At 39.2% G+C, this 57671-nt stretch carries 47 protein-coding genes and 6 tRNA genes (2 of these 53 cut by a window edge); 32 read left to right on the forward strand and 21 right to left on the reverse strand.

The window, feature by feature from the left end; translation table 11 throughout:
• Positions 1-628 carry the 3' portion of a 6-phosphofructokinase gene (pfkA, locus tag AKG98_RS06360; protein WP_067043023.1) on the forward strand. Its footprint begins 335 nt before the window's first position, so the window shows 628 of its 963 coding nt (coding positions 336-963); the start codon falls outside the window, past its left edge; the stop codon is at positions 626-628.
• A gap of 141 nt (positions 629-769) precedes the next feature.
• Here the strand turns inward: pfkA and AKG98_RS06365 are convergent, their stop codons facing one another.
• Complete coding sequence (locus AKG98_RS06365) at positions 770-2272, reverse strand: aerolysin family beta-barrel pore-forming toxin (RefSeq protein WP_157534078.1); 1503 nt, start codon at positions 2270-2272, stop codon at positions 770-772.
• A gap of 344 nt (positions 2273-2616) precedes the next feature.
• Positions 2617-4611, reverse strand: a complete 1995-nt coding sequence (gene uvrB / locus AKG98_RS06370) for an excinuclease ABC subunit UvrB (RefSeq protein WP_067043028.1) — start codon at positions 4609-4611, stop codon at positions 2617-2619.
• A 764-nt stretch (positions 4612-5375) separates the two neighbouring features.
• On the opposite strand from uvrB, the gene AKG98_RS06375 reads away from it, so the two are divergent.
• From AKG98_RS06375 to AKG98_RS06450, 16 genes are all read left to right on the forward strand, one after another.
• A tRNA-Asn gene (locus AKG98_RS06375) sits at positions 5376-5451 on the forward strand.
• A gap of 132 nt (positions 5452-5583) precedes the next feature.
• Positions 5584-5659 (forward strand) — tRNA-Asn (locus tag AKG98_RS06380).
• A 47-nt stretch (positions 5660-5706) separates the two neighbouring features.
• Positions 5707-5782, forward strand: a tRNA-Asn gene (locus AKG98_RS06385).
• A gap of 48 nt (positions 5783-5830) precedes the next feature.
• Positions 5831-5905, forward strand: a tRNA-Asn gene (locus AKG98_RS06390).
• 47 nt (positions 5906-5952) lie between these two features.
• Positions 5953-6028: transfer RNA gene (locus tag AKG98_RS06395), tRNA-Asn, on the forward strand.
• An 85-nt stretch (positions 6029-6113) separates the two neighbouring features.
• A tRNA-Asn gene (locus tag AKG98_RS06400) sits at positions 6114-6189 on the forward strand.
• 231 nt (positions 6190-6420) lie between these two features.
• Positions 6421-8280 (forward strand): EAL domain-containing protein, encoded by a 1860-nt coding sequence (locus AKG98_RS06405; protein WP_067043031.1) that lies wholly within the window; start codon positions 6421-6423, stop codon positions 8278-8280.
• Between the two features lie 138 nt (positions 8281-8418).
• The gene (gene rsxA, locus AKG98_RS06410) at positions 8419-9000 is read left to right on the forward strand and encodes an electron transport complex subunit RsxA (RefSeq protein ID WP_026006230.1); all 582 of its coding nucleotides are present in this window, start codon (positions 8419-8421) and stop codon (positions 8998-9000) included.
• 12 nt (positions 9001-9012) lie between these two features.
• On the forward strand, positions 9013-9561 hold the full coding sequence (rsxB, locus tag AKG98_RS06415; RefSeq protein ID WP_067043033.1) for an electron transport complex subunit RsxB: 549 nt from the start codon (positions 9013-9015) through the stop codon (positions 9559-9561).
• Positions 9562-9566: 5 nt separating this feature from the next.
• Positions 9567-12320, forward strand: coding sequence for an electron transport complex subunit RsxC (gene rsxC, locus AKG98_RS06420; RefSeq protein ID WP_067043036.1), 2754 nt, complete (start codon positions 9567-9569; stop codon positions 12318-12320).
• Position 12321: 1 nt separating this feature from the next.
• On the forward strand, positions 12322-13371 hold the full coding sequence (gene rsxD, locus AKG98_RS06425; RefSeq protein WP_067043040.1) for an electron transport complex subunit RsxD: 1050 nt from the start codon (positions 12322-12324) through the stop codon (positions 13369-13371).
• A 9-nt stretch (positions 13372-13380) separates the two neighbouring features.
• Entirely contained in the window at positions 13381-14016 is a 636-nt protein-coding gene (gene rsxG / locus AKG98_RS06430; protein WP_067043042.1) for an electron transport complex subunit RsxG, read from the forward strand.
• Entirely contained in the window at positions 14013-14720 is a 708-nt protein-coding gene (locus AKG98_RS06435; protein ID WP_067043045.1) for an electron transport complex subunit E, read from the forward strand. The genes rsxG and AKG98_RS06435 overlap by 4 nt, the downstream gene beginning before the upstream one ends.
• 129 nt (positions 14721-14849) lie before the next feature.
• The gene (gene nth / locus AKG98_RS06440) at positions 14850-15491 is read left to right on the forward strand and encodes an endonuclease III (protein WP_067043048.1); all 642 of its coding nucleotides are present in this window, start codon (positions 14850-14852) and stop codon (positions 15489-15491) included.
• 608 nt (positions 15492-16099) lie between these two features.
• On the forward strand, positions 16100-17407 hold the full coding sequence (locus tag AKG98_RS06445; RefSeq protein ID WP_067043051.1) for a magnesium transporter: 1308 nt from the start codon (positions 16100-16102) through the stop codon (positions 17405-17407).
• 42 nt (positions 17408-17449) lie between these two features.
• Complete coding sequence (locus AKG98_RS06450) at positions 17450-18523, forward strand: FAD:protein FMN transferase (RefSeq protein WP_083543899.1); 1074 nt, start codon at positions 17450-17452, stop codon at positions 18521-18523.
• 124 nt (positions 18524-18647) lie between these two features.
• Here AKG98_RS06450 and AKG98_RS06455 read toward each other — a convergent pair whose 3' ends face one another.
• The 4 genes from AKG98_RS06455 to AKG98_RS06470 form a co-directional block, all read right to left on the reverse strand.
• On the reverse strand, positions 18648-19214 hold the full coding sequence (locus AKG98_RS06455; RefSeq protein WP_067043053.1) for a GPR1/FUN34/YaaH family transporter: 567 nt from the start codon (positions 19212-19214) through the stop codon (positions 18648-18650).
• A 534-nt stretch (positions 19215-19748) separates the two neighbouring features.
• Complete coding sequence (gloA, locus tag AKG98_RS06460; RefSeq protein ID WP_067043056.1) at positions 19749-20189, reverse strand: lactoylglutathione lyase; 441 nt, start codon at positions 20187-20189, stop codon at positions 19749-19751.
• A 140-nt stretch (positions 20190-20329) separates the two neighbouring features.
• Positions 20330-22279: an LTA synthase family protein gene (locus AKG98_RS06465; protein ID WP_067043059.1), complete on the reverse strand. Its 1950-nt coding sequence runs from the start codon at positions 22277-22279 to the stop codon at positions 20330-20332.
• Positions 22280-22543: 264 nt separating this feature from the next.
• Positions 22544-23425 carry an OmpA family protein gene (locus AKG98_RS06470; protein WP_067043062.1) on the reverse strand — a complete coding sequence of 294 codons (882 nt, stop codon included), beginning with the start codon at positions 23423-23425 and terminating at the stop codon, positions 22544-22546.
• Between the two features lie 231 nt (positions 23426-23656).
• Between AKG98_RS06470 and rnt the strand changes: the two genes are divergently transcribed.
• Entirely contained in the window at positions 23657-24349 is a 693-nt protein-coding gene (rnt, locus tag AKG98_RS06475; protein WP_067043065.1) for a ribonuclease T, read from the forward strand.
• A gap of 99 nt (positions 24350-24448) precedes the next feature.
• On the opposite strand, the gene AKG98_RS22690 is transcribed toward rnt, so the two are convergent.
• Complete coding sequence (locus tag AKG98_RS22690; RefSeq protein ID WP_228140228.1) at positions 24449-24766, reverse strand: hypothetical protein; 318 nt, start codon at positions 24764-24766, stop codon at positions 24449-24451.
• A 598-nt stretch (positions 24767-25364) separates the two neighbouring features.
• On the opposite strand from AKG98_RS22690, the gene AKG98_RS06485 reads away from it, so the two are divergent.
• Positions 25365-26690, forward strand: a complete 1326-nt coding sequence (locus AKG98_RS06485; RefSeq protein WP_067043071.1) for a Na+/H+ antiporter family protein — start codon at positions 25365-25367, stop codon at positions 26688-26690.
• A gap of 171 nt (positions 26691-26861) precedes the next feature.
• Here AKG98_RS06485 and AKG98_RS06490 read toward each other — a convergent pair whose 3' ends face one another.
• Positions 26862-27191, reverse strand: coding sequence for a Grx4 family monothiol glutaredoxin (locus AKG98_RS06490; protein ID WP_067043074.1), 330 nt, complete (start codon positions 27189-27191; stop codon positions 26862-26864).
• 338 nt (positions 27192-27529) lie between these two features.
• Here AKG98_RS06490 and AKG98_RS06495 point away from each other — a divergent pair, with 338 nt between their 5' ends.
• Positions 27530-28114, forward strand: a complete 585-nt coding sequence (locus AKG98_RS06495) for a superoxide dismutase (protein ID WP_067043077.1) — start codon at positions 27530-27532, stop codon at positions 28112-28114.
• 292 nt (positions 28115-28406) lie between these two features.
• Here AKG98_RS06495 and recR read toward each other — a convergent pair whose 3' ends face one another.
• A complete protein-coding gene (gene recR, locus AKG98_RS06500) occupies positions 28407-29009 on the reverse strand; it encodes a recombination mediator RecR (RefSeq protein ID WP_067043079.1) in 603 nt (200 codons plus the stop codon).
• Positions 29010-29343: 334 nt separating this feature from the next.
• On the opposite strand from recR, the gene AKG98_RS06505 reads away from it, so the two are divergent.
• The 8 genes from AKG98_RS06505 (at position 29344) to AKG98_RS06545 (ending at position 36551) form a co-directional block, all read left to right on the forward strand.
• Positions 29344-29634 (forward strand): J domain-containing protein, encoded by a 291-nt coding sequence (locus AKG98_RS06505; protein WP_067043082.1) that lies wholly within the window; start codon positions 29344-29346, stop codon positions 29632-29634.
• 28 nt (positions 29635-29662) lie between these two features.
• Positions 29663-30172, forward strand: a complete 510-nt coding sequence (locus tag AKG98_RS06510; protein WP_067043257.1) for a hypothetical protein — start codon at positions 29663-29665, stop codon at positions 30170-30172.
• On the forward strand, positions 30172-30933 hold the full coding sequence (locus AKG98_RS06515) for a hypothetical protein (protein WP_067043085.1): 762 nt from the start codon (positions 30172-30174) through the stop codon (positions 30931-30933). The genes AKG98_RS06510 and AKG98_RS06515 overlap by 1 nt, the downstream gene beginning before the upstream one ends.
• An 11-nt stretch (positions 30934-30944) precedes the next feature.
• Positions 30945-31838 (forward strand): hypothetical protein, encoded by an 894-nt coding sequence (locus AKG98_RS06520; RefSeq protein WP_067043088.1) that lies wholly within the window; start codon positions 30945-30947, stop codon positions 31836-31838.
• Positions 31839-32016: 178 nt separating this feature from the next.
• Positions 32017-32805 carry a trans-aconitate 2-methyltransferase gene (locus AKG98_RS06525; RefSeq protein ID WP_067043091.1) on the forward strand — a complete coding sequence of 263 codons (789 nt, stop codon included), beginning with the start codon at positions 32017-32019 and terminating at the stop codon, positions 32803-32805.
• A 1273-nt stretch (positions 32806-34078) separates the two neighbouring features.
• Positions 34079-35236: an MFS transporter gene (locus AKG98_RS06535; protein WP_228140230.1), complete on the forward strand. Its 1158-nt coding sequence runs from the start codon at positions 34079-34081 to the stop codon at positions 35234-35236.
• Positions 35237-35275: 39 nt separating this feature from the next.
• Positions 35276-36025, forward strand: a complete 750-nt coding sequence (locus tag AKG98_RS06540; RefSeq protein WP_067043100.1) for a trans-aconitate 2-methyltransferase — start codon at positions 35276-35278, stop codon at positions 36023-36025.
• 106 nt (positions 36026-36131) lie between these two features.
• Positions 36132-36551, forward strand: a complete 420-nt coding sequence (locus AKG98_RS06545; RefSeq protein WP_067043103.1) for an ester cyclase — start codon at positions 36132-36134, stop codon at positions 36549-36551.
• An 870-nt stretch (positions 36552-37421) separates the two neighbouring features.
• Here AKG98_RS06545 and AKG98_RS06550 read toward each other — a convergent pair.
• The 3 genes from AKG98_RS06550 to apt all read right to left on the reverse strand — a co-directional run bounded on the left by AKG98_RS06550 (position 37422) and on the right by apt (position 41006).
• Positions 37422-37751: a YbaB/EbfC family nucleoid-associated protein gene (locus tag AKG98_RS06550; protein WP_045110960.1), complete on the reverse strand. Its 330-nt coding sequence runs from the start codon at positions 37749-37751 to the stop codon at positions 37422-37424.
• A gap of 117 nt (positions 37752-37868) precedes the next feature.
• On the reverse strand, positions 37869-40337 hold the full coding sequence (gene dnaX, locus AKG98_RS06555) for a DNA polymerase III subunit gamma/tau (RefSeq protein WP_067043106.1): 2469 nt from the start codon (positions 40335-40337) through the stop codon (positions 37869-37871).
• Positions 40338-40460: 123 nt separating this feature from the next.
• Positions 40461-41006: an adenine phosphoribosyltransferase gene (gene apt / locus AKG98_RS06560; protein WP_067043109.1), complete on the reverse strand. Its 546-nt coding sequence runs from the start codon at positions 41004-41006 to the stop codon at positions 40461-40463.
• Between the two features lie 261 nt (positions 41007-41267).
• On the opposite strand from apt, the gene dusC reads away from it, so the two are divergent.
• Both dusC and AKG98_RS06570 read left to right on the forward strand, forming a co-directional pair.
• On the forward strand, positions 41268-42206 hold the full coding sequence (gene dusC, locus AKG98_RS06565; protein ID WP_067043112.1) for a tRNA dihydrouridine(16) synthase DusC: 939 nt from the start codon (positions 41268-41270) through the stop codon (positions 42204-42206).
• Positions 42207-42296: 90 nt separating this feature from the next.
• Positions 42297-44207 (forward strand): HD domain-containing phosphohydrolase, encoded by a 1911-nt coding sequence (locus tag AKG98_RS06570; protein WP_067043115.1) that lies wholly within the window; start codon positions 42297-42299, stop codon positions 44205-44207.
• 32 nt (positions 44208-44239) lie between these two features.
• Here AKG98_RS06570 and AKG98_RS06575 read toward each other — a convergent pair whose 3' ends face one another.
• The 6 genes from AKG98_RS06575 to AKG98_RS06600 all read right to left on the reverse strand — a co-directional run bounded on the left by AKG98_RS06575 (position 44240) and on the right by AKG98_RS06600 (position 51508).
• Positions 44240-44974, reverse strand: coding sequence for a DUF3726 domain-containing protein (locus AKG98_RS06575; RefSeq protein WP_067043118.1), 735 nt, complete (start codon positions 44972-44974; stop codon positions 44240-44242).
• The gene (locus AKG98_RS06580; protein ID WP_067043120.1) at positions 44971-46686 is read right to left on the reverse strand and encodes a hypothetical protein; all 1716 of its coding nucleotides are present in this window, start codon (positions 46684-46686) and stop codon (positions 44971-44973) included. Before AKG98_RS06580 ends, AKG98_RS06575 begins: the two co-directional genes overlap by 4 nt.
• Positions 46687-46780: 94 nt before the next feature.
• Positions 46781-48400, reverse strand: coding sequence for a BCCT family transporter (locus AKG98_RS06585; protein WP_067043124.1), 1620 nt, complete (start codon positions 48398-48400; stop codon positions 46781-46783).
• Between the two features lie 97 nt (positions 48401-48497).
• Positions 48498-49487: a membrane dipeptidase gene (locus AKG98_RS06590; protein WP_067043127.1), complete on the reverse strand. Its 990-nt coding sequence runs from the start codon at positions 49485-49487 to the stop codon at positions 48498-48500.
• Positions 49488-49531: 44 nt separating this feature from the next.
• Positions 49532-51016, reverse strand: a complete 1485-nt coding sequence (locus tag AKG98_RS06595; protein WP_067043131.1) for an aldehyde dehydrogenase family protein — start codon at positions 51014-51016, stop codon at positions 49532-49534.
• A gap of 90 nt (positions 51017-51106) precedes the next feature.
• A complete protein-coding gene (locus AKG98_RS06600; protein ID WP_067043134.1) occupies positions 51107-51508 on the reverse strand; it encodes a RidA family protein in 402 nt (133 codons plus the stop codon).
• Positions 51509-51662: 154 nt separating this feature from the next.
• Here AKG98_RS06600 and AKG98_RS06605 point away from each other — a divergent pair, with 154 nt between their 5' ends.
• Complete coding sequence (locus AKG98_RS06605; RefSeq protein ID WP_067043137.1) at positions 51663-52556, forward strand: LysR family transcriptional regulator; 894 nt, start codon at positions 51663-51665, stop codon at positions 52554-52556.
• Between the two features lie 525 nt (positions 52557-53081).
• Here the strand turns inward: AKG98_RS06605 and AKG98_RS06615 are convergent.
• Positions 53082-53546 (reverse strand): NfeD family protein, encoded by a 465-nt coding sequence (locus tag AKG98_RS06615; protein ID WP_067043145.1) that lies wholly within the window; start codon positions 53544-53546, stop codon positions 53082-53084.
• Positions 53547-53580: 34 nt separating this feature from the next.
• On the reverse strand, positions 53581-54555 hold the full coding sequence (locus AKG98_RS06620) for an SPFH domain-containing protein (protein ID WP_067043148.1): 975 nt from the start codon (positions 54553-54555) through the stop codon (positions 53581-53583).
• A 399-nt stretch (positions 54556-54954) separates the two neighbouring features.
• Between AKG98_RS06620 and AKG98_RS06625 the strand changes: the two genes are divergently transcribed.
• The gene (locus AKG98_RS06625; RefSeq protein ID WP_067043151.1) at positions 54955-55881 is read left to right on the forward strand and encodes an acyltransferase; all 927 of its coding nucleotides are present in this window, start codon (positions 54955-54957) and stop codon (positions 55879-55881) included.
• Positions 55882-56058: 177 nt separating this feature from the next.
• On the opposite strand, the gene AKG98_RS06630 is transcribed toward AKG98_RS06625, so the two are convergent.
• Positions 56059-57671: the 3' portion of a hydrogenase maturation protein gene (locus tag AKG98_RS06630; RefSeq protein WP_067043154.1), read on the reverse strand. The gene runs 103 nt beyond the window's last position; the window shows 1613 of its 1716 coding nt (coding positions 104-1716); its start codon lies off the right edge, out of view; its stop codon occupies positions 56059-56061.

Here is a 57671-nt window from a genome sequence, read left to right on the forward strand (position 1 = left end):
GCTAACTGAAATGGGCTTCCCATGTATCGGTATTCCAGGAACAATTGATAACGATATTCCTGGCACCACTTACACCATTGGTTTTGATACTGCACTTAACACGGTGGTTGACGCAATTGACCGTTTACGTGATACCTCAACATCACATCAACGTATCTCAATTGTTGAAATCATGGGTCGCTACTGTGGCGATTTAACCATGGGTGCAGCGGTTGCCGGTGGTGCAGAATTCGTTGTAATTCCTGAAAAAGGTTATGATGAAGCTGAATTGTTAACGCAAGTCAAAGCGGGTATCGAAAAAGGCAAAAAACACGCAATCATTGCGATGTGTGAACATGTAACAAATGTAGATACACTGGCTAAACATATTGAAGCTGAAACAGGCCGTGAGACACGTGCTACGATCCTAGGCCATTTACAGCGCGGCGGTACACCAACTGCCCGTGACCGTATTATGGCAAGTCGTATGGGCTCATATGCAGTTAAACTATTAATCGATGGTGAAGGCGGTCGTTGTGTAGGTTTGATGAATTCACAAATGGTTCATCATGACATTATTGATTGTATCAACAATATGAAACGTCCTTTCAATCAAGAACTGTTTGATCTGTCTGATTCGTTATTCTAAAAGCGTGTAGTATTGATATTTTTAGATTAGATATATTTAAAATGGAATATTAATAATGCTAGAAGGCCGGCCCGCTAAAATAGTGAAGTCGGCCATATTACACTTATTTAAAAATATTAGCGTTATAGATAATCTTTTAATCTATTCAGCAATACGGATACTTAGTTCAGCGTTACCAAAGCCAAGAGACTCCAATTCATCTATGTCAAAGTTATCGAACACTACGATAGAGTCGGATAGTTTCGTCATTACTTGACCCTCAGGAACGGTTCCTCGACTATTAGGTGCATTTTTCAATTCTGTAGGTTTACCAATTTCAATTGCACCAGCATATTGCGATTTAGCATAAAAATCACCAGATACATAAGATTTGAACGGACGCAGACTTTTTCCTGTTGCGTATTGCATATTACTCAAGCCGTTTTGTGTAATCGCATAACTCCAGTCCCACCATTTTACTTCACCTGGAATATAGCGGTGATCCCACTGATACCGAATATCTGCTGATGGCTCACTACTGCGTCCCATACTAAAAGTATGGCTTCTGTATGGGCGGTTTTCAGGGTGAGTATTCCACGCATTACCACCCCAACGTAAGAAACCATTAAAGTTCGTATCATAACTAATTTTTGCATCAAACTGATAAGGATAAGAGATATCAGAACGATAAAGATCTAAACGAATAGGTAGTTGGGAATTAGCTGGAACCATTGGGCGAGCCTGTAGTGAGACCTTGTGACTGGTTGAGCCACCATTTGTATTACCAAAGCTCTGATTAGCTCCAAACTCGATAGTCAGTTTAGTTTCCCCTACCAGTGGCCACTCAAAGGTATTTTCTGTTGCAACCTTCTGTGAAAACCCGAATGTATTTGTTTTACTCCAACTAGTAGACTCATCGACCGTCAGGTCAACGACTACCTGCTGAGGAATATCACTGTAGTTCCGAGCCATGACAGATATTGTTTTAACCAATTCTCGATCAGATTCAACCACATCGCCATGCGAAAAATTACCATCGTCAACGGTATAAGCAAAGTTGTTAATCGTTATTTTTGTCTTCTCACCACAACGGTAACCAGAACATGGGCCATTATTATTTCCTTGGATAAACCATTGGTCCCCAGAGCGAGTAACATCCATATCTCTGCCAACGTATGAACTATTGTTCCCCCCAACCCAAGCATATCCGAGATAATGTGCTAAGTAGCTTAAAGGCCGCACAAAGTTATCGTAATCATTAACCAAAGCATACTGGATATCGATCTCATCGCCTTCAGGTATCGTTTTCATCGAGTAAGTGGGAATATCACTTTGGCCAGACAGAGGTACGCACCAAGTCCCTACTGGCTGATGTTGATTGGACAGTTCTTCTTTAATCACACTATTATAGCCAGGCCCCATAATTACCCATTTACCTTTTAGCCCTATTATGTCCCACTGCCCCATCTTTGATGCAAAATAATTTCTGTGCGTTGAAGCTTCGAGATGATCAACAGGACGATATCCAGCGCGACAAACATCATCACCAAGTGAATCAAGAACAATCTGATCCGTATAGATCTGTTCAGCTCTAACACCACCAGAAACGACTAGCAGAATTGAAGCTGAAAGCAGATTAAATGTTTGTATCTTTATTTTTTTCATAATTAACATTTCCCTTTCATTTATATTTATAATGTTAAAAACACTTATCATTGTTCATATTTCGAACAATGATATATATATATATTTTCATCAATACAACATCCACAGTAATAATTTTAATTCTCATTAAAAAAAAGCCTACATGCCTGCACGACTGTATTCAAAGTCATTTTTAATCAAGTGGTCGGAGGTTTATGATGAGATAAATATAAATAATGGATCGTAGAAGTTCATGAATATAAAGGAGAAGATATAGTGTTTCGTAAAAACAAAAAGGCCAACCCAATTTAAATTGGGTTGGCCTTTTCAGTTCTACCATTACTATTTAGATACTAAACGCTGTATTATTGAATCAGTTGCTCACGCAGTTTAGCCACTTTATCACGCGTTTCACTGGCTTTTTCAAACTCAAGATCTTGTGCGTATTTATACATCAGCTCTTCTAAGCGCACGATCTCTTTACTCAGTTCTGCTGGGGTAAACACTGCATACGTCGCTTTCTGCTCAGCAATATGCATCATTTGTTGCTCTGGTGTTCTACCTATATTTAAGGCATCACCGACCTTTTTCTTCAGTCCTTTTGGTATAATGCCATGCTTCACGTTATGTTCATGCTGCAAAGCACGGCGACGCTCGGTTTCGCTAATGGCTTTATCCATCGATTTGGTGATGCGATTAGCATATAAGATAGCTTTACCTTCGAGATTACGAGCTGCACGGCCAATGGTTTGGATCAACGAGCGTTCAGAACGTAAAAAACCTTCTTTATCGGCATCCAAGATAGCGACCAAAGACACCTCAGGTATATCTAGACCTTCACGTAGCAAGTTAATACCAACGAGTACATCAAATACACCTAAACGTAGATCTCGAATAATCTCCACACGCTCAACAGTATCAATATCTGAGTGTAAATAACGAACCTTAACACCGTGATCTGCAAGGTATTCAGCTAAGTCTTCAGACATACGCTTAGTTAATGTCGTTGCGAGTACCCTTTCGCCCTTTTCTACACGTATATTAATTTCGCTGAGTAGATCATCAACCTGCGTATCAACCGGACGTACTTCAATGATTGGATCTAATAGCCCTGTCGGTCGTACGAGCTGCTGAACAATTTCACCTTCGCAACGATCCAATTCATACTGACTCGGCGTTGCTGATACGTATAAGGTTTGCGGTGAGATAGATTCAAACTCTTCAAACTTAAGCGGTCTATTATCTAATGCAGAAGGCAAACGAAAACCAAACTCAACCAATGTTTCTTTACGTGAGCGGTCACCTTTATACATAGCACCAATTTGCGGTACGGTTACGTGGGATTCATCAATGACCAATAAACCATCATCAGGTAGATAGTCCAACAAGGTTGGAGGCGCATCACCCGGCGTTCGACCTGATAGATACCGTGAGTAGTTTTCAATACCCGAGCAATAACCAAGTTCTTGCATCATCTCAATATCAAACTGCACACGCTGACTCACGCGCTGCTCTTCAACTAACTTATTTGCTGATAATAGCTGCTTTTTACGCTCTGACAATTCTACCTTGATGTGCTCAATTGCATCTAAGATCTTTTCTCTTGGGGTAACATAGTGCGTCTTAGGATAAATAGTCGCGCGCTCTACTGTTTTTTCAACAGCGCCCGTGAGGGGATCAAAATAGCTAATACGTTCAATTTCATCATCAAACATTTCTAAACGCACAGCATGCTTATCTGATTCTGCTGGATAAACATCGATAACTTCGCCACGTACACGGAATGTCGAGCGTTTGAAATCCATGTCGTTACGGGTATATTGCAACTCAGCTAAGCGACGGATGATACTACGTTGGCTAATCACCTCACCCACAGACACATGCAGCATCATTTTTAGGTAAGACTCAGGATCACCCAACCCATATATAGCAGAAACAGATGCAATAAGGATCACATCACGACGCTCTAATAATGCTTTTGTCGCTGATAGACGCATTTGTTCAATGTGTGCATTGACAGCTGCATCTTTCTCAATAAAGGTATCAGTGCTTGGTACGTACGCTTCTGGCTGGTAATAATCGTAGTAAGAAACAAAATACTCAACCGCATTATTAGGGAAAAAACCTTTCATTTCGGCATAGAGCTGTGCTGCAAGCGTTTTGTTTGGTGCCATGAGCAATGTAGGACGATTCAATTGCGCAATCATATTAGCGACAGTGTAGGTTTTACCCGACCCTGTTACGCCTAATAAGGTTTGACTGGCAACGCCAGCATTAAAACTATCAACCAGCTTTTCAATCGCTTGAGGCTGATCACCACTCGGGGTATATTCAGAACATAAATCGAATAAAATCGTCATTATTTAAGATCACAACTCGGTTTTTTAATTTATATATAACCCATAATACCAATTTACACTTAGTGCGCCATAAGAATTATCTATCCTCACAGATAGTTTGATGGATAACGCCAATCAAAAACAAAACTCAATATAAAAACAAAAATGTCAAGTAGTTATCAACAGATTTTAAAAACATTGCATCTTCATGGTTGTTTTTGATACAAGCATTTAAACCGATAAGTTATCAACAGACAAAAATACACATAAAAACACACAAGCCATTGAATTTTAATACATTAAGTGACTTCAGACTAACTGGTAAACCACTTTTTTAAATCCCTAAATTAGTTGCTTTTTTACTTTTACAGATTTAATCAACAGAGTTACCCACAGATTTAGTGGATAACTCAATAAAAAATGTCATATTCAAAAAGCTCAATAAAAAAGAAACATATCGTTGTGTATAAAATAAAAATTAAACTTGTTTGGTGTCGCTCATATTTATAAAATCAATTCTATATTATTAAATATATCTGCTATATAGAAAGAAGTTAAGGATAAATGGTAGGTACAATATTGTCTGGCATAGAAATACCGCCATATTTAAATGCTTGTCGTATAAATCAATTGTTTACTTAAACTACGCTATCAATATTTCTTAAGCATCATCGTTCAGTTATTCGACAAAAAAAAAGCAAATAACCGTTTTGGCCGTTTTATCATTGACAGTAGAATCATCTAACCTTAATATTCGCCCCGTCTTCGAAACAAAGACAAGTAATTCCCCTTTAGTTCAGTTGGTAGAACGGTGGACTGTTAATCCATATGTCGCTAGTTCAAGTCTAGCAAGGGGAGCCACATTTTCTTTCTTTAACAGAGAAAGTAACGTTAGTGATTACTACACTGAATTAATATAAACGGTGTATATCATTAATTGGCTTCAAGAGAAGCACACAAATTATAAGCTTCAAGAGAAGCAAAAAGAATAATTCCCCTTTAGTTCAGTTGGTAGAACGGTGGACTGTTAATCCATATGTCGCTAGTTCAAGTCTAGCAAGGGGAGCCATATTAATTAAACGGCTTATTACATAGCTGTTTATGAAAACGAATAATTCCCTTTTAGTTCAGTTGGTAGAACGGTGGACTGTTAATCCATATGTCGCTAGTTCAAGTCTAGCAAAGGGAGCCATATTACCTAAATTGCTTATTACATAGCTGTTTATAAAAACGAATAATTCCCCTTTAGTTCAGTTGGTAGAACGGTGGACTGTTAATCCATATGTCGCTAGTTCAAGTCTAGCAAAGGGAGCCATATTACCTAAACTCCTTATTACATAGCTGTTTATGAAAACGAATAATTCCCCTTTAGTTCAGTTGGTAGAACGGTGGACTGTTAATCCATATGTCGCTAGTTCAAGTCTAGCAAGGGGAGCCAAATTCTTTATTATCAATATAAAGAGTCATAGTATGTTGTATAAATAATCACAACATATTAGCTTTGCAAGAAGCACACAAGTAATTCCCCTTTAGTTCAGTTGGTAGAACGGTGGACTGTTAATCCATATGTCGCTAGTTCAAGTCTAGCAAGGGGAGCCACTTCTTTTAATATCTAATAATCCCTCTTCATTGCACGCTTTTTCATCGTACTCTTAACGAGTAAATTAATGTTTATAACTAAAACATCTCTCCTACTAAAGTTTAATTCTTACTGAAATAGTGCCCGTTATCGCATAATCTATATCCGACTACCTCTTATACGTATTTTTATTGATCTAAACAGGTTAATCTAGCCTAACAAGGATGTAAAATATTATAGGGATAATGAAAATGACGGATTATTTTCGCTGCAACCTTTCTATCACATTTATTTTTTTATGTATGTTGATCAGTTCATTAGGTTTTGGCTACCATTCATTAAATTCATCATTGTCGATACAAGGCAGTATTGTTAATGATGCATTGAGTCAAAGAATTAGTCTTGATTCAATTACGGATGATAATGCTAAATTATTAACAGAGCGCCTCGGGCTAAGCCAATTATTTATTCAAACAGAATCTATATCTTCGAGTTGGGACGCCAATATCAACTACCCTACTCTGATCCAGTTGATCTTCCCTCAACTCGCTAAAAAGTTTTCAGGTGCCACAGATTTATTTAGTTATAAATTTAAGCTCAGATTTAATGACAAAGATAACGCACAAATTAAATTACTAATCACTTTTATTATTTCACTCTTTATCGCTTATTTATTGTGCCTTGCATCCATAAAACGATTATTAGTTAAGTTAGAAAGGAATATTCTTAGCGATATTGGTAACACGACAAAACCAAAATACCACGCATTCCCAGCTATCACCCGCCGCCTTGCCCAGCATAAAGCAGACCATCATAAAGAATTACAAGATCAGCATGATAAAATTGAAGCCCTATCAAAACAAATTAACATGGATAATTTAACTGGTTTATACAATCGATTCTACTTTCGTGGTGAGCTTGTAGATTTATTGTCGAAAAAAAATAAATCCCAATCAGCCATTCTCGCATTAATTCGCGCAACAGCGCTTGGACATATCAATAAGCACAGAGGATTTCAGCGCGGCGATACTTACCTAAAAGATATATCTAATATTCTTAAACAATGTACAAAACGTTATCCCGATAGTCGATTATACCGTGTTTCAGGCCCTGATTTCACCATTATCATTCCTAATATGACTGCAGCCGTCGCACATAAATTGGCACGAGAAATCAAAGCGAATCTTGATGACTATCAATCACTTCATGATCTAGAAAATGTTGCGTATATAGGTATAACGACCGTTCATTCAGGGCAGCAGCCTGAACAAGTATTAGCGCGTGCGGATACCGCATTAGCGAAAGCACAACTCGAAGGACCTAATTATTGGGCATTCCAACAACAAGATGCCCAGCAAGAAAATCAAGGACAATCTTATTGGAAAGATGTGATTGAAGAGATTATCAATAAACGCAGCCTGATGTTACTCAGTCAACCAGTACAACCCATCCACCGTAACATGAAAAACTACCAAGAAATTTATACTCGTTTTATTAGTAGCAACAATTCCATGCTGCCAACTCACACCTTGTTTGCAATGGCTCAACGCTTGGACTATACAGTTAAACTTGACCAAATAATTATCGAAAACATCATTAGTAATAGCCGGACACAAATGGATGGTTCCAGTCGATGGGGGGTTAATCTAACCTCACAGTCCGTGCAAAGTAGCGCATTTATTGTCTGGCTAGAACGCTTATTATTACGCGAACCAAGTATCGCGACCAATTTAGTTTTTGAAATTGATGAAGTTATGCTAGAAAGAAATATAGTCTCAAGTAAGCGTATAGTCGATATGCTGCGCCGCGTTGGTAGCCGCTCAGCAATTAGTAAATTTGGTCATGGTATTAGTTCATTCAAACTCTTTAGAGAACTAAAGCCAGATTACATAAAAATAGACAGTGGTTTAATTCAATCAATTACAGATGATAATGCAAGTCAGCAGTTTTTACGTATGATTGTTGATGTGGCTCATCGTATGAGTTGCCAAGTAATTGCCGAGGGTGTTGAAGACTTAGCGCAAAAGCAATTACTCGAGTCCATGTATGTTGACGGGATACAAGGTTATCTCATCTCAAAACCTGCACCATTAAGTAAAATAGCCTGTTAAACAGCAAAAACCCAAGGTAACGTAAGGATACTAATTAATTATTAGCCTTTTTACGTTATCAATTTACTTCTTTTCTATTGTAACAATGATACAGATACCCGATAATATGGCCTCCCATAGTAACTGTATTACTTCATCATGACCGAATATCTTTTACTGCTAGTAAGCACTGTTCTTGTAAATAACTTTGTACTAGTCAAATTCCTTGGTTTGTGCCCGTTTATGGGTGTATCGAGCAAACTAGAAAGTGCTATTGGCATGTCGTTTGCGACAACGTTCGTACTGACCATTGCTGCAATGTCTTCATACCTTGTTGAAACCTATATTTTAACGCCGCTCGGCTTAGAATATCTACGTACACTTAGTTTCATTCTCGTCATTGCCGTTGTCGTACAATTTACTGAAATGGTTGTACATAAAACCAGCCCGACCCTTTATCGTTTGTTAGGTATTTTCTTACCTCTCATCACGACTAACTGTGCGGTACTTGGTGTAGCATTACTCAATATTAATGAAAAACATAACTTTATAGAAAGTGCCGTGTATGGCTTTGGTGCTGCTGTTGGTTTTTCATTAGTACTTATATTATTTGCCGCTATGCGTGAACGGATCGCAGCAGCAAACGTCCCGGCCCCTTTTAAGGGTACTTCAATCGCCATGATCACAGCAGGTCTTATGTCACTTGCGTTCATGGGTTTTACGGGCTTGGTTAAACTTTAACTATTGATAACTATGACTACTATTCTCATTGCAATTATTACCCTTGTTATTCTCGCCGCTTTATTTGGGCTCGGGCTCGGCTGGGCAGCTATTCGTTTTAAAATTGAAGGCAATCCTGTTGTTGAACAGATCGATGCCGAGCTACCACAAACACAATGTGGCCAATGTGGCTATCCAGGCTGCAAGCCTTATGCAACAGCCGTGGCTAACGGTGAAGAAGTAAACTTATGCGTTCCAGGTGGTGCTGATACCGTTGAAAAACTTGCTGATATTATGGGAGTTGAAGTCAAGCCTATTGCAGAGCAAGAACACGACGCCAGCATAAAAATGGTTGCGCGAATTATTGAAGAAGACTGTATTGGTTGTACTAAATGTATTCAGGCCTGCCCTGTTGATGCGATTGCAGGTGCAACACGCGCCATGCACACAGTGATCGTTGATTCTTGCACCGGCTGTAAATTATGTGTTGCACCCTGTCCTACCGATTGTATCGTGATGGAACCAGTACAAGCTGCATGGAAGTGGCAGTTAGACTCTATCCCTGTAGTGAATATTAAGTAGGTCACATGATTTCATTAATCGAACAAATTAAAAATGGTAAACTGTGGCGCTACTTTGGTGGTGTACATCCACAAGAGAATAAGATCCAGTCAACGCGTTTAGCAATTACGACGGCGAGTATCCCTAAACACCTGATAATTCCTGTTAAGCAACATATTGGCCAAGGCGGTCAAATAATTGTGGTTCCAGGTGACAAAGTTTTAAAAGGCCAGCCGCTAACAGCATCCGACTCGTTTATGTCTGTGCCGGTTCATGCCCCAACGTCAGGTACGATTGAGCATATTGCACAATATCCAAGTACTCACCCATCAGCAATGCCTGAAATTGCAATAAAACTAATTTGCGATCAAGAAGATCAAGCACTCGAAAGTCAGCCAGCGCTCGATTATAAGCAGCTATCAACAGCTGAATTACAACAACATATAAGCCTAGCCGGTGTTGCTGGTATGGGTGGCGCAGGTTTCCCAACGGCTGTAAAATTAAGTGATAAACAGCCAATTGAGTTCTTACTAATCAATGCTGCAGAATGTGAACCTTATATTACTTCTGATGATGTGCTCATGCGTGAACGAGCTGATGATATTATTCAAGGGATTGAGATATTACGTCACATGATCAAACCTGCACTTTGTGTCATCGGTATTGAAGATAATAAACCTGATGCCGCAAATGCGTTAGAAACAGCGATTAAAACAGCCAATCTAAGTGCTGATATCATCGTACGTAAAGTGCCGACAAAATACCCGAACGGTGGCGAAAAACAGTTGATTCAAGTATTAACGGGTAAAGAGATCCGTAAAGGTCAGATCCCTGCACAATCAGGGGTCGTCATGCAAAACGTCGGTACTATTTATGCCGTCAAACAAGCAATCATAGATCGCCAGCCATTATTAAGCCGTATTGTTACCTTAACCGGCAAAGCATTCCCACAACCACGTAATGTAGAAGCGTTAATTGGTACGCCAATCAGTGCATTACTCAGTGAATTTGAATGCGATGAAGATAAAGCCGCTGCGATTATTTATGGTGGCCCTATGATGGGCTTTACATTACCGCACGGTCAGTTTTCACTGACTAAAACAGGTAACTGTATTTTAACGCCAATCAAAGATGAAATACCGCAAGTAAGAGAACCTGACGCGTGTATTCGTTGTGGTGAATGCTCTGAAGCCTGCCCAGTCGATTTATTACCACAGCAATTACATTGGTATAGTCTGGCAAAAGACGTTACTAAGCTTGCCGATTATAATCTAATGGACTGCATCGAGTGTGGCGCCTGTAGCTATGTTTGCCCGAGTCAAATCCCCCTTGTTCATCAATACCGTATTGCGAAAGTTGAAGTACGCGAAAGTGATGCTGAACTTGCTGCGGCAGCGATTGCTAAAGAACGTTTTGAGAAACGTAATGAACGCTTAGCATTAGAAAAAGCGCAGCGTGAACAGCGTCAAAAAGAAGCAGCAGAAAAACGCCGTGCAACAGCAAAAGCGACAACGGGTGAAGATCCTGTTAAAGCCGCGATGGAACGAATCCAAAAAGCCAAAGCTGCAGAACAAACTACAGCCGATGGTAAAACAAGTAAAGGTTCTGCAGTTGCTGACGCAATTGCCCGCGCTAAGGCGAAAAAAGCCGCGGCCGCATCCACTGATACTGCCGTTCCAGATAATGCAGCGGTAATTGCAGAGCGTAAAGCGAGAAAAACAGCGGCCAAAGCCAAACGAGAAGCCGAAGGTTCAGAATCAGTACAAGCAGCAACGAGTCCAGCTATCGAAGCGAAAAAAGCCGCCGTTGCTGCTGCTATCGCTCGTGCCAAAGCCAAAAAATCTGCCGCACAAGCAGGCGAAACCGCAGCATCAACACCAGCGCCAGCTGTTGATGCCAAGAAAGCCGCCGTAGCTGCTGCAATTGCCCGTGCTAAAGCCAAGAAAGCAGCTGCACAGTCAGCTACCACTGAATCAACCGAAGCAACTGAGTCTCCTGCGCCAGCGGTTAATGACAAAAAAGCAGCCATCGCAGCTGCGGTTGCCCGCGCGAAAGCTAAAAAAGCCGCAGCGCAGTCAGCTACCACTGAATCAACCGAAGCAACTGACTCTCCTGCGCCAGCCGTTAATGACAAAAAAGCAGCCATCGCAGCTGCGGTTGCACGCGCGAAAGCTAAAAAAGCCGCAGCGCAGTCAGCTACCACTGAATCAACCGAAGCAACTGACTCTCCTGCACCAGCCGTTAATGACAAAAAAGCAGCCATCGCAGCTGCGGTTGCACGCGCGAAAGCTAAAAAAGCCGCAGCGCAGTCAGCTACCACTGAATCAACCGAAGCAACTGACTCTCCTGCACCAGCCGTTAATGACAAGAAAGCAGCCATCGCAGCTGCGGTTGCACGCGCGAAAGCTAAAAAAGCAGCTGCACAGTCAGCTACCACTGAATCAACCGAAGTAACTGAGTCTCCTGCGCCAGCGGTTAATGACAAAAAAGCAGCCATCGCAGCTGCGGTTGCCCGCGCGAAAGCTAAAAAAGCCGCTGCGCAGTCAGCAACCACTGAATCAACCGAAGCAACTGACACTCCAGCACCTGCTGTTGATGCTAAGAAAGCGGCCATCGCAGCTGCTGTTGCCCGCGCTAAAGCTAAAAAAGCAGCTGCGCAAACAAGCGATTCACCCGACGAGGCTCAACCAACCGAGCCTGTCGATAAGAAAAAAGCAGCTATTGCCGTGGCGATAGCAAAAGCGAAAGCAAAGAAACTAGCCCAACTTGGTGACAAATAACATGGCATTTAGATTAGCAAGCTCTCCCCATAATCACAGTGGTAGTAGCACCAGTAACCTGATGCGTACCGTTATTCTGGCGACAATCCCAGGTATTGCCGCACAATGGTATTTTTTTGGTGCCGGTAACCTCATCCATATTGTTTTGGCCTGTATGACAGCAATTATTGCTGAAGCAGTAATTTTGAAATTACGTAAGCAACCAATACTAAGCCGAATACAAGATAACAGTGCTTTGTTAACCGGTTTATTAATCGGTATTTCAATACCCGGCTTTGCCCCTTGGTGGATCAGTGTCATGGGTGCAGTATTTGCCATTGGTATTGCAAAACATCTTTATGGTGGATTAGGTCAAAACATCTTTAACCCTGCAATGGTCGCTTATGTGATGTTGCTTGTTTCATTCCCGCTGCAAATGACAACTTGGCCCCCAGTGAGTGAAATAACAGGTTATGAATTATCATTATGGGATGTCTTTAACGTTATTTTTTCAGGCGTTACCTTAGACGGCCATACCGCGCATCAGCTGATGCAAAATATTGACGGTATCACGATGGCAACCCCGCTTGACACCTTAAAAACTGGTCTGGCTATGGGCCATACGGTTAGCGAAATCCAAACCAAAGAACAATTTAGTTGGTTATCAGGTTTAGGCTGGGAATGGATTAATTTAGCCTTCCTTGCAGGCGGTATTTATTTACTGAGTAAACGCGCGATCCTCTGGTATATCCCAGTAGGTTTGTTAGGTGGTTTATTTGTAATAAGCTTCATTGGTTACCTGTGGGAACCAGATGCTGTAGGATCTCCAATATTTCACCTGTTCTCAGGTGCAACCATGTTAGGCGCGTTCTTTATTGCCACCGACCCGGTATCAGCATCAACAACACCAAAAGGCCGACTCATATTCGGCGCATTAATTGGTGCATTAGTTTATATAATTCGAACTTGGGGCGGCTATCCTGATGCAATTGCGTTTGCAGTACTACTCGCGAACATGTGCGTACCGTTAATTGACTATTACACTCAACCCCGTGTTTACGGTCATAAATAGGAGATCACCATGTTAGTATCAATGAAAAAAAATGGTGCGATACTCGCCCTATTTGCTTTTGCTTGTACCTCTGTTGTTGCGATCACGAATACGGTGACAAAAGACCGTATTGCAGAACAAGAACAAACCCAACTACTCAAAATCATAAACCAGTTATTACCAGAAAATAGTCATGACAATAATATTTTTCAAAGTTGTAAATTAATGACGAATGAAGCACTACTTGGGACATCTGAACCACAACGTATTTTCACGGCAACAAAAAATAATGAACCAGTAGGCTACGCAATTGAAGGTATTGCACCAAAGGGCTATAGCGGTAATATTAAACTCGTTGTCGGTGTTGATACCGTCGGTAAAGTAACGGGTGTACGTATTCTTGGACACCATGAAACACCTGGATTAGGTGACAAAGTTGAATACCGTAAATCAAACTGGCTAGATGACTTTGTTGACCAAACGTTAACTAAAGAGAATGCACATACTTGGGCCGTTACTAAAGATGGCGGTGACTTTGATTCATTCACTGGCGCCACTATTACACCTAGAGCCGTTGTGAGTTCAGTGAAAGATATACTTACTTTTTATCAGTCTGAACAATTTTCTGACCTACAAAGCGCGCCTTCTTGTTGGAGTAAATCATGAGCCAATATCGCGATATTATCTATCAAGGATTATGGAAAAATAATCCTGGTTTAGTACAAGTATTAGGGCTTTGTCCCCTACTTGCCGTAACGGCAACCGTCACTAATGCAATGGGGCTAGGGTTTGCAACCTTGTTAGTACTTGTTGCTTCGAATACGACAATATCTCTGATACGTGAATACGTGCCAAAAGAGATCCGTATTCCTATTTTTGTCATGATTATTGCCTCATTTGTAACAACAGTACAATTACTTATGAATGCCTATGTTTATGAATTGTATCAATCACTTGGTATTTTCATTCCATTAATTGTAACCAACTGTATTATTATTGGTCGTGCTGAAGCATTCGCATCACGTAATAAAGTCTTACCCTCTGCGGCTGATGGCTTCTTTATGGGTCTGGGTTTTGCAAGCGTATTAATTGTATTAGGCGCCATTCGTGAAGTGTTAGGTCAAGGTACGCTCTTTGACGGCATGGACCTACTGTTAGGTGACTGGGCAAGTGTATTACGTATTGAAGTCTTTCATGCGGATACGAGCTTCTTGTTAGCGATTTTAGCGCCCGGTGCATTCATCGGTATGGGTTTTTTGATGGCCCTAAAGCATATAATTGATGAACAGCTAGATAAACGCCATAAAGCACAACCGGTGAGTTCATCTGAATCTGAGCCAGTTTCAGATACTGAATCAACAGCAAATTAATCAACACAAACCGTTATTAAAACAACTTAAGCCATACTGATTTATAATTATCAGTATGGCTTTTATCCAATTTCATTAAATAAGTGATTATCTATTTATTGTGATTGGTATCATATATAGGATCAAGATATGAACAAGGATAAACGCCGTATTATTTTAGAGCGTCTGCGTGATAATAATCCCCATCCTGAAACTGAGCTAAATTTCTCCTCAGCATTTGAGCTACTTGTTGCGGTAACGCTGTCAGCCCAGGCTACAGATGTGAGTGTAAATAAAGCGACTAATAAACTTTTTCCTGTTGCAAATACGCCACAAGCGATCTTTGATTTAGGTGTTGAAGGACTAAAAGGTTATATCAAAACGATTGGTTTATACAACACCAAAGCCAATAACGTCATTAAAGCCTGTCAGATCTTATTAGAGAAACACAATGGGGTTGTACCCGAAGATCTAGATGCTTTAGTGGAACTACCTGGTGTTGGCAGAAAGACCGCGAATGTTGTATTAAACACTGCATTTGGTTGGCCGACAATCGCTGTTGATACGCATATCTTCCGCGTCTCAAACCGCACTAAATTAGCCATGGGTAAAAACGTTGATCAAGTAGAAGCAAAACTACTAAAAGTGATACCTGCTGAATTTAAAGTAGATGTGCACCACTGGTTAATTTTACTCGGTCGTTATACTTGTATCGCCCGTAAACCGCGTTGTGGTTCTTGTTTAATTGAAGATCTTTGTGAGTATAAAGACAAAATATACCCTGAAGAATAGCGACTCGCTAGAATGATATTTAATGTAAAGTATACCTTTTTAACATTGACTTTAAATATCATTAAACTTACAATCCGCTCGAATTAATCAAACAAAGGAAAATAATATGGAAAGCGACCATTGTAGGAGAGCCTATATATAGAGATTTGGATTTCACATTATAAAACGACTCCCTCTTCTATTTATACTCTCTCATTATATAAAGCATAAATAATCTGAAATAATAATTATTATTCAGACGTATTTGCTATTCACTATAAACACCCCTTACTTCCGATAATTAATCGGTTATGGTAAGTTCAGATTTAATCAATATTAAATTTAATCAACTGTGTTTAAATGTTAGTTATATGTAATAAGTAACAATTGTTAACCATTACTCTACCACTGACACAAATAATACTTAAACACTTGATTTAACAGGTGATAAAATGGAAATTGACATTCCCCCTAGTCCACTACCAATCCCCAAAGCGATATGTAGTGGTATGTTAATTTAGACTTTAATATAATTAACACCTAAATTAAATCACGTAATTAATATACCCATCTTCGCTGCTATTAATATTATCAAATATATTTAATCCTATTATATTGGAGGACTTCTCATGTCCAATAATACAGCGCTAAAAAATAATACACACCAACTAACATCAAATGACAACGTAAACTTAAATTTAAATTTAAATTTAAATGATATTAATAACTCGTTTGATCTATGGAGTGATGAAACGAAAAACAAATTAATTATATTTTTCAAAAATAATTCCATAGAAGATATACGTTATTGGTTTAGTAATAAAACATTAAATCAATATTATCAAATCAAAAAGTTATTGTTAGAGGGTGATAATTTAAATTTAAACAAATTATTACCCGCTTGGCTACTTGCCGATATTGAGATTTTAGGTAATGTCGATAGTCCAGTCTTTTCTGTTATGTCGCCAGCCCTCCCTCTGCAACTAAATGCTAATATGTCAGTTGCAGAAGCAGTAAACCACGTTAAATCAATGAAAAAAAGTCTCCCCTCTAAAGCCGCAATAATTGTTGACCAGCATGGACGTTATTATGCTTTATTGGAATTACAAATGCTGCTCCAGCATGATGATAATGTCTTATTAGCAGATATTGCATTGCAAGTTGAGCCTTGTCATGCTGGTGAGGATCAAGAGTATGCAGTCAGACAATTACAAATGGGCAATACAGAATATTTGCCCATTGTTGATATACGCGGCCATCCAGTTGGATTGTTTCAATGGTTGCAAGCCTCTCGAGTGATGCAGCTTGAGTTAACGGAAGATGTAAATTTACAAATGGGGATTCAGAGTAGTCTAAACGAGCCTAGTTATCTTGATATGTCAGTAATAGATCATGTGCGTAAACGCATATTTTGGGTGCTGGGTTTAGCTGCTATCGGGATCTTCTCTGGCATGATTATTCAGAGTTATGACGATGCGATAGCCGCATTAACAATACTCGCTTTATACATGCCTATGATTGCTGACACTGGCGGCAATGCTGGAAGTCAATCTGCGACTGTAATTGTACGTTCCTTAGCATTAGGAGAACTGAAAATTAAAAACTGGCTCACGGTTGTCTGGAAAGAATTAAAAATAGCGAGTTTAATCGGTTTAGCGTTGGCAGTCGCTTCATTTATAAAGGTCTCTTTTTTATCTAGTAGCACCGAATTACCGGGCAATATAACGTTGACGTTACTAGGTTCAGCTATTGCATTAGCACTGTTTCTACAAGTTCTTACTGCGACAGTTATTGGTGCAATTTTACCTTTAATTGCTAAATCATGTCGATTAGATCCTGCCGTTGTAGCAAGCCCTGCTATTACAACCTTTGTTGATATTACGGGATTACTGATTTATTTCTATATCACCACGACCTTACTTGGTATTACGGCTTAATTTTCTGTATTTAAATAATAAAATTATAATTAAGGAATACAAATGTTAGATTTTAAAGATGTATATACAAGAGTGCAGTATTTACGAATTGTGCATTTAAAATTAGGACTTCAGCTGTTCGTGGTTACTTTTATTAGCGCAACCATACTTGGCTGTTCAGAGCCTCAGCTAACGAATAGTACTTTTAAAGGTCAAACAATGGGCACATTTTACGACATTAAAGTGGCCCACTTTCCATTAACTAAAAGCAAACAGTCCTCTATTCACACTGAAATAAATAGACTCTTAGAACAAATAAATGATCAAATGTCGACTTATCGTTCACACTCCGAGCTATCACGTTTTAATTTGAGTCAAGCGGTTAATTATTTTCCAGTCTCGGAAGGTACCGCTAATGTAGTTGCAGAGTCGATACGAATACATAAGATAACATCAGGTGCATTCGATATCACACTTGGCCCTTTAGTTAATTTATGGGGGTTTGGTCCCGATAAGTTACCGCAAGAAAAGCCGACGACGGAGATGATCAAAGCAGCACAATCACGTGTTGGCATTGAGCACCTGAGTAATACGGAGAATACCTTAAGTAAGAATATAGATGCGCTTTACATCGATTTATCTGGCATAGCTAAAGGATATGGAGCAGATGTCATCTCGGAGTATTTGGAATCTTTAGGTATTGAAAATTATATTGTTGGTCTTGGTGGCGATTTACGAGCAAAAGGAATAAATGGGAATAATATAAACTGGCAAATTGCGATAGAAAAAGCGTCAACAACAGAGCATTCAGTACAGCATGTGGTTACCGTTGGTAATAATGCCATAGTAACATCAGGTAGCTACCGTAATTACTATGATCTTAATGATGAACGTTTTTCTCATACTATAGACCCAATAACAGGGCAACCAACACAACATAACTTAGTTTCAGTGACTGTTATTCACCCTTCAGCTATGACTGCGGATGGTTTTGCCACTGCATTTATGGCGATGGGAAAAGAAAAAGGGATGAAATTAGCAAGTCAGAAACAGTTAGCTGTATACATGATTTATAAGTCGGATGACCATTTTAAAGAAGTGTATACGGAGGCATTTTCACCATTCTTTCAGAAGTAATTTGGATTAATTAAAAACACGCGATATTGGCTATCAAAAAGGCGCGTTCAAATCATTGAACGCGCCTTTGTAATATTCATGTTTAACCGCTCTATTTACCTATTATATAAAACAGGCTTCGCGATTATTTAAAAACAGGTTTGCCAACAGGCATAACTTCACGGCCATATTCGCCGTTCAATATTTGCGCCATACTGAAGTACATCGCACTTAAGCCACAGAAAATACCAACATAACCCGCTATTACACCAATTACTGCACTGCCGCTAAAGTCATGAGCAGCTAAAAGGAAAAATAATGCGGTTAGAGAAGCAAATACAACTTGTTTTGCACGTGGGTAACGTAATGAGCCAACAAACATACCTGCAGTAAATAAACCCCATAGTAGCAAATACCAAGCCATAAACGGTGCTGGAGTTGCAGCTACGCCCATTTTAGGCATTAAGATCAGACCAACTAATGTTAACCAGAAAAAGCCATAAGAGATGAAGGCAGTTGTGCCAAACGTATCACCACGTTTGTAGCATAAAATACCCGCGATAATTTGGCTAATACCACCGTAAAAAATACCCATTGCAAGTATCATTGAATCCATAGGGAAAAAACCCGCATTATGGATATTTAATAAAACGGTCGTCATACCGAAGCCCATTAGGCCCAGTGGTGCTGGATTAGCTAGTTGTGTAGACATTAATTATAAAACCTGTCGAATATAAAGAGGCGGCGATTGTAGATTAATAATTCTAACAGGGCAATTTTTAATAGTTTAAAATATCAACAAAACTATAAATATAATTTAATTCTAACGTTATAGCCGATAAAAACAAATTTAAATAAAAAGTTAAATTTTTTAACAAGTAGAATAAAAGTAACAGCGTTAAAACTCAAACTATTGATATTCAAAGCTTAGCTATATGTTAATTGTTAAATAAAAATAAAGAGAGGAACGTGTACACTATATTTTCATTGAAATAAAGCAGCTAAAATTAATTCAACCACAGTTATTCTTTTTAATTATAAAAAATAAAATATATATGCCAATCGGTTATATAACGCAGCGTTTATATTTTTAAAGACTAAATGGATGGTTTGATATAACTTTAGAGTATATTGGATTTGTTAACGTTAAATAGTAGAAAGATTAATTTAGTGTGACTTATTAACGATAATTAAATTTAATAAATCACACTGATAAGCGAGTGATTACAACCCAGTAATGAACTGGTTACCACTCACCAATATTTTGCATTGAAGCCCAAGGTTCTTGTGGTGCTAATTTAGCGCCTTTTTGTAATAACTCGATAGAGATGCCATCCGGTGAGCGGATAAATGCCATATAACCATCACGTGGAGGACGGTTGATAATGACACCAGCAGCCTGTAAATCTGCACATGTAGCATAAATATCTTCAACTTCGTAAGCCAAGTGACCAAAATTACGACCACCTTCATACACTTCTTCATCCCAGTTATAGGTAAGTTCAAGGGTAGGACGAGATGTTTGTTTCGCTTGCTCAGCATCGCCAGGAGCAGCTAAAAAGATGAGGGAAAAACGTGCAGCTTCATAGTCATTACGTTTAACTTCGATTAAACCAAGTTTATTACAATAAAAGTCTAAAGATGCTTCTAAGTTTTTGACACGAACCATAGTATGTAAGAATTGCATAACACGTCCTATACAGCTGAGTAATATTAAAGAATGGCTTATGCTAATGATATCACAATAAAAAGGCGCTAAGAGTATCGTTCTTAACGCCTTTATGTCATAGCTATATTAACTCAAGCTTAAACCTGCACAAATTAGTACTAATCTACTGGTGTGTATAAGTCATTCTTATAAACTAAACTACCCCATAGTGCATTAGCTTTCGCCATAATGACCATATCTTTCGATACTGGCTTATTGGTCAAGTTCGTCGTTTTTGCATCGTAGTGGTAGCTAGATTCGGGCTTTTCTGGTTGGAAAATAACGACATCATTATTATTATCCATCCACGCGAAGTTCTTATAGAACTGCATCATTGCACGTAACTTAGATGGATCGATATCGTGCGTCATGTCGTGACCAATCATCGGCGTCACACTATCAATACCAGCCAGTGATAATAATGTTGGTAGCAGATCGATTTGACTTGTTAAGCGATTATCCTGACGCGGCTTCACATCACCACCGAAGATCACTGCAGGAATACGGAAATGGTCAATAGGTACCAATTGGTTTCCATAAGTACGCGAATCGTGATCCGCAATAACAACGAAAATAGTGTCTTTCCAATACGACGATTTTTTCGCTTTATCAATAAAGCTTCCTAATGCGTAATCCGAATATTTAGCTGCATTTTCACGTGTTTGCTTCGGTGTATTATATGCTGTAATACGATTATCAGGATAATCATACGGGCTATGATTCGATGAAGTAAACACTAAACTAAAGAATGGTTTATTTTGCTTAGACAGCATGGCGAATTGCTCATCAGCTTTATCGTACAAATCTTCATCTGATGCACCCCAAGCGCCAACAAACTTAGGATTATTAAAGGTTGGAAAATCTTGCATATCAGCAAAACCATTGCCTAAAAAGAAGCTTTTCATGTTGTCGAAATGACTCTCACCACCATAAATGAACTGGGTGTGATAACCTTTTTTCTTCAATAAATCTGCTGCCGTAAAGAAGTTAGTTTGGCTCTTACCTAATTTAACAACAGAGCGAGCTGGCGTTGGAGAGAATCCAGTTATTACAGCCTCAATCCCCCGTACTGAACGAGTCCCTGTTGCATACATACGATTGAAATTCCACCCTTCTTGTATGATAGCGTCAAGGTTTGGCGTCAATGGTAATCCGCCTAAAGCACCGACATATCTCGCACCTAAACTCTCTTGCAACAAAATCACAATGTTTTTTGGTTTTCCTTGATAAGTCGCTTTACGTGTAGCAAGACTTGGTTGTTCGTCAGACACAAACTGCTCGGCAGAAAGACTAGTCGACTGACGGATCAACTTAACGATTTGTTTCGTATCCATCTTACCGTAATATTTAAACGCATCATCTTCGGCTTGCATTTGACTCACGGCGAATAATAATGAATAAGACGAATTCAACGCTAAGTCATTCATCAGAGGGTCGGTAGAAAAAGCAATCATTGCAGGATTCATCGGACGATGCCCCAAAGACGAACGAGCCCCCATCACACCAATAGCTACCACACACAATGCCAATACAGGACGCCAGTACCAACGAGGGAATGTCAGCCCTTTAACAAGATGGCCACTTAATTTCCATCCACCCCACACGGTAAAAATAGATGCAACAGTGCCGATGAAAAGTTCGAGTTTGTAAGCACCCCACAACATCGCGAACACTTCTTTCGGGTAAATCAAGTACTCGACAAACAGACGGTTCGGGCGAACATCATACTCCATAATAAATGAAGGTGTCGCTAGCTCCATATACATCACAAACCACAAGCCTGCTACTATCCAAAAACGAAGTATTACATGCCAAATTCGCCCAACCAGACCATCGTTAGAAAGAAAACACGTCAGCATTGCTGGTAATATCAACAAATAAGACAAACTCGCTATATCGACGCGTAAACCACTAAGAAAAATCGTACCCCAACCGCTGACGTCAGTAACACGGTCAGCATGCCAAAGGCTTAATCCTAGGCGAGAAATGTTTAATATAATGAGGCAAATAAAGAATGTAGTAACAATGGGGTAAAATACACCCAATCGTCGTTTTGAAGAGTTAAGCATTAAATGTCCTTTCGCTAAAAACGTCGTTCCATTTCTATGTGGAACGATTAATTGAGCTGATTATAAAGGACACAACGAAACCATAAAATGGTTTATTACAATGTCTTACAAACTAATACATTGTCTTACAGAGAAAATATAGATTAATTCAAATAAATAATACCGGGGATTTAGCTGAAGGCTCTGCGTACAAATTTATTTATAATGATGTTGTACAGACTGTCTACCATGAGAATATCAATATAGACTGAGAAATAAATGCGATTAAAGAATGGGCTGCCCTAATGATATTACAACGCGTTGATTTTTTTGTCGCTCAATAATATTACTATTCGATGCTATTTGGCTTTTCTCGCCATAACCATTGGTTTGGATTTCTAGGTTTTTAAGGCCATTGTCTAAAAAATATTGCTTAATGTTTTCGGCACGTAACGAGGATGTTTGTAAATTTTGTAACTCGTCGCCATAGCTGCCAGTATAACTATCAACGACAACAACATTAATGTCTGGACTGTATTGCAAGAATTCACTGATCATCGCTAAACGTTGTTGACTTTGCTGTGTTAGCTCATCACTTGCGACATTGAAATCAAGCACTGAATAAGCAATATCATCCAAGCTATAGGGTAATAGGTTACTCACGCATTCTAGAAATTCTTGGTATTTATTTTGGAAGTTAACCGAAGACAGACCGACACTAATAAACTCACCGCCGCGGTACCAGTCTCGAAAGTAGAATGTAGGATAGTCGCCAGAATCTAATGCATCAAGCATACGCCAAGCTGGCTGTTCACTCACATACCCAGTAAATTGGCGATACAGTTTAACATCGGCAAGATCTTGGGCTGCACTTCCCGGCTTCCAGTTGGGTGGAACAGAACGTAACGAAGCCATTTCAGCTTGCGCAGGTAGACGTTTCATATCTAATTCAAAATCAAGGTTGATTAATTTCGAGGCACGACTAGTAAAAATGGCTTGGCCGTAACGAGGAATATCATGCTTCAAGCTACATTGTACAGGCGTAGAACGGCTATTTTCCCATTGAGAAAATTCGTAATTGGCCGCATAGTTTTTCATGTTAGCAGAAGCACTTGCTGAACCAAAAGCAACAAGTGAAGCAATTATAAAATGTTGGCAGTTGATCATACGGTTCAAAATCCTGTTTATTCGAAGCCCATATTAACTTATCGGTATTAGGTTAAATAACTTGAGTTACTTTTCTATAAATATAGAAAAATATCTAAAAAAATAAAAAGTGCCTAAAATTGATTCCTTGTTGATTATGCCTACAACTAACAAAAAATTAGTAAAGTTGATTAGAGGACAAGCAATTATTATGGCATAATCCTATCCAAGTCAACATTAATTAATGATCACATGAGCACAACTGAAAAATCAGCTTTTAGCCAACGATTCCGTGGCTACTTCCCTGTTGTTATCGATATCGAAACTGCGGGATTTAATGCACAAACAGATGCGATGTTAGAGATCGCCGCTTCTATCCTGGAAATGGATGAAGATGGTTATCTTAAAATTTCGCATACCTTACACTTTAACGTTGAGCCATTTGAAGGTGCTAATTTAGAGCAAGCAGCCTTAGACTTTACCGGTATCGACCCAACTAATCCATTACGCGGTGCAGTACCTGAACGCGAAGCGATCACCGAGATCTATAAAGCTGTGCGCAAAGGCTTGAAAGATACAGGTTGTCATCGTGCAATAATGGTTGCGCACAATGCGGCATTTGATCACAGCTTTTTAAGTGCTGCATCGAATAGAGAAAAGATTAAACGTAATCCTTTCCATCCTTTTGCTACATTTGACACCACGACACTTGCTGGTCTAGCCGTTGGTCAAACAGTACTTGCTAAAGCATGCATGGCTGCAGGTATCCCTTTTGATCATAAACAAGCGCACTCTGCTAAATATGATACAGAACAAACTGCGCAACTATTTTGCTATATAGTGAATAAGTGGAAAGATATGGGCGGTTGGCCACTACCTGTTCCAGAAGAAGAAACAGAACTAGATACTGTAAGTGATGCCACGTTAAACACTGACAGCGATTAAATCATTATGCCCCTTTGTAACAACAAGTATCGCGAACCTTTCGTGACCTATAATGTTGTAGCTGTATAGGGGCAAAATATAAGATATGAGTATTACTGCTTAAAACTTCCCCTTAATACCGATGATCGTAGTATCTGTATCACTTTCATAATGAAAATGTAACACTGTCGCGCCATAACTTACTCCAGCCAGACACCCTAATATGTTTGCCACCATGTCATTTTTACTAAACTCATTCCCTTCCTGGCCCGCATCATACGTTTCCTTCAAAACTCCAATAGATAAACCAACGAGTACCGTCTGCCACCAACTTTCTGTGTACATCATGGTTGCACCGCAAATAACCGTCTCCGCAATAAAATGTTGCTGTTTATCAGTTTCTATACCTCCGGCATTTACGGAAATAGAAATCAACATGAGTAAGACCAAAAATATACGTCGACACTGTCGCGTCACGAACTCGACCAATTGATGTATAATTCGGATAGATTTATTCACATAATCCAAATAGGGAATAGTCTTAAGGATGCAATACCTATAAAAGCGAGTGCTGATTACAATAATATTGATTTTATTGTTATTTATTTTCGCTAAATTAATCATGAATTATTAAACACCATAAAAAATCTAACAATACAGCCTAAACACACGACTCTAATTCGAGAAATACACCATAAAACTGAATAAGCACAGCTTTATTTTATAACCCATTTCCGCACAATTTAGGTACCAACGCTAGATTTAGTTAATTTAAACCCTATAAAGGACCTGTTTACACAAGAATCATAGAATGAAAACCCAAGTGCATAAAGTAATGCTAGCACTCAAAATACTCTTCGCAACAAATGATAAATATGAAAATAACTATCAAATAGTTAAGGATTTTCATTTTTAACGGCAATAATTCACTGCATCTGCACAATTACCCATAAATAGACTTAAAATTCACTTATCTTATCCAGGATAGTTTTATATACTACATACAATGAAATTATTAACATTGGAAAGTAGATAAATGAATCCTGTAGTTATCGCGGTGCTAGCTATGTTAATCCTCAGTTTTATGCGGATTAATGTGGTTGTAGCACTCACAATTAGTGCCTTTTTAGGTGGCTTAATTGGTGGGTTACCTTTAGAAGAAGTCATTTCGGCGTTTAACTCAGGTTTAGGTGGTGGTGCGTCAATTGCATTGAACTATGCTATGTTAGGCGCATTTGCAGTTGCAATCTCAAAGTCTGGTATTACAGACCTACTCGCAGCGAAAATTGTTAGCCGTCTAGGTTCTGCGGGTTCTCAGCGTCAAATTAACGGTTTTAAGTATGGTTTACTCTTCACCTTACTACTCGTTGCTATCTCATCACAAAATGTTATCCCTGTTCATATTGCCTTTATCCCTTTACTTGTGCCGCCACTACTTGGCGTGATGACGAAATTAAAATTAGACCGTCGTGCTGTCGCTTGCGTGATCACGTTTGGCCTAACTGCAACGTATATGTTCCTACCTATCGGTTTTGGTGGCATCTTCTTAAACAACATCTTACTTAAAAATCTAAATGATAACGGTGCGAATGTTGTTGCTGAGCAATTACCAACGGCAATGGCTTTACCTGTATTAGGTATGGTTATTGGTTTAATTACTGCCGTGACATTTACCTATCGTAAACCTCGTGAATATTTGGTTGAAAGCGAATTAACTGCTAAAGAAAATAAACCAGTTGAATTTAACCCTCGTCACATCATTGTTGCTATGGTTGCGATTGTTTCAGCATTAAGCTTACAGTTAACTTATGATTCAATCATTCTTGGCGCACTCACAGGCTTCATTATCTTCACGCTTGGTGGTGTTATAAAATTCCACGAAACACAAGATATGTTCACTCGCGGTGTACACATGATGGCAATGATTGGCTTCATTATGATCGCAGCATCAGGTTTTGCTGAAGTAATGAAAGCAACAAGCGGTGTTGAATCATTAGTGAGTTCAATCGGTGGTGTCATTGGTGACAATAAAGGTCTGGCTGCATTGCTAATGCTAATAACAGGTTTATTGGTAACGATGGGGATTGGTTCATCTTTCTCTACAATCCCAATTCTTGCGACTATCTATGTACCTCTTGCTTTACAGTTTGGTTTCTCACCATTAGCAACAGCATCTCTTGTGGGTACCGCAGCCGCGCTTGGTGATGCAGGTTCACCAGCATCAGACTCAACATTAGGTCCAACATCGGGTCTAAATGTTGATGGTCAACACGATCATATTCGTGACTCGGTGATCCCAACGTTCATCCACTATAATATTCCGCTTATTATCTTTGGTTGGATAGCTGCAGTTACGCTGTAAGCATCTTAAACAGTGCAGTAAGCTGAATATCGGCACTGTACTATGCTGTCGACGGTTCAAATCGCAGACATAGAAAAGGGAAGCAATTGCTTCCCTTTTTAGTATTCTGATTATGCTTACAAGCGATTAATAGCGCTTATAACACAACGAACACTTAACGACTATTAACAGTTATTCAGCTTTCGTTTTTGCAGCAGCTGCAGCGATTAATGGCTGTAGCTCACCTTGTTGGAACATTTCCATGATGATGTCACAACCGCCAACAAGCTCGCCGTCAACCCATAGTTGTGGGAATGTAGGCCAGTTAGCGTATTTAGGTAATTCAGCGCGGATATCTGGGTTTTGTAGAATATCAACGTAAGCAAATTGCTCACCACAATTGATTACTGCTTGTGATGCTTGTGAAGAAAAACCACAGCTAGGTAGTTTTGGAGATCCTTTCATGTATAGGATGATTGAGTTCTCAGCAAGTTGCTGTTTGATTTTATCTAAAGTTTCCATTGTGTCCTCACAAATCTTAGCGTTTACATCTATTGTAGTTATTATTTGAATCTAGTTATTTAAACTCTAACCATAGAATGCATTATATAAATACAAATTTCGCAGCCATTTTATGCTAATTATAGCTTGGTTAACACCGTTATTTTGTAGGGTTATTTTGTTTTATATTTAGTCTAATTGTTAAAAAATGAATTCACTCGTTACAATTTATTAATTGAACAATACAATTACGGTCAAATACTTGAATATATTCAACGCTAGCGTTAGTATTCCTGCAATAATTAAATCAATAATGAGCAATGGATAGCTTTTAGCTATCAATAAATAAGGAAATACCTATGAGTATTACACTACCAGCTTTACCGTACGCACAAGATGCACTTGAACCACATATCTCTGCTGAGACTCTTTCTTTTCACTACGGCAAACACCACAACACTTATGTGGTTAAGCTTAACGGTCTAATCGAAGGTACACCTAATGCTGAAAAATCATTAGAAGAGATTGTTAAATCTTCTGAAGGTCCTATTTTCAATAACGCAGCACAAGTTTGGAACCACACGTTCTACTGGAACAGCCTTACTCCAAATGCAAAAGGTCAACCAGAAGGCGCGCTAGCTGACGCTATCAACGCTAAATTCGGTTCTTTCGAAGCATTCCAAACTGCATTTAACGACAAAGCAGTAAACAACTTCGGTTCAAGCTGGACTTGGTTAGTTAAAAACGCTGAAGGCGAATTAGAAATCGTTAACACTTCTAACGCTGGTACTCCTATCACTGAAGCTGGTGTTACGCCACTAATCACAGTTGATCTGTGGGAACACGCTTACTACATTGATTACCGTAACTTACGTCCTAGCTACCTTAAAGGTTTCTGGGCACTCGCTAACTGGGATTTCGCTGCCGCTAACTTCGCAGCTTAATAAACCTGTTAGTTCTAGGTTTGTCTTACAGTAGACAATAATTAAAAACCGATAGTGAGCACTATCGGTTTTTTTGTTCTTTGGCTAGTATTAGTCATACTAAATTGCTATGCTTTATCTCATTATATTAATGACAAGGATGTTATTACTTAACTCTTAAGACCGAGGTCTCTATGAATTTTAGTAATACATTCAAAGCAATGTTAACATTGTCTATTCCAACGACACTAATGTTCACTGTTCTCTACTTATCAATCAACTAACTGAATTTACTAACAGTATCGACTGACAATTAACAGATTAGCTGCCGACCAAGTAATGAATGGGACAAGGTCGTTCCATCTACATACTCTAATTCACCACCCACTGGAACGCCATGCGCAATACGGCTTGCTTTCACGCCATATTCTTGTGCTATTTCAGCAATATAATAGGCAGTAGCTTCGCCTTCAACGGTAGGATTCGTTGCCAAAATAAGCTCTTCATAGCTACCCGATGCTAATAATTCGGCTAGCTTATCTAAGCCTATTTCATCCGGTCCGATACCATCTAATGGTGATAAGTGACCCATGAGTACAAAATATTGACCACTAAATTGATTGGTTTGTTCAATCGCAGCAACATCAGCAGGACCTTCAACAACACAAAGTATTCTTTCAATTTGACGTTTAGGGTTTGCACAAATAGCACAGATATCTAATTCAGTCAGCGTATTACACTGCTGGCAATGACCAATCTCAATCATTGCCTTTTCTAAAGAATGCGCCAAAGATACAGCATGATCACGCTTGCGTTCTAAAATATGGAAAGCGATACGCTGTGCAGACTTAGGGCCTACACCCGGTAAAATTTGTAAATCATTAATCAGCTGATCTAACAAGGGACTAAACTTCATTTATAACTCCAAAAAGAAACCCTGCTCAAGCTGGATTTCGCATCTATATTGAGCGCAATACTACATTAAATAGGATGCTTTAGCATATAATTTTGTCCCCTAGGTGACGAGCATGTTTTGGAGTGACTCACTCTGGAAGCACTGTTAAAATGGCGATAAACATAAATTATACGGGAACAAAACAGCAGAATGAAAAAACGAGAACAACGCATAATCGACCAGGTAAGATCATTAAGCCACAACAATGTCGGATTTGTGTTGTGATCTGACCTTTCAGCCGTTAAACTTCTGCCTCCCAAATTATTGGTTGCGCTAATCTGCCACAGGTAACATTATGATTAACCACTTTAGTGTGCTTGGTATCAAGCCGAACGCAAATGAAGACGACGTTAAGAAAGCCTACAAACGTCTATCGAATCGGTTTCACCCTGATAAATTACTCGGCGCATCAGACGATGAGAAAGTGCATGCTGAAGCTCAGCTGCAACGAGTAAGAAATGCGTATGAAGTACTTTCAAATCCTAAGCTAAAACGCGATTTTGTAAAAAACTTCAGTAACGTTATTGTGACCGACCCTGCTGCCGCAATGCGCGAGCTGTGGGATCAATTTTATTCTATAAATTAATTTCTGAGCACTCATGACCACAGCACTAATAACCAAAGCACTCGATCTATCACGTATTGATGAATTAAAAGAAAATGCATATAACAATATCGAATCTTATAACGATCCCGATACCCCAAATGCACTCGAAGAGTTTACTAGCCAAATTAAGACTATTTTACAGGCCGATCCTAAGTTACTTGACTCTGTACCAGAGTACTTACCGATTGCGCTTTATGGTAAGGTTAAATTCCCACCTGAAGCAAAACTCAAGTGGGCTCACTGGATAAAAGAAGGCATCCAGCCTGAATGGAATGATTTTAAAACGACAGTCGCTTTTAATAAGGACGACTTACCGCTTGTTTTAGCCGTTCGGGACTACTCTGAAGCATTATTAATAGAAAGCTGTTTCGTTCTATTTTTGTTGGCAAATGACAATAAGTCAACCGCGACAAATAAAGAGCAAGAGCATGATCGAGATAATGATAATGATGACTACATCGAAGAGCAAGAAGAAGCTTATTACGACCCATTTGATGAGGAAGAGGAAGAGCGATAATGAATAGCTTAATTGAAACAGCCGTAATCGAAATCAAACAACTTGCCGATGTAGAACCTAAGCAGGCGAGTAAGAAATTTGAGTTAATGGCTAACACCATGACTGATGACGTTTTGATTGAAGTTATCGAGCAAATGGATATCGTGACCTTAACGCAGATTAACAGTCATCATGATATCTCTTGCCCTTCTATCATGTCTGAGCTAATGACCCCTGAACAAATCCGCGATATTGTGTGCCAACAACCCCTATACTGGGAAGAAAAGGTTAAAAACAATGCCGATGAATTGATCCAGCATACGTTTGATTTTTTAACCTATCTTATCCGTATCCAAGATAGTGAAGCGAAACAAACGGCTATTTTAGAGTGCATTGCTGAAGACCAAGCTGGTCTTTTTTATCTGTCTATCCCATTTATTGAATATCTATTAGCACCCGCGGTTGAAGCAGATCATCACAGCCACATCACTGATAACTATGATGATGAAGATGATGGCGAAACTGTCGGTTATACTGGCCGTAGTGCAGAAGAAGAAACGCACAGCTTAAGTATTGATGATCCACGTAGCTTACTCGCCTTGATCCGTGAGCTTGCTCCAGATGTTGAAAAATCAATTAAGAATTTACTGCGTAGCGAAAATTCAAGCTGGGTAGCTATCATCGACAGTTTCGTCAATGAATTAGTGCTTCAAGCAAAAGAGAAAAATGAAGTAACTGATGAATATGCTGAAGTAGATGACATGTTTAGTTTTCTTGATTAAGGATCCCGTTAATGCAAATTGTACTAAGAGACAGTAATCAAGGACCTTTTTTAAGTAAAGTATTAGATTATGGTCAAGCCGAAGCGCGATTAGATGAAGCACAACTTGCCGAAATTAAAGGCAAGGCAGTATTGATGAGCCTTAAGCTGGCAGATAAATTTTATAATAAACACAAGATGCATCTGCTAGAGAACGCTGCTTACGATGTGATCGGCGTGACAAGCTTAGGACTAATGTCACTCAGTAATCACGATCTAGCGCAAGCACTTAAACTCGTTTTGACACCAAACGGTATTGTTAAATCCTTCCAAAAAGGTTGGAGCATGCTAAGCCGTGTCAGCAAGTATAAGCTAAACGGTAAGTCAGTATATGGCGATATAGATCCTACGTTACTCGATAAAATATCAACCCCGAGTGATGCTGATGAATGGCAAGGCTGGCAGAGCTATCAAGATGCCCTGTTAGAGTTTAACCGTGAAGAGTCTGTTGTGTGCTTGTTAAAGCAGTTTTATGCCCAAACAAGCTACGATCCTTTAGACTTTTTAAGCCTCGAATGCGTGTTTGCGGAAGTGGTACTGTACCGTCTATTTTTTGGTCCGGTTAAAGTAAGACCAGATCTTAAGCAACGCGTAGCGAAAATTGAACTTAAAGACGCCTGGTTCTCGATTGAACATCTTGATCAACAAATTAAGTTGACGTTGTCCGAGTTGCCATCGGCACTTGTCGAGACCATAAATATTGAACTGGGTCAGTACTTTACGCCAGGTCTACTGCGCACGTTAACGTTTGCTAAAAACTATCGAGAGCTGCGCTTAAAAGATGCGAGTCCAGAGCGATTAGAGCGATTTGAATATAAAGAAGGGCTAACAGGTTTGTTAGGTTGGCCAGTCTATATCGTGATGTGATATCTATAAATATTCACAGAATTAACGAATAATAAAAAGCGGGCATATCCAATCGGGTATTCCCGCTTTTTTACACCCTCGGATAATTTTTTAGACTATCAAACACCAAGCTTAAATGTTGTTATAAAACATTGATATACAATGGTATGATATTGTATTTTAAGTCTAGGTATCAATAATGGAATATGAAACAGAGTACTCAATTAATAATGTTGTTCAGCAAGATGCTGCGAATTATCTAATTAACATGATTAACCATCCACAACCAAAACGAATTCTAGATATCGGTTGCGGCAGTGGAAATGTAACCCATAAATTAAGTTTAAAATATCCCAATGCTATAATTGATGCCATAGACCCATCATCAAAAATGATTAATATTGCAAAGAGTAATTTCCCCTCATCAAACTTCAATTTTATATGTCAAAAAATTGAAGAGTTTACTCCTGAATATGACTATGATTTAATTTTTTCTAATTCATCTTTTCAGTGGTGGGAACGACATGATATTGCATTAAGCCGAATTGCTGATGTGCTCGCTCCCAATGGCGTTGTAGCAATTCAAACACCATATCGGGATTTATGGTGTGAAGAAATAATAATACTTGTAGAACACGTTTTTGATATGTATTTCTCCGAATTATACCGACATTTCAAGTGTCCTTGTTTGCATTTAGAAACAAAAGCACAATTTAAAGATTTATTAGTACACTCAGGGTTAACACCTTCCACAATTAAAGCTCATAGCTTTACTTATAATGTAACTAATGAAGAACTATTTAGAATTTTTAAGTCTGGTGCGGTCAAAGTCTATACTTCTAGTGATAACTTTGACGTAGAAGTACCGAAAGATTTTCAGACTGATTTTATACAAAAATTCAAAGCATTAATCAGTAATGATAATGTTCGGTCCACATTATCATTACATCGAATGCTATTGCTATGTAATCCACCTAGAACGCGCTAACCACGTTAAAACTACTAGGGCTAATCGTAGCCCTTTCTAATTATTAGCATATGCATGTATCAATTCAACTTTAAATATATTTTCATTCACTTTCGTTAGCTTTATTTGAACAAATAGATCACTAACATAAACTGTAATGTAAAAAATAATAAACAATGATAAATAATCTTTATATCCCATTCTGATAATCCAGACATAAATTTATTAATACGATTACGATAAGCAACTAATATATAAATTAAGCCAAATAAAATAAGAAAAAGTAACATTAAAATAATGATGACGAATTTTTCAAATATCACTGTATCCACATTTAAATCTAAATTTTTATACATTCACAACAAAAAGCAATGAATAATATTAAAGTATTAGCCATTAACTTTATGAAAAATCATACTCGCCGTTAGTTTTAATTTCGTATATGCGTAGCTAATTACAGCGGGATAAACAGTATGGTTAAGAGGGTTTGTAATTTATCATTCAATAACTAAAATTTAAATTAGCTAATGATGGTTTTTTTATTATAAACAAATTTCCCAAAAAAAATGTACCCAAAAAATGGGGACGGAAATTACCAGTGTAAAAATGGCTGTTTAACCGCTCTTAATCACCTAATGGCCGCTATCTAAGGAATGGGATGATGTGAACCATCAAGAGCTCAAACCAAAAATAATGACTCTGCAATTACTATGGAAAGAATACAGAGAACGAAACAGCAATAAATTCTACAGTTACAATCACTTCTGCCGATTATATTAAATATGGCTTGGCAGTCAAAAACCATCGATGCGATAACAACGCAATGTTGAGCCAGTACCACGGGTTTATCTTTTAGGCCTAGTTTTTTTTGTTTGGTGGTATTGTCAGGTCAAACGTCATTGGTTAAATTCAGCGGATAGACGACTGAGCCAATCTTGATTTTTCATATCGCTTACTCCAATTTACATGCAATAAGTAAATCAAATTTTTAACGTTAAGTTGAGCTATGTTCTCGTCAGCTCAAATTATAACCTTGAATTAACAGATTAAAATATTGCTAAAGTGTCGCTTTGCGATACTTCACCTCGAATTAGATAGTTTGGTTGCTCCACCCTATCTAAACTACCCTAAAAGGGTAACATCCCGCCAAGTGTTGTAAGTAGGTTGCAAATAAGTAGCAACCAAGCTTGTTTCGTAATGAGTCAAAACAATTGTAGTTATATATTTTTTTGCATCAAGATTATAATAAATAGGGGTTACTTGGAAAAGAAGATTAGGTATTATTTCTGGTAATATTTTTGAATACTATGATATTGCTGTTTATGGTGTTATCTATGTTTATATCGCTGAAAATTTTTTTTCTAATTCCTCTCTTGAACAATCAATTATTTTTGTATGGGGTATTTTTGCAATCCGATTTTTAATGAGACCTATTGGTGGTTTTATTATTGGACTTTATGCTGATCAATATGGAAGGAAAAAAGCTTTAATCCTAACGAGTTCTCTTATTGGTGTAGCAACAATTTCAATGGCTATACTCCCGACTTACTCTCAAATCGGGATTGCAGCACCACTTATTCTATTACTTCTTCAAATGATACAGTCATTTTGTTTTGGTGGTGAATATCCGGTAATAATATGCTATCTACTTGAGACATCAAAAAAAGAAAGTAAGACTAAAGTCTCAGCTTTAATTGTTGCTAGTTGTTTGGTTGGTGTCCTCATGGCGCAATCACTCATCTTGATTTTAGAATATAACTTGTCTAGACAGGAGATGGTTGACTTTGGATGGCGAATTCCACTATTTCTAGGTATTTTTAATATAGTATTGAGCTTTTATTTTAAATTCAAGTTAGTTGATAGAGTTCCACTGGCGGTCAATAAGAGTAGATACAAGGTTGATAAAAAATCAATTCTTAAGGTATTTTTAATTTCAATACCTGCTGGAATTGTATTTTATGTGTATGCCACCGCAGGACGAATTCTAATAAATGTGATAAATCCTAGTGACACTATAAAATTATTATTCCCACTTTTAAGTAATGTTTTTTTTATTATATTTATAGTATTTGTTGGTTGGTTGTTTGATCGATATAGTTCATCAAAAAAAGCAATGGATCTAGGTGTATATTGTTTAATTATATTATCTGCCCCTCTCTATACAATACTAGATACAGGAAATGTGGTATATTTGGTTATAGCTAATGCAGGGTTACTTTTTATTTCCGCATTGATTCTAGCACCTACATGTGCAGTGATTTTCTCTCAAGTAAAAGGGACACATAAGGCTGTTTCATTAGGGGTTGGATTTAATTGTGCATTATCTATTTTTGGTGGTATTACTCCATTAGTTATAACGTTATTATCACCTTATGAACTGAAATACACCGGACTTATTATAGGTCTTTTTGGATTTACATATTTATATTCAATGAGAATTAAAACTACCTAACTAATATAAATAATTTAATGAAATTGGAGTAAATAACACGTGATTTTAAATTGGCATGCAGGGGATTATTCACAGAACTCCGAAGTACAAAAACTATTATCTTTTGAACTTATTGATAAAGAACACCTTGAAAATAAAAGTATTATGGATATTGGTTGTGGGGACGGAGCTATAACATCGTATTTACAAAAAAAATCTAAAAAAAAGGTTTTAGGTGTTGATTTGTCCATAGATATGCTTAATTTTGCAAAGAAACATTACCCCGAATGTAGGTTTATAATGCAGGATGTAAGTACATTAAGTATCGAAGAAAAGTTCAATGTTATTACTAGTTTTAATTGTTTACATTGGGTTTCTGATCTAAAAAAAGCATTGGGACTTATTTATAAATCATTAGATAAATCAGGGCGTTTTATAGGTTTGATATATCCTAGGTGTGAACATCTTTGGAAAGCATCTGAAAATATTGCGGTTTATGAAAAGTATAAACCGTATTTTTCTTCTTTTACAAATCCTTACTTTTTTTATTCTACTTCAGACTTAGAGCTATTTTTAAGCGAAGTAGGATTTGAGAATATAAAGATTAAAGTTGAGACCCGTACACATCACTTTCATAACGACAATTTATTTTTGCGTTACATAAGCTGTTGGATGCCACATATGCAAGTAGCGCCACCTGAATTTATAACTGATTGGATTTATGAATTTAGACGACTAACTAATCAACAGGAAGAAAGCATTAATATGGTTTATGATGTTATTACATTCAATTGTGTTGCTCGAGATTAATTTTATAAATACCTATAAAGTAAATAGTATTTTTTATTTAGTTTAGTTAATTAATTAATTCTAAATTTAACATTTCCATTAATATCTTGTTTTTAAAAGGGATTTTATGTCGACATATAAAGATGGGTTAATTAGTGATTCCAGACAATTTATGGAATTGATTTGGAGTGAAAAAAATGTTGATGATATATCAAATATAATGTCACATAATACTATAATCGGAAGCCCAGTGAAGTTAAGTGTAGGGTACGAACCTTTTATTAACACGCTACATTCTTGGTTTAGAGCTTTCCCAGAATTGAATTATAAAGAAAATTCAATTCACTTGTGTGAAGATACTATTATTATTAATTGGGAGTGTAGAGGTAAACATTTAGGGGAGTTTTTATCAGTCTCAGCAACTGGAAATTCAATTTTCTACGAAGGAGAAACTAAGCTTATTTTTAAAGATAGAAAAATATGTAATTATCAAGCTGATGTTAATATAAATAAATTAATATCTCAGATTTCAGATTTCATATTCTGATTTATCTTCACAATACATTACGAATGATAATATAAATTTTTATAAAGTCATTAATGAAATATGGAATAAAAAATTATCTAACCGTCAAATAGAATGCCTTTCACTTTCAACATTAAATATTACCACTAAAGGAATCGCTAAGTTATTATACATTGGAACAAGTTCTGTTGATACTCATTTAAAAAGAGCATTTTATTTATTAGGTATAAATAATAAAAAAATGTTCATGTCTTATATAATAGAGAATAATACAATAGAACTTGTTGTTCGTATTGCTTTACATCTTAGGTCCTAGATTCTCAGATTAACCAGCGCGGTTCCATTACATTTTGAGTGATCGAGAATTTCAATTCTCTGATGTGGCGATTGAAACTGTGCTAATGGTAGAAGGCGTATTCACTCTGCCATTACGCTAACCCATCGAGAGGTGCTATCCGACATATCGCTATCGATTCAACGCTCACGAGCGGAACACTATCACTTCGGTGTTACAATGCTCAAGTTAGTGAAGTCTATGTCAATGCTAAGGCGCTCAACAACGTCATTAGACTAAGTATGCCTGAAAGAAATACGAGGTATTACTGCCGCAATGATGTCTAGAGATCTTGGTATATCTAGGGAAGAATATCAAGTATGACAACAGGCAGTGTTACAAACACCACGTAAATATCTATCTGTAATAGTAAGATATTTAGGTATATCCGAACTCAGGATGGAGAATATCGAAGGTGTTAAAATTATTGGATATGTTGATGCTTTTTTAAATAAAGAATTATATGAACACTAAAACTTATTATGAGGTAACTAAACCCCAGCTTAACCTCAAAGGAAAAGCCGAGGCTAATTGATCGATATTAAATATCAGTCAACTTAGAACGGCATTTTCATACCTGGTGGTAATTTCATACCGCCGGTAACGTCAGCCATTCTTGATTTGTTTTCTTCTTCAACACGACGAGCAGCATCGTTGATAGCAGCAGCGATAAGATCTTCTAACATTTCTTTATCGTCTTCCATCAATTCAGGATCGATTTGTACACGACGTACGTTATGGCTACCAGTCATAGTAATTTTAACCATACCAGCACCTGATTCGCCAACTACTTCCATATTAGCTAGCTCTTCTTGTACTTTAGCCATTTTGTCTTGCATTTGTTGGGCTTGCTTCATTAGCCCGCCCATTCCGCCTTTACCAAACATATTAAACTCTCTTTCTATCTGACTGTCGCGAACAACAATAAGTAAATACCGATTGCTTCGCACTGAATACTCATACTATATGGGTATCATTAAAAAAAAATCAAGGTTACTAAATCTTTATAACGGCACAATTGAACTATCATCAACAACAGCCCCGAGACGGTTCATAAAGAACTGAATATACTTATCATCATACAAGTTTTTCGTCGCATTCGCTAAGCGTTGTTGATAAATTATTTCTTCAAGTTGCGCTGGCGTTGATTGGTTTGGGTTTTCACCAAAGTTAATCACTAACTCCACAGGCTCAGATAACACTTGTTGTAGCGCTTCGCTTAACTGCTGACGTGACTTGTCATTGGCAAAGTAACGTTGATCTGGATTCATGGTTAATGTAACGCGACCAGGCTCCTGCTCCATCACACTGTGCAGCGCCAATTGACGGACACGCCCACCTAAACTCATCTGATTAATATAACAACACCACGGGTCTGTTTCATCACGTAGCTTATTATCTAACGGTGCAGTAGCCGTTGATTTACCTGACTTTTGTGCCTGGAAAGCGGGTGACAAATCATTAATATCAACCTTAACCTGGCTAAAGCGATCTATTTGACGAACGACGGGTTCAGCAAAGCCTTGCGGTGGATAAGTATTCTGGTCAGGCATTTGGTTATGATAATCGCCCTGCCCTTGATCAGGATAGTTACCTTGATCTTGATACGAATCCAACGGTGGTAGATCTTGCCATGCAGGTGCAGACTGTTGTAAAGACGATTGCTGCATGTTCTGGCTTGCTGGCGGTTCGTTAAAACGATTCTGGCCAGGTTGTGTATTCTGTCTAACAGGTGCTACCGCTTTTTTCGGCGGTACATACGACGATGGAGCCTGTTCACTCTTCGCCGCTGTCGACTTTTTTGCAGTTGTACCTAAACGACTACGTAAGAAGTTACGTGTTTTACGACCTTGGTCAACACTGCTTTCTTCTACTTGCGCTTGCGCAGGAGTTTGACTCTGCGGTTGCTGCTGAGTTGTATTTACTTGCTCATTGTGGACAGGTACGGTTTGTGTCGGTGACATATCCATCGGTTGTGGCGTGTATTCTGCTGCTGCGTTATTTTCTTGTGCAACGCTATTCTGTTGTTCAAAACTGTTTTGCGGCGCGATATTACTCTGTGGCGTTAGATCACCCTGTGGAGCAATACTTTGTGACTCAACTTGTGGCGCTGTATAGCCCTGCGGTTCAGCGGTTTGTTGTTCAAGAGCTTGCGCTTCAACATGGCCCATCGCTTGCGCTGCTTGTAATAGCTCGTTTTGCTCTAGGTTTAAATTCGTAACCGCTTCATCAATCGGTTCAACAAATGGAGCTGCTGGTTGTTGCGTTAATTCTTGTATAGGTTGCTGTACTTTCTGCGGCGCTTGTTCAATCTGTGCTGCAACCACCGTCACCGCTGGTGCGATTGCGACAGGTGCTGGCGTCACATCCCTTTCTGGCGCTTGTAAGCGACCTTGTGGGCGGAACGCTAACATACGTAATATCGTCATTTCTAGCGCACTACGTGGATCAGGTGCAAGCGGTAATTCTTTACGGCCAGTCAGTGTGATTTGATAATATAACTGTACATCTTCTGGTGACATGTCATCACACAAGGCTTTCACTTTATCGGCATGTTCAGTATCAACCACTGACGACGGTAAAATTTGCGCCATAGCAATACGGTGTAACAAACTTGCTAACTCGACGTGTAATTGGTCGAAGTCTGGTCCTAGCGAGCTCACTTCTGCAATCTTCGCCATGCAATTATTCGCATCACCACTGACAATTAAGCGCAGTAGTTGCAACATATGGCTATGATCTAACGTACCTAACATATCTAACACAGTTTGGTGTAATACTTCACCTGCACCGTGAGACAAGGCTTGATCCGTCAAACTCAATGCATCACGCATACTGCCATCGGCCGCTTTGGCGATTGAGTTCAATGCTGACAATTCATATTGGCAATGTTCACGCGATAAAATATGCACCAACTGCTGAGAAATCTGCTCAGTCGTTAGGCTTTTTAAATGAAATTGCAAACAACGCGATAAGATCGTAATAGGCAGTTTTTGTGGATCGGTTGTCGCGAGTAAGAACTTCACATATTCAGGTGGTTCTTCTAGCGTTTTTAATAGGGCATTAAAACTGTGCTTAGAAAGCATGTGTACTTCATCGATTAAGTACACCTTAAAACGACCACGAGCTGGCTTATACTGCACGTTATCGAGTAACTCACGGGTATCTTCAACTTTGGTACGTGATGCCGCATCAATTTCGAGTAGATCAACATAAGAACCTTGATCAATCTCGACACACGTTGAGCATTCGCCACAAGGTTTACTGGTGATCCCTTTCTCACAGTTTAAGCTCTTCGCTAAAATGCGGGCGATCGTTGTTTTACCAACACCGCGAGTACCACTGAGCAAATAAGCATGGTGTAAACGATCTTGCTCTAGCGCATTAACTAAAGCGGTCAGCACATGTTGTTGACCAACAACTTGCTGAAAATTATGCGGGCGCCATTTACGCGCTAAAACTTGATAACTCATAACAGTTCAATGATTACTTAATATTGATAAGCACTAATATGCTCGGGACTGAAAATAGCTGGCAGTCGGCCACCAGCTAATCATGATAATTACGATGATTACTGTTATTACAGTGGCAGCGGATTATTCGCCGGCAAAATCAACTAATTTGGTAATATTAACATTAAGATTATTTAATACAGCTTCACCACCAAGATCCGGTAATGAGATAACAAATGCAGCATCTTCAACGATACCGCCAAGCTGACGAATTAACGAAACTGTCGCAGCAACAGTGCCACCCGTCGCTAATAAATCATCAACGATAAGTACTTTATCACCGGCATCTACAGCATCAACATGGATCTGTAACGTATCTGTACCGTATTCAAGCTCATAGCTTTGCTCGATAGTTTTACGCGGTAATTTGTTTGGTTTACGTACTAAAATAAAGCCTAAACCAAGCGCTTTAGCAAGCGGAGCACCGAAAATAAAACCACGCGCTTCAGTACCGGCAATTTTTGTAAAACCAGCATCTTTAAAACGTTCAACAAGTAAGTCGATTGTCGCTGCAAATGCAGGACCGTTTTCAACTAAGCTTGTTACATCACGGAATATAATGCCTGCTTTCGGGTAGTCTGGAATTGATTTAATACTGTTTTTAATAAACCCGAGTGTATCTTGGTTCATGTTTCAACCTGTTAGTTTGATGAACTATACCCGAGTTACTTCAAGATGCTTGGGTATATATGTCATATCACCAAATAATTTGGGTATAAAACATGTGCTCATATAAAAATAATATTGGAGATAAATTTTATGTAACTGCTTGTTGATATGCAAGCGAGTATTAAGATTAACCCTCCTTTTGAAGAAATTATTATACGATATATTTGGCAATTGTGGTTAATTCTGTTTTAATCGCTCATTTTGCCAACGCAGGACAATAACATGCGCGTAGTTTTAGCCCCTATGGAGGGCGTTGTTGACAATTTGATGCGCGAGTTACTGACAGCGCAAGGCGGTTACGATTTGTGCGTAACCGAGTTTGTTCGAGTCGTTGAACAACTATTACCAGAGAAGATTTTTTATCGTTATTGTGCCGAATTAAACAATGGTTGCCGTACGCAGGCAGGTACCCCTGTACGCATTCAATTATTGGGGCAACATCCAGAATGGATGGCAGAAAATGCAGTTCGTGCCATAGACCTTGGTTCTCACGGGTTAGATATCAACTTTGGCTGCCCGGCGAAACAAGTCAATAAGTCATCTGGTGGCGCGGCATGTTTACGTGAACCTGAACTTGTTTATCAAATCGTAAAACAAGTACGTGACGCCGTACCCGCAGAGCATATAGTCAGTGCAAAGATCCGCTTAGGTTGGGAAGACAGTAACCAAAAGCTAGAAATTGCCGATGCAGTGCAACAAGCGGGGGCGAATGAGCTAACAGTACACGGTCGAACAAAAGCAGATGGTTATCGCGCAGCCGCAATTAACTGGGAAGCCATTGCCGAAATCAAACAATATGTATCAATCCCTGTTATTGCTAATGGTGAAATTTGGAGTCATGCCGATGGCCAACGTTGTTTAGAGGTGACTGGTTGTAACGATTTAATGGTCGGTCGCGGTGCATTAAACTTACCGAATTTAGGTGAAGTGGTTAAATACAACAAAGCACCCATGCCTTGGGCTGATGTAGTCACTTTATTGCGGAACTACTGCCAATTAGAAATCCGTGGTGATAAAGAGAAGTATCTACCCAACAGAATAAAACAATGGTTTAGCTACCTACGTAAGCAGTATCCTGAAGCGGTCGACTTATTTACCCAATTAAGAGCCTTACGTCAGTCAGAAGAAGTGATTAATACACTAAACAACTACCGTGTGTGATCGTTTAAGCGAACTTGACTCTGTTAAATCTCGATGTTAATAATAGTGTTCAACTCGATATCTTATGCATAATTCAAGGATGAATTACCATTGCGCATTACCATAAAAAAAGCCCTTATTAGCGGTATAATCCTACTGCAATTTGTTACGTTAACGACACTATTAGTGTCGAGCTACATCTCGAATCAACGTTCATTCAATTCTCATGCCCACAAGTTAATGATTGATTATGCAGACAATGTTATTAACAATTCGAAACGTTTTCTTGATACTGCAGCAGCAACGACATTATTAAGCAGTGAATTACTCAGCTCAGATGTGTTATCAATTGATCGATCCGAAGATCTTGGTTTATATTTTTTTCAACAACTAAAACAATCTCCACATATCTCAGGGATCTACTTTGCAAATACAAGTGGCACCTTTGTGCATGTGCAACGTGAGCAAGGCTTCAATGAACCATTGTTCTCACGAAAATTCATTACATTTGATACCAACAATGTCTTAAAATCATCACATCTCTACACCCATGATAATAACTTTGCACAGCTTTCCGTAAAAGAAATAACCAAAGAAGCTTACGATCCCCGAGACCGTATTTGGTTTAATAAAGCACTCGATAACGACGCCTTATCTTGGACTGACCCTTATGTGTTTTTCTCTTCACGTAAACCCGGAATCACCAGTTCAATGCCTGTTTATGACAAAGATAACCAATTAATCGGTGTTGTAGGTGTCGATCTGTCCTTAGCCACTATTTCATCCTTTTTTGATAACCTTGATCTCGGAGAAAATAGCACCGCGTTTGTCACTAATCGACTTGGCGAAATCATTGCGTATCCAGACCAAAAAATCATTCAAGATACCGCAAATGAAAGTTTACGTTTTCCACGCATCAATGAAATTAACAATCCAATTGCCTTAACGGCGTGGCAAGCGCTACAAGAAAAAACACAGCTATTTTCAACCGGAAGTACAGCGACAACCGTTACATTTAATTACGATAATAATAAATACCATGGCTTGTTTAAAGAGTTTACACATCACAAATGGCCTTGGATAATCGCTATTTATATGCCAGAGAAATTTTTTCTTAATGAGTTAATCGATAATCAAAAACTGAATATTTTATTTGGCCTAGTGATCAGTATCATCGCGTGCTTAACCTCATTCTTTTTCATCAATCACATTACCGATTCACTCCGAAAAATAAAAATTATTGCTGAAAACATTCGTTGTGGCCAATTTATTAAGACGAATATATCGGAATCTACCTTTGTAGAATTACAGCAAACGCAATACGCGTTTAATAATATGATCGATAGTTTAATTACATCACGCAAAGAAAATGAACAACTGCATTTAATGCTCGAAAAAACCAATGCCGAAACCATAACTCGGCTTGGACTTGCGACAGAATATAAGAATGATTCATCACCCAATCACATTCGACGCGTTTCACGTTATTGCGAAATAATTGCGTTAAGCATGGGCATGCCAAAAGATAAAGCGAAAGAATTACGCGCTGCCGCAAAACTGCATGATTTAGGGAAAATAGGTATTCCGGAGCAAATCTTATCAAAACCCGCAGCATTAACAATGCAAGAGTGGGTAGTGATGAAAACAGCTCCGACTATCGGTGCTAAAATTTTGCAAGATGCCGAATCAGCCACGCTTAAAGTGGCTCATGATATTGCACTAACCTTACACGAGCATTGGGATGGGCATGGTTACCCTAACCAATTACACTACAATGATATACCATTATCCGCGCGTATTGTGGCGGTTGTCGATACCTTTGATACCATGATACATCCCCGTTGCTACAAAAAGGCAATCCCCATTGAAATCGCAATTAATAAGGTTCGAGCACTATCCGGTAGCAAATTCGATCCAAGTGTTATCGCTGCATTTGATCATTGTTTAATGGATATTTTGAACATTTATAAAAAATTATCACCGAGTATTGAAGTTCATCAACTGCCTCGGCGATGCCAATAGACGGTATTCTGTAAACTAAACAAATAGCGAAGTTAATGAGCTAGTTCTCCTGCGCCTTGAAGCGATTGTTCACTATTTTCAACCAAGAGTGCTGTTGCGGTTTGTTTCAACGTTTCCCATTCCGCATCATCAACCAGAATGCCGTCATTCCAAGTATCACGTAGTGCGCTATTTAGTTCTGAAGACTTAATATGTCTCGTGTAACCCGCAGAGTAGCCCGCAATATCAAAACTTTTCACTGATAATTGAATGGTCATATCATGTAACCCACTCCCCGCTAAGTTCAGATGGTCAGATAAAAACAATTCCGGAGACACACAACCTTGATTCAAAATATACAAGGTATTTTGTGGTGACGAACCATTATTCCATTGTGCTTTACATGCTAGTCCTTTAGCAGCTAGCTTCACTAGTTCATTATACGCAAGCCAACGGTTGTGACAATTTTTCAACTCGATAGTCAGGTGTTTTTTACCCACCATTTTTTCAATCGCATAATCAATCACCACAGGCAAGTGACAAGCTAAACTACAGCCATGTAAATCAACCACTAAGCTACCATCATTCGTGGTGAAAATATCAACTGGGCAATCTTTTTCAGCCGTCAAGAATTGTGCGGCATTGTTGAAATGGCCGATACCGTTCAAGCCTACCATCTGCAAACCAGCAACCATATTAGCAATGATATCAGCTTCACCACAGGTACGGCGCATACCAAGAAAGGCTTTGTTAACAACGGCCGTTAATTCATTATGTGAAACAATCATGACGCATCTCCTTCTGCTACTGCTACTGCTTGATTTAATGAATGGGTCGGTAACAACGGGAACAACCACTCACCATCATGAATTTCATTAAGCAAAGGGGCGCCTTGGAAAAAGGTAACCCGCACCCAACGCTCTGAACGAGGATCGAACTTAGTTGCGCCAAATACCGCTAATTTACAACGCAACAAATGCATTGGTAGTGCTGTTTTGTGCAATACGTTCATCTGGATCTCGCCCATGTCTTTATTGCCGAGCGTCCAAACTCGACGTGAAATAGCACGATATTGAGGATGTAGCACTAAAAACTCAGCCAACTGCATGTTTGGTTTACAGATCAATAATGCATGATAAAGGCGATAGGCTTGACGACCAATATCCAGCGGTAACTCACGGTCTTCGCCAGGTTCTTCCCCCCGTACGCCTAAACGTGGTTCTTCCTTGTCTTGTGAACGATACCAAAACCAATAATTGTTTTCTGGTTGCTTAAAATCAGTGTCGATTGCCCAACGATAACGACTTTCCAAGACCGCTAATAAATCTTCAATCCGTTTACCGCTCGGTAGATTTAAGCTTTCATCACAATTCATCTTGGTTTCATAGCTGTCCACTAAATCAGGATTAATCTCCATCAAACATGACAACAGGATCTCCTGGGTTTCCAAGCTATATTGTTGACTGAAATCAACTAACGCCTGCCAGGTAGAGCTCTGGAATAGCACGCTTTCTAACTTATTCAATAAATCATCCAGCTCAACTATTGCGGTCGTATTAAGATCTTGTTGCTGTTCATTAATCGTGATAATTTGATCCAAGTGGCAAAGGGCTTTTTGTAATAAACGCTGCAATGGCTCGCGTTTATTACCAGTAACTGAACTGTTTAATACAGCCGTCAGCGCAGACTCTCGAGATGATAACCACTTATCAACGACACAAGGGTGATTGATTAAGTATGGCGCCATGCCGAGACCTGTTGCATTACCGATACCAAGGTAGCGTTGTAAATCGACATCTAAACTAACCGCCTTCTCACCACCTTGCTGATTGGCTATGTAATGAATCCAATCCAGGCTGAATTCACGTAATATATACACAGCACACATCTGCGCACTGAATGACTGGTTGAAATCGTCATTACTCTCAAGCCAGCCAAAATCGGCAATACCAAACTTGCCATTACCATAAACAGCAGTCGTACGTAGGATGTAACCAACTTCAGCGAGTTCTTTGGTATTCGGTTGTTGACCTTTTGCAAGGTGCGACACTAAATGTTCAAATACACGAACACTTTTGTTTGCCCGTGCTAATACCAATACCTTATTTGGATTCCGTCCTGCTTCTTGTAACGGCACATTTGCACGTAAACATCCCAGTAAATCAGCATCGACATCGCCATAAACAAGGGCGAACGTCACGTCCCATTTTTCGGCAATAACACGATCATTACGCTCTTCATCCGCGATCTCATCACAAAAAATAACTAAGTGATAAACATGTTCCAACGTAATCAATTTATAAATCACATGACCAAAACCTTGTGGTGATAATTGCCAATCATGCTGAGTGACCTGCCAGTTTTGTTGCGCCATTTTACGAACCAAACTGCGCACAAAACTAATTCGATTTTGATGCATTGCACCGAGTCTTTCTGGTGCCATGACGATTTCAGGATCACGCATATAAGTGCCACCACAAATTGAGGGACGAGCATCCATATTATTAACTTCCATTTTAATTATAAGAGTTTTAATTAGGCGGCATGCTCACCGCCTTGCTTCACATTACTTTTTTACCACTACAACCTATAACCTATAACCCTTGGTCTTTCGCCATCTGAATCGCTATTTGTGGTGCGTTCCAAAGTGATGGCAATAAAATTAAAGAAACAGGTACAGCCGTGATAACGATGAAAGATTGCAGTGCCGATATGCCTCCTGAACCAAGTGAAATAAGGACTAACGCGGTTATCCCCATAACCACCCCCCAAAATGTACGAATAAATGCATTTGGTTCCTCTTCACCACTAATCACCACACTAATTGTGTAAGTCATCGAGTCACCCGTCGTCACGATAAAGATCGTAGTCAGGATAAGAAAAAGGACCGAAGTAACCATAGGAAATGGTAACTGTGTTGTGACAGCAAGCAATGCGCCAGGTAGATTAAAGCCCTCAAATGCAGAACTGACTGAACCCGGATTTGCAATTTCAAATGCTAAACCCGAACCTCCCACGATGGTGAACCAGAAACACGTTGTTAGCGGCGCAATAATACTGATCGTGGTCACTAACTGTCGAATTGTTCGACCACGCGAAATGCGAGCAATAAAGATAGCCATCATTGGACCATAACCTAAGAACCAGCCCCAGAAAAATACCGTCCACCAGCTCAACCAACCTTCATCACCACGGTACGTCGCCATTGGAATGAAATTATCGATCAGGCTACCCACACCTTGGATATAGCCATTAAAAATAAAGTTAGTTGGACCAAAAATAAGGATATAGACCATCAATACACAAGCTAAAACAACGTTGTAACGACTGAGCATTTGCATGCCACGATTTAAGCCACTCAATGCCGAAATTGTATATAACGTAATTGCAAATAAGATGATGATAAGCTGCGTAGTAAATCCGTCCGGGATCTCAAACAAAACGTTTAATGCGTAGCTCACCTGTAAACCAAGAAAACCAATAGGGCCGATAGTCCCTGCCGCAACAGCCACGATACAACAAGCATCAATCAAGGCACCAGTATGACCAGTTAGCACGCGTTTACCGAAAACAGGATAAAGTAAAATACGCGGTTTAAGCGGTAAGCCTTTATCATAATGAAGATGCATCACCACGATAGATGTAAGGCTACCAACAATCGACCAAGCGAGAAAACCCCAGTGCATGAATGATTGTGACAATGCGTTGATAGCGGTTTGCTGAACATTTTCTTGTGCACCATACAAGGGTGGTGGACTCACAAAATGTGCAATTGGCTCTGCAGCAGCCCAAAATACACCGCCACCAGCGAGTAAGGTACAGAAGATAATAGCCATCCAACGGAAGCCATCCATTTCAGGTTTAGGCAGTGCACCTAAAACGACATTACCAGTACGACCAGCAGCTAAACCTATGCCAATCAAAAAAGTTAATAACAACAATATTTGCCAATAAGGACCAAAGGCTGTGACAGCCCACGAGAACCCTGTATTCACAAGACTGGATAATAATGCTTCATCGTATAACGCTAAGAGTACAAATAAGGCAAGAAAACTGCCACTGTACCAAAACGCGGGGTTACTAAAACCCAATTTATCCGCTGTAGAATTACTCTCACTTACTGCGCTTTTATTTGAAGAGCTTGAAGCGCTAGCGGTATTGCTACCTTCACTATCTAAGCTCGCCGCTTTCACGCTTTTGATTAAATCTGACATGCTCTGACTCCAGAGGTTTTCTTTGCAATTGCAAAGGTGTATTTACGCCAGCCCAATAGCTTAATCATGAGCTGGTGTTCTATATGTGGGTTATAACTTACGAAATAGGCTCTAATCCTTGCTTTAAAAAGTTAAACCAATTATCACCCAGTACCTGCCCCGCTTCAGACTCTGAGAATCCGTAGCGCATTAATCCGTTATAAATATTCTCCATGCCTGCGCTGCCGCAGAACCAGGGTAATGAGTCCGGCCAGCCTGCATTACTTGCAGAGCCTTCACCGTAATCCATCGCTTTAGACCAGCGACCATTACGCATCCATTCCAATACAGTTTGTGGTTGATTGAGACACAAATCGCTACCAATCCCCAAGTGTTCAACACCCACCATATCGGCCGTTTTCGCGACCATTTGGCAAAAATCATCTAAGGTACACTGGCTACCATTAGGTAAGTGAAATGGGTATAAACTGAACCCCAACAACCCACCACGCGCTGCGAGAGACTTGATCACCGTATCCGATTTGTTACGCAGTGCTTCAAACGCAAACGTCGGGTTGGCATGACTGATACAAATAGGACGTGACGATAAATCAATCGCTTCAAGTGTAGATCTCTCTGCGCTATGTGACATATCGATGAGCATTCCAACGCGATTCATCTCCGCAATAGCTTGCTTACCAAAACGAGTAATACCATTATCATTTTTCTCATAACACCCTGTCGCCAGTAAGCTTTGGTTGTTATAAGTCAGCTGCATAATAAGCAGCCCTTGTTGACGCATCACTTCAATTAAACCGATTTCATCATCAATCGATGAGCAGTTTTGTGCGCCAAAGAAAATACCCACTTTGCCTAATATCTTCGCCTTTTCGATATCAGCAACAGAATGGATCGGCATGATCAAGTCTGCATTTTGTTCAAACCGTAAATTCCATTCCGCAAAACGGCTTAATGTTTCACGCGCTGTTTCGTGATAAACAATCGTGGCGTGAACAGCGGTAATACCACTGCTTTTTAATGTCTGGAAGTACTCTCGATCCCAATTACAATATTGCAACCCGTCAATAACAATCCTTTGGTGATACATACCGACTCCTAACTTTTCATTAACTTAGTGATTATTCCAGAAACTTAATAAGCACGTTGGTAAGCTGTTTTAACCACGGTATAGAATTCTTTTGCATATTGGCCTTGTTCACGAGGTCCAAAGCTAGACTCTTTACGGCCGCCAAACGGTACATGGTAATCCGTACCCGCTGTTGGCAAGTTAACCATCACACAGCCTGTTTGCGCTTGTTGTTTAAACAAGGTACTGGTACGTAGGCTTTGCGTGATGATGCCACTCGTTAAACCAAATCGTGTATCGTTGGTTGTTGCGATTGCTTCATCTAAGTCAGTAACACGGATAACACTCGCCATTGGCGCGAATACTTCTTCTTGGTTCACAGTCCAATCATTTTTAGTATTAACAAACAGTGTAGGCGACATATAGAAACCTTCATGCTCTAAACTTAAACGTTCACCACCGAATGCCAGTTCACCACCACTCTTACGTGCGGTATCAATCCAGTCAAAGTTAGCATCTAATTGCTTACCATCAACAACAGGCCCCATGAACACACCTTCTTCTAAGGCATGACCCACTTTTAGTTCACTCATGCGCTTAATTAATGCTTCAACATAGGCATCATGAATACCGTCCATCACCACAAGACGAGAAGAGGCTGTACACTTTTGACCAGCGCCAGAGAAAGAACCGGCAATCGTCGCTTCAACAGCAATATTGATATCCGCATCATCTGCAACAATAAGTGCATTCTTACTGCCCATTTCTAGCTGGCAACGCACAAAATTAGGGGCTGTTGCAGCTGCAATTTTACGACCCGTATCAACAGAACCAGTAAAGCTGACGCCATTCACTTCGGTTGAATTAATCAGGACATTACCCACTGCCGAACCACTACCAAGTACCAGGTTAAAGGTACCTGCTGGTAAACCTTGACGATGAATAATTTCTGTTAATGCCACCGCACTGGCTGGGGTTAGGTTCGCTGGTTTCCAGATAACGCTGTTACCAAATGCCAATGCTGGCGCAATCTTCCACGCAGCCGTCGCAGTTGGGAAATTCCACGGTGAAATAATCGCAACAACACCAACCGCTTCACGTGTTACCTCAACAGAGACACCCGGTCTTACTGACGCCGCACTATCACCAATTTGACGTAGCACTTCAGCGGCAAAATACTGAAAGAACTGACCCGCACGATAAATCTCACCACGACCTTCTAAAAACGGCTTGCCCTCTTCACTTGAGAGTAAACGGCCAAGTTCATCACAGCGGGCAATCAACTCATCACCGATACCTTGTAGTACCGCTTGTTTTTGCTCTAATGGTGTTTTTTCCCATATTGGCTGCGCATGCTTGGCTGCTGAAATAGCGTGTTGAACTTGCGTTGCACTTGCTTGTGCAAAGTTACCCAGATTTTGGCTAACATCGGACGGATTGATATTAGCGATAGTACTAACACCGGCTTGCCATTCGCCGCCAATGTAAAGTGAGCTTTCTGGTTGCCATTCACCACCGATATGCAGTGAGTGCTGTGTTTGAGTTGTCATACTACTTTCCTTGTTTCGGCTATGCGTTAGATTTGTCTGTATTCTATAAATTAGATCATATTCATTATTATGTTCGGGTTTTGTTTACGCTTAATTTGGGTTTAGCTCGGCGTTAACCGCTGCGTAGACAACGAGTTCCACCAGCATTTCTTCACGGGCGAGTCCGGCTACCACGATTGCGGCACGATTTGGATAAGGAGCCTTAAAATATTCGGCATATACTTGATTAACGGTTGCAAGGTACTCGCGGTCGGTCACGTAGATTAAAACTTGCAGTACAGAATTAAGTGATTCGCCTGCACACTCTAAAGTATGCACCAGGTTATCGAGCGTTCGACGTGTTTGAGCCTCAATACCGCCGTCAACAACAACGCCAGTTTGATCAATAGGGATTTGCGCAGTATATAAGGTGCCATTATTGACAATAGCCCATTCAAGGGGAGCCTTAGACGCAAATAATTCAGTTTGTACAGGGTAGCTTTGAGTTTTCATGTTTACATCCACTTTGTAACGGCTTTGTTTCAATATTGTGAATACTGACATTTGACTCTTGATAAATCTAACGGTAAATTCTGTTCGTTTGATAAGAAAAATTTATCACCCTGCAAAAGTGTGATCACTAATATGTTTATAGGGCATTAAAGATATGGATATTAAAATACAACAATTGAGACATTTTGTTTTAGTCGTCGAAGAAGGTGGATTTCGCGCGGCATCGAATCGGGCGAACCGTTCTCAGGCTGCGCTGTCGACCTCAATCAAAGAACTTGAACGTACTTTAGAACAACCACTTTTTGAAAAAGGTAATAAATCAACTCTCACGCCTTTTGGTCAAATTTGCTTACCAAAAATCACGCAATTTCTGCATATTTACAAGACATTAAATAACGATCTACGCGCTGCGGCAGCAGGCCAACAGGGACGAGTTCGTATTGCCAGCGTACCATCAGTGGCAGCAAAGCTAATCCCTAACGTGCTGGGGCGATTTTGTAAGGAATACCCCAATGTTGAGGTCAGTTTAATTGATGATAATGCCGCTGGTGTCGAAGCAAGGTTACTTTCTGGAGAGGTTGATTTAGCATTGGGTAACTGTGCAAACTTGGAAATGGAGGCTGTGGACTTTACACCACTGATTGCGGATCCGATTGGCGTTGTCTGTTTAAAAGATAACCCGATAACAAAACACACTAACGGTATTGAATGGCGCGAATTACTTGATCAACCCTTTATCCACAATGGTACTTGTACCCTGCTCGAACCCACAGCAGCACGGGTTCTCATTGATAAGGCGCTTTATTCAGTAGAGAATATAACCTCTTTATTTTCAGTATTAAAACTCGGCATTGGCATAACCACACTGCCTAAATTCGCATTTCCCAACAATGAAACCGATTTGGTGTGGCTACCACTCATCGATCCGCCTTTAGAGCGCCAAATTGGTATTTTTAGACTTGCAGATCATACAATTTCGCCCCAAGCACAAGCATTTTATAAATTATGTATTGAACACCTCATCTGCTCCGATGAGCTTGATAGCTGATAAATCTATGGAGCATTTATCCTATTATTAAGGCGTTCTCAGCTATCTCGATATTACCAACGGTGAACTGTCATTGTGTACTTTAGCTAATGCATCGTCCCACATGAGTCCGAAATCATAAAGAGCGTCTGAACGACTTCTAAAACGAGTATCAGCCATGAACATTATATTTTGGGTAACATAATCTCTGATACAAATTAAATAACCACAGTCCTCTCTTATACTAACAGCACCAAATATATATTCGTGATTACTGATTAATGTATAAATGATATGGACAAATTCTTTTCTGTGTATTCCTTTCATAGCTATTACCACCTAAGTTCTATTACCGAATATTGCAACTCTGAGTATACATACTCAACTATAGGTAAAAAATAGCTTTATCACAGAATTTTTTCTATAAAAAAGCCCTCTCACATTATTTATAAAAAACATGCGATAAGGGCTATATATCATATAGATTAGTTTACTTAATCTAGTAATTTAATGTCTAAATTATGTCTTGCTTAGTCTGCTTAATGACTACTCAATAATTAAAATAGTGCCATCCACTGCGACGATTTTAACTCGTAGACCTACCTCTCTGATTTCAACTGCCGCAGACTCACTTAAACGTGCATTCCAATTAATACCAGAATGGCGAACTTTACCACCATTGATAGTGACAGGTTCACTTACAGGTACCATTTGACCGATCATATCACTACTGGTGTCTGGTACGAATTTATCGCCTTGAAAGTGCTTAAGCGGTTTCCATAAAAGCAGCGTACTAGTCGCCGTTAATAGTCCCACAGATAGAACTTCAAGTTCCCATCCTGCAATCACGCTCAAGTTAACTAATAAGCCAGTCGCGAGGCAACCAAGACTGAAAAATAACAGCGGACCACTTAAACCAATCACACCCAGTTCAACGACTAACGCAATCGCCCCAATAACATAAAGTAATTGATCGTGATTATTTTGTAAGTAATCGATTAATGAATCCATTTCGTAAACTCCATTCAATGGTTACCCAAGCGTGTTATTCCGATAATTTTAATGCGCTAGATATAGCAATCGCTTGCGCGACCGTATTACCTATATTCTCGCTGGTTTTACCGTCTGTTAATATGACAGAACCTTCCGCGGCAATGGCTTTGTGCGCCGCAATCGCATCTTGGGCAAGCGTTAAACGTACAGCTTGCTGCCCTTCACTGGTTATTGCTGCAGCACCAACCACACTTAACGCGGCAGAATCGGCATTAGCGACCAATCTAATTGCTTCTGCTTTACCTGTTGCTTCCAAAATTTGTGACTCTTTACTCGCTTCTGCTGCTAATACCAGTTCTGCTTTTGCGGCTTCTGCATCGAGAACCCGGGCTTGTTTCAAACCTTCAGCTTTGGTAATCGCCGCGGTTTTAACACCTTCCGCAGTCAGGATCACGGAACGTTTTTCACGCTCTGCAGTCATCTGTTTTTCCATGTCTTCTTTGATTGAGGTAGGTGGCGTAATGTCTTTAATCTCATAACGTGTAACCTGAACACCCCAAGGTTGGGTCGCATCCGTCATCGCGGCCAAAATACTCGCATTAATCTTATCTCGATTTTGGAAACATTGATCGAGTTCCATCGAGCCAATTGCATTACGCATTGTAGTTGTCGCTAACTGAATAACCGCTAATTTATAGTCGGTAATATTATTCGTTGCAGCAGACGCATCAATCACTTTCATAAACAAGATGCCATCAATTTCTAATGAAATATTGTCTTTGGTGATAGCGAGTTGTGACGATATGTCTAATGATTGTTCTTTTAAGTTACGATCTGCAGCAACCTTTTGCACAAATGGAACGATAAAGTTAAGACCCGCTTGTAATGTGCCGCTATAGCGCCCAAACGTATAAATAACATAACCTCTATTTTGCGGAACAAAGAGTATGCCTCTTTGAATTGCGTATATAACCACAACAGAGATCCAAAGCCAGGGTGTTAATAGTATGTCAATTGCAGTTTCCATAAATTTGTATCCTTAGTATTTGATGTTGCTTTGCAACCATTAAATCATTATTGAGCGAAACGAATGCCAGTATTGAAATACAGCGTTAAATACACACGTCTCAGTATTATTTATTTAAACAAACAATACCTTATTGTAAGGCGTTCCAATAGTAAAAATCCTTATAAATGACAACTAAAGTCTAATTTTATATCTATATTTAGATATTACATCCATAATTAGCATCGGAAATAAGAGCAAGAACACTCGCATTCGTTAATTCCAGCCTTAACTCCTCCGATGTTTAGTGAAATAAGGCTGTTTTGAGCGTAAACGAACATTTATATATTGAGACCTGACGCTTCGGGCAGTAATATAAGCACTTATTTGAAAGTATGTATTTACTGTGTAGGGAATGTGATGTCATTTATACGAGGCTGTTTAGCTTTTATCTTTTGGGTTATAAATTTATTGTTTTGGGCGACCCCCATCATTATTTTAAGCCCAATCAAATTACTGCCAATTAAAGTACTACAGACTCTTTGTTCTTCATTGCTAGTTTGCTTTGCAAGTAATTGGATCAAGGTTAACGGGGTGATAGAACGCCTAATTCATCCAGTAAAAATTCATCTGCACAATGCTGATGTCGAACTATCTGAAAAAGAATGGTATATGGTCATTGCGAACCATCAATCTTGGGTTGATATCCTGATCTTGCAGCGTGTATTAAATAAAAAGATCCCCTTCTTAAAATTTTTCTTAAAGAAAGAACTTATCTTTGTTCCTTTCTTAGGCATGGCTTGGTGGGCGCTAGACTTCCCGTTTATGCGTCGTTATAGCACTGCTCAACTAAAGAAAAACCCGAAGTTACGCGGTAAAGATATCGAAATAACACGCAAAGCTTGCGCTAAATTCAAATCAACCCCTGTCAGTGTGATGAATTTTGTTGAAGGTACACGTTTAACCTCCGAAAAACATAACAAGCAAAAATCACCATTCAAGCACCTGCTAAAACCAAAAGCAGGTGGATTAGCGTTTGCACTGTCTGCATTAGGTGATCATATTCATAAAGTGGTTGATGTTGCAATTTATTACCCAGAACAAACACCCACATTTTGGCAATATATATGTGGTGAAGTAAAAGACGTACATGTACATATTAGCGTATCTGAAATTGATGCCAAGATGCGCGGCGACTATCAAAAAGACCGAGCATTTAAAATTGGTTTTCAGCAACACTTGAATCAACTTTGGATAGAAAAAGACGCCATTCTAGAAACAATGGCGCAAAGTGACTCTACAATAACAGATGAAAATAAAACCGTAGAAATCAATTCAACCAATTAATTCTGCTCTATATTCTCTAGACTGAATCCATCCTAAGCCGCTCTATTTTATTATTAGATATATAGCGGCGGCTTAATTGGAATGACTAGTACGATAAAATAGCCTGAAAGATTTTGTATTGATATCATAACGAACCAACGGGCTATTTTTCTCGTTATCAGTCAGCTTAACTGTCATTTAATAACATTTATTTGCCAATTTTAAATGCTTAGGGGTTTCTGTTGGACAAATTTTATAGACAAAGTCATGCCTTAAACGGTGATATTGACTATCTTGAATATAGAAACACTTTTTCATTTCAGCTAATTCTTCATCACGGTAGCTTGCCAATGGTTTTTCAGCTTCATGTTGTTCGCGCACGGCACGTTTGTTAGCAATTAAACTTCCAAATTGAGCGCTATTAGCAAGTTCACTACAGTTCTGACTTAGCTGCAGGGTAAAATCTAAATCATCGTTAGTAAAAACCGAATCCACAAGTCCAATATTAAGTGCTTGTTTGGCTCCCAAGGGTAAACATTGCTGTGTTAACAGCTGAGCTTGCTTTTCCCCAACACGTTTAGGCAGGCTATATGTCCAATATTCTGAACCGTAAAGACCCATAGATTTATAATGAGGGTTAAGTATAATACCTTCACGGGCAAAGACATAATCACAGGCTAATGCGAGCATTACACCTCCAGCGCCAGCATTATTACCAAGTGCGGCAATCGTTAACTTGTCTTTGGTTTCTAGTACAGATTTAACAAAATCATTAATCGCATTGATATTTAGCCAAGACTCTTGCGCACTATTTTCTGCTGCTTCAATAGTATTGAGATGGATGCCGTTACTCCAAAATTCATCACCTCCCATTAAAACGATAGCATTTATATCGCGCTGACAAACCTCATGATAAGCCTCAATAAGAGATTGGCACTGAAGCGTACTCATCGCGCCATTATGGAAATTAAAATATAAGTAACCAACATTATTCCTTTCCGAATAACTAATTTCTTTAAACGTTTTCAATTTATGATCCGCTAATATTGGCAACGCTAGTTCATCAATTTCAACGAGTGTTGGGCCTAACACCTCTGTAGCAGGAAGCTTAAAATAACTTTGCTGTTGATTTTTTTGCTGCTTAAGATGGCTGATCCAAATCAAACCATCTTTAGTAGCAACTAAAATGGCTCCTCGACGTTTACCAATTATTTGCTTAGGTTTAGCATTAAAGGGCTTTCGCATTTCAGCTTCTATATGTACGCCAAACAGATACACTTTGTTATGATTAAACTCGTCCAATACGCCTGGAAAACTATCGGCTGCATTAATTTTAGCAAGGACTTGTTCTGTCGTATCATTTAGCCAATCAATAGTCCGTAATGGCTGACGCATTAAAGGCTTAAGCTCACCTCTTACATCATCATTTGAATAATTCAAAGCTTCAGGTTGAAAGTTATCTTGCTCTAAACAGGTAATTAATTGATCAACTAACTTTATAGCTGTATTTGATACCTCTTTTCGATACAAACTCGCTTTGCTTCCTTTCCGCATAGTAAAGTTATCCGTGACCCAGATATCACCAGCATCCATTTCAGAATCTGCCTGTAAAGCAGTAACACCCCATTTAGCCTGCCCTTCGATGATAGCCCAATCAAGCGATGAAGGACCTCGGTCCCCTTTAATACCAGGGTGAATAATAATGGATAAATAATCACGCCATATATCTTCAGGAATGCGCTCTTTCAGAAATGGACACAAAATTAATTCTGGTTGAAACTGTGCGAGTGTATTCCGTAGTTCTAATTCGT

It is taken from the genome of Moritella sp. JT01 (genome assembly GCF_001574435.1).
In the GTDB taxonomy this organism is placed as follows: domain Bacteria; phylum Pseudomonadota; class Gammaproteobacteria; order Enterobacterales; family Moritellaceae; genus Moritella.

Coding starts and splice junctions, on each gene's coding strand:
- AKG98_RS06515 (WP_067043085.1), top strand. CDS start 30,172: ATGAATAGCTTAATTGAAACAGCCGTAATCGAAATCAAACAACTTGCC.
- dusC (WP_067043112.1), top strand. CDS start 41,268: ATGCGCGTAGTTTTAGCCCCTATGGAGGGCGTTGTTGACAATTTGATG.
- AKG98_RS06405 (WP_067043031.1), top strand. CDS start 6,421: ATGACGGATTATTTTCGCTGCAACCTTTCTATCACATTTATTTTTTTA.
- AKG98_RS06580 (WP_067043120.1), bottom strand. CDS start 46,686: ATGGATGCTCGTCCCTCAATTTGTGGTGGCACTTATATGCGTGATCCT.
- nth (WP_067043048.1), top strand. CDS start 14,850: ATGAACAAGGATAAACGCCGTATTATTTTAGAGCGTCTGCGTGATAAT.
- AKG98_RS06485 (WP_067043071.1), top strand. CDS start 25,365: ATGAATCCTGTAGTTATCGCGGTGCTAGCTATGTTAATCCTCAGTTTT.
- AKG98_RS06470 (WP_067043062.1), bottom strand. CDS start 23,425: ATGATCAACTGCCAACATTTTATAATTGCTTCACTTGTTGCTTTTGGT.
- AKG98_RS06600 (WP_067043134.1), bottom strand. CDS start 51,508: ATGAAAACTCAAAGCTACCCTGTACAAACTGAATTATTTGCGTCTAAG.
- AKG98_RS06545 (WP_067043103.1), top strand. CDS start 36,132: ATGTCGACATATAAAGATGGGTTAATTAGTGATTCCAGACAATTTATG.
- apt (WP_067043109.1), bottom strand. CDS start 41,006: ATGAACCAAGATACACTCGGGTTTATTAAAAACAGTATTAAATCAATT.
- AKG98_RS06595 (WP_067043131.1), bottom strand. CDS start 51,016: ATGACAACTCAAACACAGCACTCACTGCATATCGGTGGTGAATGGCAA.
- recR (WP_067043079.1), bottom strand. CDS start 29,009: ATGAAGTTTAGTCCCTTGTTAGATCAGCTGATTAATGATTTACAAATT.
- AKG98_RS06450 (WP_083543899.1), top strand. CDS start 17,450: ATGTTAGATTTTAAAGATGTATATACAAGAGTGCAGTATTTACGAATT.
- rsxG (WP_067043042.1), top strand. CDS start 13,381: ATGTTAGTATCAATGAAAAAAAATGGTGCGATACTCGCCCTATTTGCT.
- AKG98_RS06465 (WP_067043059.1), bottom strand. CDS start 22,279: ATGCTTAACTCTTCAAAACGACGATTGGGTGTATTTTACCCCATTGTT.
- AKG98_RS06525 (WP_067043091.1), top strand. CDS start 32,017: ATGGAATATGAAACAGAGTACTCAATTAATAATGTTGTTCAGCAAGAT.
- AKG98_RS22690 (WP_228140228.1), bottom strand. CDS start 24,766: ATGTTGATTTCTATTTCCGTAAATGCCGGAGGTATAGAAACTGATAAA.
- AKG98_RS06505 (WP_067043082.1), top strand. CDS start 29,344: ATGATTAACCACTTTAGTGTGCTTGGTATCAAGCCGAACGCAAATGAA.
- rsxB (WP_067043033.1), top strand. CDS start 9,013: ATGACTACTATTCTCATTGCAATTATTACCCTTGTTATTCTCGCCGCT.
- gloA (WP_067043056.1), bottom strand. CDS start 20,189: ATGCAATTCTTACATACTATGGTTCGTGTCAAAAACTTAGAAGCATCT.
- dnaX (WP_067043106.1), bottom strand. CDS start 40,337: ATGAGTTATCAAGTTTTAGCGCGTAAATGGCGCCCGCATAATTTTCAG.
- AKG98_RS06495 (WP_067043077.1), top strand. CDS start 27,530: ATGAGTATTACACTACCAGCTTTACCGTACGCACAAGATGCACTTGAA.
- AKG98_RS06455 (WP_067043053.1), bottom strand. CDS start 19,214: ATGTCTACACAACTAGCTAATCCAGCACCACTGGGCCTAATGGGCTTC.
- AKG98_RS06590 (WP_067043127.1), bottom strand. CDS start 49,487: ATGTATCACCAAAGGATTGTTATTGACGGGTTGCAATATTGTAATTGG.
- AKG98_RS06520 (WP_067043088.1), top strand. CDS start 30,945: ATGCAAATTGTACTAAGAGACAGTAATCAAGGACCTTTTTTAAGTAAA.
- AKG98_RS06575 (WP_067043118.1), bottom strand. CDS start 44,974: ATGATTGTTTCACATAATGAATTAACGGCCGTTGTTAACAAAGCCTTT.
- AKG98_RS06490 (WP_067043074.1), bottom strand. CDS start 27,191: ATGGAAACTTTAGATAAAATCAAACAGCAACTTGCTGAGAACTCAATC.
- AKG98_RS06585 (WP_067043124.1), bottom strand. CDS start 48,400: ATGTCAGATTTAATCAAAAGCGTGAAAGCGGCGAGCTTAGATAGTGAA.
- uvrB (WP_067043028.1), bottom strand. CDS start 4,611: ATGACGATTTTATTCGATTTATGTTCTGAATATACCCCGAGTGGTGAT.
- AKG98_RS06550 (WP_045110960.1), bottom strand. CDS start 37,751: ATGTTTGGTAAAGGCGGAATGGGCGGGCTAATGAAGCAAGCCCAACAA.
- rsxC (WP_067043036.1), top strand. CDS start 9,567: ATGATTTCATTAATCGAACAAATTAAAAATGGTAAACTGTGGCGCTAC.
- AKG98_RS06365 (WP_157534078.1), bottom strand. CDS start 2,272: ATGAAAAAAATAAAGATACAAACATTTAATCTGCTTTCAGCTTCAATT.
- AKG98_RS06615 (WP_067043145.1), bottom strand. CDS start 53,546: ATGGATTCATTAATCGATTACTTACAAAATAATCACGATCAATTACTT.
- AKG98_RS06625 (WP_067043151.1), top strand. CDS start 54,955: ATGTCATTTATACGAGGCTGTTTAGCTTTTATCTTTTGGGTTATAAAT.
- AKG98_RS06620 (WP_067043148.1), bottom strand. CDS start 54,555: ATGGAAACTGCAATTGACATACTATTAACACCCTGGCTTTGGATCTCT.
- rsxD (WP_067043040.1), top strand. CDS start 12,322: ATGGCATTTAGATTAGCAAGCTCTCCCCATAATCACAGTGGTAGTAGC.
- rsxA (WP_026006230.1), top strand. CDS start 8,419: ATGACCGAATATCTTTTACTGCTAGTAAGCACTGTTCTTGTAAATAAC.
- AKG98_RS06605 (WP_067043137.1), top strand. CDS start 51,663: ATGGATATTAAAATACAACAATTGAGACATTTTGTTTTAGTCGTCGAA.
- AKG98_RS06445 (WP_067043051.1), top strand. CDS start 16,100: ATGTCCAATAATACAGCGCTAAAAAATAATACACACCAACTAACATCA.
- AKG98_RS06435 (WP_067043045.1), top strand. CDS start 14,013: ATGAGCCAATATCGCGATATTATCTATCAAGGATTATGGAAAAATAAT.
- rnt (WP_067043065.1), top strand. CDS start 23,657: ATGAGCACAACTGAAAAATCAGCTTTTAGCCAACGATTCCGTGGCTAC.